The following is a 57,671-nucleotide window of genomic DNA, read 5'->3' on the forward strand; positions in this document are numbered from 1 at the left end:
GGCCCGCCGCCGGAGGGCGGCGACCGGGCGCGCGGACCGGGCCGGGGCGGCCGGCGGGTCGGCGGGACGGGGTTCCGTGGCCGGGGTGGCGTCGGGAGCCGGCGGGGCTGTGCTGGTCACGGCCTCGACCCTAACGGGGGGCCCGCCGGGGTACGCCGGGTGGCGGCCCAACGGCTACCGTGTGACTGCACCGGCACATCACGGACGGGTCCGGTGTCGCCCGCCCGGGTGGTGGAACGGCAGACACGGCCGCCTTAAAAGCGGCTGCCGCAAGGCGTGCGGGTTCGACCCCCGCCCCGGGCACCGAGACTCTCAGCTTTCCCACAGCTTGGCGTTCGGCGCGCGGTATCTGTGCCCTCTACGCTAGAGAGTGCACGTTCCACGTGCGACGACCCCCTGAGGGAGGCCAGAGAAGTGAAGACCACGAACCCGGTGCTCGCCCGGCTCGGCCAGGCGGCCGAGCGGGAGCGGGCGGCCGGGTACGCCCAGCCCGGGCCGTACGGACAGCCCGGTTACCCGCAGCAGCCTGGTTACCCCCAGCAGTCTGCGCCGTACCAGCAGTACCCGATCGGGGCCGGCTATCCGGCGGCCCCGCCCACCGTGACCCCGATGACCCTGGACGACGTGGTCGTCAAGACGGTCACGTTGCTCGCCATCCTCGGCGCCTCCGCGGCCGCCGCCTGGATCCTCGTGCCGGACGCCCTGGTCGGCGTCGCCTGGATCGGCGCGGCCGTCGTCGGCCTGGCGCTGGGCCTGATCATCTCGTTCTCGCGGATGGCGAACCCCGCCCTGGTGGTGGCGTACTCGATCGTCGAGGGCGTCTTCGTCGGCATGGTCAGCAAGGCGTTCAACTCGCTCTACGACGGCATCGTGCTCCAGGCCGTGGTGGCGAGCTTCGGCGTCTTCTTCCTGATGGCGATGATCTACAAGGCGCGGATCATCCGGGCCACCCCGAAGTTCGCCCGGATCATGGTTTCGATCATGGTGGGTCTCTTCGCGGTCATGCTGATCAACCTCGTGTTCGCGCTCTTCGGCGTCAACACCGGTCTGCGTGACGGCAGCCCGCTGGCCATCGGCTTCAGCCTGGTCTGCATCGTGGTGGCGTCGCTGAGCTTCGTGCTCAACTTCGCCGACATCGAGAACGGCGTCCGGATGGGCCTCCCGCAGCGCTACTCGTGGACCGCCGCCTTCGGCATCGTCGTCGGCCTGGTCTGGCTCTACATCGAGATCCTGCGCCTGCTCAGCTACTTCCAGGGCGACGACTGACCCTCGCCGCTCCCGGACAACCGGCGCCCGTCCCCGCACACCGCGGGGGCGGGCGCCGTCGTCGTTGCGGCGGTTCACCCGCCGGCCGGGGCCCGCGCGGGGCAGAGTGACGGCGAGGGGGTACGTCGGAGGAGGTAGCGGTGCCCAGTGCCAATCCCGTGCTCAACCGGCTCGACCAGACCGTCGGGGCGGACCGGCGCGCCTCCCCGGTGACAGGCGTCGCGGAGGCGATGACCGTCGACGACGTGGTGACCCGCACCGTCGGGCTGCTGCTGCTCACCGGGGCCACCGCGGCCGTCGCGTGGGTGGTCGTACCGCAGGCGGTGTGGTTGCCCGCCGCGCTGGCCGGCGGTGCGCTGGCCGGGATCGCCCTGGTCCTGGTGATCTCGCTGCGGGCCAGCACCAACCCGGCCCTGATCGCCGGGTACGCCGTCCTCCAGGGGCTGCTGCTGGGGGTGGCCAGCCGAGCCTTCGAGCTGATCTATCCGGGCATCGTCGCGCAGGCCGTGGTCGGCACGTTCGGGGTGTTCCTCGGCATGGCCCTGCTCTATCGCGCCCGGGTGGTCCGGGCCACCCCGCGGCTGGCCCGGCTGGTCGTCGGCACGCTGATCGGGATCGTCGCGATCAGCGTGGTCAACCTGATGACGTACCTGGTCACCGGGCGGCAGGGCGTCGAGGTCTACAGCCTCAGCGCCCGGGTCGGCTGGCTGCCGTACGTCTTCTCGGTGGTGGCGATCATCGCCGGGGCGTTCAGCTTCGTCCTCGACTTCGACCTGGTGGAACGCTCGGTGCGGGCCGGCCTGCCCCGCCGGTACGCCTGGTTCTGCGCCTTCGGGCTCCTCGCCGGCCTGGTGTTCCTCTACTGGCAGCTGCTCCGCCTGCTCAGCTACGTCCGCCGGTAGGGAGGGCACCCGCGGGTGGGGTCCGTAGACTCGACGGCGATGAGCGCAGCGGAACTGGACCGGGCGGTGGAGCTGCTGGTCCGCCAGGTCGGGCACTGGCAGCACCCCAGGTGGGCGGCGAGCGCCGCCGGTGGCAACGCGTCCCGGGCGGACCTGGTGCACAAGCTGGTCCAGGAGATCGCCAACCTGGCGGCCGACGCCGAGGGGGAGCCCCGGCGGACGGTGCCCCGGCTCGACAACGACCTCGCCCTGCCCGACCAGCTCCGGGTGGTGGCCGCCGACCTGGTCGCGGCGACCCCGGCCGACGACGTCCTGGCCGCCGCCGCGGCGGCGGTGACCGCCACCCGCTCGACCCTCTGACAGTTCCACCCCCGCCCGGTGTGCTGGCGGGGGTGGAACGTGACGCTGGATCAGCTGAGGCGTTCGAGGACCATTGCCATGCCCTGACCGCCGCCGACGCACATGGTCTCCAGACCGATGGTCTTGTCGTGCCAGTTCAGGGCGTTGAGCAGGGTGCCGGTGATCCGGGCGCCCGTCATGCCGAACGGGTGGCCGATCGCGATCGCGCCGCCCATCACGTTCAGCTTCTCCTCCGGGATGCCCAGCTGACGGTAGGAGGGGATGACCTGGGCGGCGAACGCCTCGTTGATCTCCACGAGGTCGACGTCGTCGATGGTCATGCCGGCCCGCCGCAGTGCCTGCTTCGACGCCTCGACCGGGCCGAGGCCCATGATCTCCGGCGACAGCGCGCTGACGCCGGTGGAGACGATCCGGGCCAGCGGCGTGAGCCCCAGCTCCTCCGCCCGCTGGGCGCTCATGATCACCACGGCGGCGGCGCCGTCGTTGAGCGGGCAGCAGTTGCCGGCGGTGATCCGGCCGTCGGGACGGAACACCGGCTTGAGGTCCGACACCGCCTCCAGGGTCACCCCGGCGCGGGGGCCGTCGTCGGTGCTCACCACCGTGCCGTCCGGCGTGGTGACCGGGGTGATCTCCCGAGCCCAGAAGCCGTCGGCGATGGCCTTCTCGGCGCGGTTCTGGCTGCGTACGCCGAACTCGTCCATGTCCGCGCGGGTCACGTCGTACGCCTGGGCGAGGTTCTCGGCGGTCTGCCCCATGGCCAGGTAGATGTCCGGGAGCTGGCCGTCCTCGCGCGGGTCGGTCCACACCTCGGAGCCGCCCTGCGCGCGCCGCTCGGAACGCTGCCGCGCCTCGGCGAAGCGCGGGTTCTCCCAGCCGCCACCGACCAGCGCCTGCGCCTCCGGGGGCAGGGCGTCGGAGTTGCCCCGGGCGTACCGGGAGACCATCTCCACACCGGCGGAGATGAACACGTCGCCCTCACCGGCCCGGATCGCGTGCATCGCCATCCGGGTGGTCTGCAGGGACGAGGCGCAGTAGCGGGTGAGCGTCGCGCCGGGCAGCCCGTCCAGGCCCATCAGGGTGGCCACCACGCGGGCCATGTTGAAGCCCTGCTCGCCGCCGGGCAGGCCGCAGCCCAGGTAGAGATCCTCGATCTCGGTCGGGTCGAGCTGGGGGATCTTGTCCAGGGCGGCCTGGACGATGGTGGCGGCGAGGTCGTCGGGACGGACCTCGCGCAGGGAACCCTTGAACGCCCGGCCGATGGGGGACCGGGCGGTGGCGACGATGACGGCGTCGCGGGACGACTCGATCGGCATGAACCAACGTTAACCCGCCGGTAACTTGGCGCGGAAGCAGGCCGCCCGGCGGGAAATGTCACCCGGCGGCGGCCCGCACCGGGGTCAGTGGCGGGAGGAGGCGTTCGCGGCGGCGGCCACGGCCGGGAGCAGGGCGTGCGCCCACACCCGATAACCGTCGGCGGACGGGTGGTAGCCGTCGTGGCAGAGGGTGCCGGCGTCGGCGCGGAACACCGGCCCGGTCTCGGTGCCCAGGTCGACCACCGTCCCGCCGGCCTCCAACGCCGCGGCGGTCTGCGCCCGGGCGATCCGCCGACCGGACCAGCTGACCACCTGCCGCAGCGGCGCGGCGATGGCGCGTACCGCGCCCAGGTCGGGGCAGGTCCCCACGACCACCTGCGCCCGTGCCTCGCGCAGCCGACGCACCGCCGCCGCGAGGTAGGCGGCCGACTCGGCGGGGCGACGCAGGGTGGTGGCGTCGTTCGCGCCGACCAGGATCACCGCCACGTCGGGCCGCTCGCCGAGCAGCGCGCGGGCCACCTGGGTGGCCAGGTCGGTGGAGCGGGAGCCGGAGACGCCGACGCTGGACAGGTGGACCCGGCGGCCGGTCGGCCCCTCGGCCAGCAGGTGCGCCAGCTGGCCGCCGAGGGTGTCGTCGAAGCGGTCCACGCCGACCCCGAGCGCCGAGGCGTCACCGAGCAGCACCAGGCGCAGCGGCACGGCTGCCGCCCGGCCCACGGTGGCCCGTAGCGCCAGGCCCAGCTCCGGCTCGGCGTACCGGCGGCTGCGGGCGGCGATGGCCTCACCGGCCAGCACGGCCGCACCGCCGATGGTGCCCGCCGCCAGGGACAGCGCGGCCGCCCGGCCCAGCCGGACGGCGATCTCACCACCGATGCCGCGTCCCGTCATGACGCCACCTCCCCACGATCCCCGTCGGCCTGCGCCGGCACCGCGCCCGATCCGACGATCCGCCGACTCATGACGTTCCCTCCAGTGTGGGGGAATCGGTGGGCGGACCGGACTGCGGCTCCGCGCCGACGCCGAAGAAGGCCCGCCGGCGCAGCTGCGCCCACCGGCCGGCCGGACCACGGTCACGGCCGCGGACCTGGGTGCCGCTGACCTCCGTGCCCGCGTGCCGGGCCGCCTCCTGCGCGGCTTTCGGCAGCGACCGTACGCCGCCCACGGCGGCCGGCGCGGGCCGGCGTTCCGCGCCGGCGCCGAGCGCCGAGATCACCGTCGGCAGCAGCGCGGCCACGGCCATCGCGTAGCCCTCCGCCGACGGGTGGAACCGGTCCCAGGCGAACATCCGGGTCGGCTCGGCGGCGAACCGGGGACCGAGCAGGTCGCCCAGGGAGACCGTCCAGCCGCCCGCCTCGACCACGGCCACCGTCTGCGCGGCGGCCAACTGCCGGCTCCACCGCCGGGCCAGCCAGCGCAGCGGCGGCTGGATCGGCTGGATGGCGCCGAGGTCGGGGCAGGTGCCGACCACCACCTCGCAGCCGGCGGCCCGCAGCGCGCGGACCGCGTCCACCAGATAGCGCACGGCCAGCCCGGGCGGCGTGCGGTTGGTCACGTCGTTGCCGCCGATCAGGATCACCGCGACGTCCGGCTCGCACTCCAGGGCCGACTCGACCTGCGGTTTCAGGCCGGCGGAGAGGCTGCCGACGACGGCGAACCGGTGCAGCCGGACCGGGCGGTGCAGCCGGCGGGTCAGGCCGGTGGCGAGCAGCGCACCCGGGGTCTCCCGGCGACGGTGCACGCCGTACCCGGCGGCGGAGGAGTCGCCCAGGACGACCATGGTGACCGGGCGGCCGGGAAACTTCGCACCGTACACCCCGTCGCAGCGTGGCGGCGGCGCCTCGGCCATCGGGATGGTGCGTCGCGCCTGCCGGGCCTGGCCGAGCAGCACCCCGCCGGTCGCGGCGGCGGCCGCGGCCGTGGCGCCCGTGCCGATCGCCGCCATCCGGGCGATCCGCCTCGCGCGCTGCCATCCCGGTACGGGCGGTACGACGGAACCAACGTCCCCCATACCGCGACATTATCGCGCCCGGACGACAACGCCCGCTGTCGTCATGACGGCCGATACGTGCCTGGGAAGCGACGGAACTGGGTACCTGTTCCGACAGTGCCGGCCCCGGCGCGGACGGTGATCCACCCGCCGGCCGGACTTGCGCGCGGGCGGCATCCTGACGGCGTGGAGAGGGGCGGGAACGATGGGTAGGACCTTGCAACGGCGAGCGGCGTTCACGGCACTGGCGAGGGCGCTGGCCGCCGGGGCCCGGGGCGGGCCCTCGCTCGGCACCCGACTGGCGGCGCTGCCCCGGATGATCCGGGCCACCGCCAGCGGTGAGTACGACGGCGGCCTGCGGCTGGCCCTGATGGCGGCGGCGACCGCGTACGTCGTCTCGCCGCTGGACGTGGTCCCCGAGCTGTTCCTGACCGTGCTCGGCCTGGTGGACGACGCGGTCATGGTCACCTGGCTGGCCGGCAGCGTGCTGTCCGAGACCGACCGCTTCCTGGAGTGGGAGGCACGTCGCAGCTCCGTCATCCCAGGGCATGTGACGCCCTGACGGGACGTACCCTGGGCGCGGACACGCGAGTCATCTGCCCGGCGCCGCAGCCGGTGCCGGAGGAGAAGGACACAACGAGGTGCAGTACTACGACAACGTCGTCGAGCTGATCGGGAACACCCCGCTGGTGCGACTGCGCAACGTCACCGAGGGCATCCAGGCCACGGTGCTGGCGAAGGTGGAGTACGTCAACCCGGGTGGTTCGGTCAAGGACCGGATCGCGTTGCGCATGGTCGAGGACGCCGAGGCGGCCGGCCTGCTCTCCCCGGGTGGCACCATCGTCGAGCCGACCAGCGGCAACACCGGCGTCGGGCTGGCCCTGGTGGCCCAGCTCAAGGGCTACAAGTGCGTCTTCGTCTGCCCCGACAAGGTCAGCGAGGACAAGCGCAACGTGCTCAAGGCGTACGGCGCCGAGGTGGTGGTCTGCCCGACCGCGGTGGCCCCGGAGGACCCCCGGTCCTACTACAACGTCTCCGACCGGCTGACTCGCGAGATCCCCGGCGCGTGGAAGCCCGACCAGTACAGCAACCCGGCCAACCCCCGCTCGCACTACGAGACGACCGGCCCGGAGCTGTGGAAGCAGACCGAGGGACGGATCACCCACTTCGTGACCGGCGTGGGCACCGGCGGCACCATCTCCGGCATCGGCCGCTACCTCAAGGAGGCCTCCGAGGGCCGGGTGCAGGTGATCGGCGCCGACCCGGAGGGCTCGGTCTACTCCGGCGGCACCGGGCGTCCTTACCTGGTCGAGGGGGTCGGTGAGGACTTCTGGCCGACCACCTACGACCGCGGGGTGGCCGACGAGATCATCGAGGTCTCCGACAAGGACTCGTTCGAGATGACCCGGCGGCTGGCCCGAGAGGAGGGGCTGCTGGTCGGCGGCTCCTGCGGGATGGCCGTGGTGGGCGCCCTGGAGGTGGCCCGCAAGGCCGGCCCGGACGACGTGATCGTGGTGCTGCTGCCGGACGGCGGCCGGGGCTACCTGTCCAAGATCTTCAACGACAAGTGGATGGCCCGGTACGGCTTCCTCGACGACTCCGGCAGCGAGGCGACCGTCGCCGACGCCCTCGCCGGCAAGCCGGGCGGGATCCCCGAGCTGGTGCACGTGCACCCGACCGAGACGGTCCGCGACGCGATCGACTACATGCGCGAGTACGGCGTCTCCCAGCTGCCGGTGCTCAAGGCGGAGCCGCCGGTGGTGACCGGCGAGGTGGCCGGCTCGATCGCCGAGCGGGACCTGCTCGACGCCCTCTTCACCGGGCAGGCGCACCTGCACGACACGATCGAGCGGCACATGGCCGAGCCGCTGCCGATGATCGGTGGCGGTCAGCCGGTGAGCGAGGCGGTCGGCCTGCTGGAGAAGTCCGACGCGGCGCTGGTGCTGGTCGACGGCAAGCCGAAGGGCGTGCTGACCCGCCAGGACCTGCTGGCCCACCTCGGCGCCCGCTGACGTCACGCTGAACGGGCCCCCTGCCGGACACCCGGCGGGGGGCCTGTCCGTACCCGGGACACCTACCGGAAGGAGGGTGGCACAGATGGGGGACCGACGCTGGGACCTGGGGCTGGAGGGCAACCTGGTCTGGCGCTACTTCCCGGAGGGACGGGAGACGATCGCCGAGATGGTCGCCGCCCGCTTTCAGTACGGCACCGACGACGACCTGCCACCCGAGGTCATCGACCAGTACGAGTACTACGTCCACGTCGTCTGCCCGCTGGTGTCCGCCCGGTTGGGGTTGCGGCCGATCGACCCCGATCTGCTGCGCCGGTTCTGCGCGTTCTGCCGGGAGCTGTTCGCCCACGCCGACGCCAACCCCGGCCCGGTCGCCTGGGACATCGAACACCATCTCGGCATGTACGTCTTCTACGGCCTGGACACGCCGGAGGTGTACGCCCCGCTGCGGGCGGTGGACCCCGCGCTGGTGCGGATCCTGGAGCGACGCTGGCCCGGCCGGACCGGCGGGGCCACGGAATGAGTCAGAGGTCCCGCGCGTAGCGGAGCTGGGGCACCTCGACCGGACCGATCCGGTCCCGGCGTTCCTGGCCGGTGGGCTGCCAGCCGCCGCGTTCGTAGAAGGCCCGGGCGTGCGTGTTCTGCCGGAGCACCCAGAGCACCGCCCGGCTCCAGCCCTGGTCCCGCATGGCGGCCAGCGCGTCGACCATCAGCGCCCGGCCGGTGCCGCGACCACGCTCGTCCGGCTCCAGGTGGATGGCGTTGAGCAGGCCGGTGGCCGGGTCGCCCTCGTCGTCCGGGCCGAGATAGCTGAAGCCGACCAGCCGCCCGTCCCGCTCGGCGACGGTCATCCGGTGGTCGGCGCCCTCCCAGACCAGCCGCTCGACCCAGTAGCGGCCCATTTCCTCGGGCGTGGGCGACGCCAGCGCCTCGGCCGACAGGAAGGCCGAGTAGGCCGCGATCCGGGAGCGTTGGTGCATCGCCCCAACCGCCATCAGGTCGTCGTCGGTGGCGGGCCGCAGCGTGATCGTCACCCGGCCGAGGCTACCCGCCGGGGCGGCACCTGCACGGTGGTCAGGTCCTCGGCGATCACCAGGTCGCCGGTGAAGTGCTCACGGGCCTCGTCGTGGAAGCGGCGCGGGTCGGCGTACCGCTGGGAGAAGTGGGTGAGCACGAGCCGGCGTACCCCGGACTCGGTGGCCACCCGCGCTGCCTGCGCGGCCGTGAGGTGGCCGACCTCGGCAGCGAGCGCGGCTTCCGAGTTGAGGAAGGTCGACTCGATGACCAGCAGGTCGGCGTGCTCGGCGAGGGCGTACACCCCGTCGCAGAGGCCGGTGTCCATGACGAAGGCGAACCGCTGGCCGGGTCGGGTCTCGCTCACCTCGTCGCGGGTGACGCGACGCCCGCCGACGTCCAGGTGGCCGACGCGTTGCAGCTCGCCGACGGCCGGCCCGCCGATCCCGTACGCGGACAGCCGCTCCGGCAGCATCCGGCGGCCGTCCGGCTCGACCAGCCGGTAGCCGTACGTCTCGATGGGGTGGCGCAGCCGGCGGGCCTCCAGCGTGCCGGCGCGCAGGGCGATCCGCTGCCCGTCCGTGCTGATCGGCTCGACGGCCAGCTCGGCGGTCTCGTGGAACGAGCTGGCGTGCCGGAGCCGGGCGAAGTATTCCGCGCCGCCGGCCGGGAAGTGCACGGCGACCGGGTGGGGGACCCGGTCCAGGGAGAGCCGCTGGATGGTGCCGGGCAGGCCGAGGCAGTGGTCGCCGTGGAAGTGGGTGACGCAGATCCGGGTCAGGGCGGTGGCGGTGACGCCGGTGTGCAGCAGTTGCCGCTGGCTGCCCTCGCCCGGGTCGAAGAGGATCACCTCGTCGTCCCAGCGCAGCACGTAGCCGTTGTGGTTGCGCAGTCGGGTGGGGGCCTGGCTGGCCGTGCCCAGCACCACCAGCTCGCGCATCGACACCGGGATCTCCTGGGTATGAAGCGACCCCCGGGGCGCTCCGCGCTCGCGCACGGGCCGACTGGACTGGGTCGGCGCCCCGGGGGTCGGGTGGCTGTCGTGGATTCGCCGCACCGCTGCCACACGGTCTCGACGATGGTGCTGTGCCCGCCTCGCGGCGGACGAGTTCACTGTCGAGGACAGCGGCTAGCGGACAGCCACCTCACGAGTCCGATTGCTATACAAGTCTGGACCACCTCCTTTCGCGTGTACCGCCACGCTATCCACTTCTCCGGGGCGGCGACAACGGTTTTCTGATCACAGGCCGGCGGGGAACAGCGGCGGGGTCAGTCGATGCCGATCGGGCCCTCGCGCGGGCCGTCCTCGTTCGCCGGCTGCACCGACAGCGACGGGAAGTCCGCCAGGTCGCCCTCCGGCTCGGCGTCCCACTCGGGGAAGACCAGGTCGCTCTGGAGGTAGAGGCAGAGCAGCTGGGTGAGCTGCGCGAGCCCGTCCAGGTGGGTGCGCTCGTGCCCGTGGGTGGCGTCCACGCCGAAGCCCAACAGCGCCACCCGGGCGTGGGCGCCGGCCTCGACCGCCGCGGCCACGTCCGAGCGGTAGTAGTCGAAGACGTCGCGGACCAGGTCGACGCCGTGCTCGCCGGCGATCCGGGCCAGGTTGCGGGTCAGGTGGTAGTCGAACGGGCCGACCCCGTCGCCCATCGCCAGGGTCGCCGCGTCCTCCCGGGACTGCTGGCCGGGGGCCACCACCGCCGCGTCCACCGAGACGATCTCGGCGACGTCCGGGTCGAGGCCGTGGCTGGCCCCGTGGCCGATCTCCTCGGTTACGGTGACCAGCAGGTGGGCGGTGACCGCCGGGGTGACGCCCGCCTCGACCATCGCCTTGAACGCGGTCAGCACGGCCGCCACGCCGGCCTTGTCGTCGAGGTGCCGGGACTTGACGTACCCGCTGGCGGTGATCATCGGGTTGGGCAGGAAGGCCACGAAGTCCCCCGCGTCGATGCCGAGGGCCCGCAACCCGGCGATGTCCTGCACGGGCTCGTCGACCCGCAGCTCCACCAGCTCCCAGCCGACGCCCTGGAGGTCGACGCCCTCGTTGTAGCGGTGCCCGCTGGCCTTGAGCGGGAGGATCTGGCCGGTGACCACCCGGTCCAGGTCGTCGGTGAAGATCCGTACGTGCGCGCCCTCGGCGAACCGGGCGCTGTGCGTACCGACCGGTGTCACCTCCAGCCGGCCGTTCTCCTTCAACCGCTTGACCATGCCGCCGATCGTGTCGGTGTGCACCACGATCGCCCGGTCGGCGCCGGTGGACCGGGGGCCGGGCAGGGAGGCGCTGAGCGCCCCCCGCCGGGTCAGCGTCGAGGAGACGCCGAGGGCGGAGAGCCGCTCGCCGACGTACTGCTGGATGTGGTCGGTACGCCCCGACGGGCTGGGGATCTCCAGCAGCTCCAGCAGCACCTGCCGGAGGTAGTCGAGGTCGAGCTTCAGCGGGGTGGGGGTGCGTGCGGTCATGCCGGAGAGCTTGCCGCACCTGCCGGAGTCCAGAGCCGCTGCGGTGCCCGGGTCCCCGGGAAGAGCAGGTCGACGAAGCGTTCGGCGGTCGGCTGCGGCTCGTGGTTGGCCAGGCCGGGCCGCTCGTTCGCCTCGATGAAGACGTGCTCCGGCCGGTCGGGGGAGGGAACCAGCAGGTCCAGCCCGGTGACCGGGATGTCCAGCGCCCGGCTGGCCGCGACGCACGCCTCGGCGATCTCCGGGTGCAGTTCCCCGGTCACGTCGTGGATGGTGCCGCCGGTGTGCAGGTTGGCGGTCCGCCGCACGGCCAGCACGGTGCCCTCGGGCAGTACGTCGTGCAGCTCGTGACCGGCCTCGGCGATCACCTCGCGGGTCATGTCGTCCAGCGGAATCCGGGACTCGCCCCCGGTGGCGGCGGCCCGGCGGCGGCTCTGCCGCTCGATCAGCTCGGCGATGTCGTGCACCCCGTCGCCGGTCACCTGGGCGGGCCGGCGCACGGCCGCGGCGACCACCTCGTGGTCGATGACGATCACCCGCAGGTCCTCGCCCTCGCGCAGCTCCTCGATCAGCACCTCCGGGCAGAACCGGCGGGCCAGCTCGACGGCGGCGGTCAGCGCCTCCGGGGTGCGTACCCCGACGGTGATGCCGTTGCCCTGCTCGCCACGGGCCGGCTTGACCACGACCCGGCCGGCCTCGGCCAGGAAGGCGTCGTCGCCGGCGTCGCCGGTGGCGGTCCGGCCGCGCGGCACCGACAGGCCCGCCTCGGTGAGGATCCGCCGGGTGACCCGCTTGTCGTCGCAGCGGCTCATCGCCACCGCGGAGGTCAGTTCGGAGAGCGACTCGCGGGTGTGGATGGTCCGGCCGCCGCTGGTCAGCCGCAGCTCACCCCAGGTCGGGTCGGTGACCTCGACCCGGATGCCGCGCCGCATCGCCTCGTCGGCGACGATCTTCGCGTACGGGTTGAGCTGGTCGTACCCTTCCGGCATGGCGGGCAGGAAGAGCCGCTCGTTGATCGGGTTCTTCCGCTTCACGCAGAGCGTCGCCGTGCGATAGAAGCCCAGCCGCTCGTAGAGCCGGATGGCGCCGGTGTTCTCGGCCAGCACCGACAGGTCCACGAACGCCCGACCGCGGGCGGTGAGCCGGGCAGCCAGGTCGGTCAGTAGCGCCTGCCCGGTGCCGGGCGGGGCGGTGTTGAAGTCCACGGTGAGGCACCAGAGGCTGGCACCGTTCTCCGGGTCGGCGAAGACGGCCACGTGGTCGACGCCGGTGATGGTGCCGACGACCTCCCCGGTGACGTCCTCCGCCACCAGGTGCAGGAAACGGTCGGTGCGGGCGTTGGCGACCAGCACCTCCACCGGCGCGGTGACCATGCCGTTGCGGGCGTAGATCCGGTTCACCGCGTCCGCGTCGGCCTCGTCGCGCAGTGGCCGGATCCGCAGCCCGGGGATCTCCGCGCCGTCCCGGCCGGAGGTGCCCTCGGTGGTCTCCCGCGTCGCGGCGGTGACCACACCGTCGGTGCGGGCCGGCCGGTCGCCGCCCAGCGGCAGCCGGTAGGTCAGCGACGGGTCGATGAAGAGCTCGTCGGGGAGGCGGGACACCAGCACGTGCGGGTCGCGCAGGTAGATGCAGATGTCCCGGGCGCCGGCCGCCTCGGAGCGCAGCACCTGCGCCACCGCGGCCTGGTCGCCGCCGAAGGTCTGGCCGAAGACCAGGCGGCCCCAGCCGCAGTCCAGCACCACGCCGTCGCCGGTCGTGGACCGTTTCGCCTCGGTCGTGCCGGGCGCCACCGGGTCGCCGCCCGGGCCCACGCGCTCCCGCCGCGGGCCGAGCACGCGCTCCCGGTCGGTACGCGCCGTGCCGGTCGCCATCGTGTCGGTCACGGTCAGTCGATTCCGTGGCTCTGGAGCCACATTTCCAGGAGTCCGAGTTGCCACAGCTTGTTTCCGTTCAACGGGGTCAGTTCGGCGTTCGGGTCGGCGAGCAGCGCGTCGACGTAGTCGGCGCGGTACAGGTCCCGACGGCGCGCCTCGGGCGCGGAGAGGGCGTCGCGTACCCGGTCGAGGAGCTTGCCCTCGAGGTGGGTGAGGCCCGGCACCGGGAAGTAGCCCTTCGGCCGGTCGATGACCTCGTGCGGGAGGACCCGCCGGCCGATCTCCTTGAGCACGCCCTTGCCACCCTGGGCCAGCTTCAGCTCGGGCGGGCAGCTCGCGGCCAGCTCCACGAACTCGTGGTCGAGGAAGGGCACCCGGGCCTCCAGCCCGTGCGCCATGGTCATGTTGTCGACCCGCTTCACCGGGTCGTCGGTCAGCATGACCTGGGTGTCGATCCGCAGGCCGGCGTCGACCGCGGTCTGCGCGCCCGGCCGGTTCAGGTGGGCGGCGACGAACTCACGGGCCGGGTCGCCCTCGGCCAGCCACGCCGGGTTGAGCACCCGGGCCAGGCCGGCCGCGTCGCGGTCGAAGAACGCCTTCGCGTACGTCTCGAGCGCCTGCTCCCGGTCCGCGCCGGCCAGCGGCGGGTACCAGTGGTAGCCGCCCAGGATCTCGTCCGCGCCCTGCCCGGACTGGACCACCTTGACGTGCCGGGCGACCTCCTGGCTGAGCAGGTAGAACGCGACGCAGTCGTGGCTGACCATCGGCTCGCTCATCGCGGCGACGGCCGCCTCCAGCGGCGGGACCAGGTCGCCGGTGGGCACCTTGATCTGGTGGTGGTCGGTGCCGAAGGTCTTGGCGACCAGGTCGGAGTAGACGAACTCGTCGCCCTCCCGACCGCCGACCGCGTCGAAGCCGATCGAGAAGGTGGAGAGCCCGGAGCGGGTCTGCCCCTCACCGGCCAGCAGGGCGACCACCAGGCTGGAGTCCAGGCCGCCGGAGAGCAGCACGCCCACCGGGACGTCGGCGACCATCCGGCGGCGTACGGCGGTGGTCAGCGACTCCAGCAGCGCGTCCTGCCAGTCCCGCTCGGACCAGCCGGCCCGCTCGGCGGAGCGGGTGAACGACGGGTCCCAGTAGACCCGCTCGGAGGTGCGGCCGTCCGGCTCGTAGACCCGGACGGTGGCCGGGGGCAGCTTCGCCACGCCGCGCAGGATGGTCCGCGGCGGCGGCACGATGCTGTGGAAGCTCAGGTAGTGGGTCAGCGCCACCGGGTCGATGCCGGTGTCGATCCCGCCACCGGCGAGCAGCGCCGGCAGGGTGCTCGCGAAGCGGACCACGCCGGGCGTCTCGGCCAGGTAGAGCGGCTTGATGCCGAGCCGGTCCCGGGCCAGCACCAGCCGGCCGGTGTCCCGCTCGGTGATCGCCACGGCGAACATGCCGATCAGGTGGTCGACGAAGTCGGTGCCCCACTCGGCGTACGCCTTGAGCACCACCTCGCTGTCGCCCGAGGAGAAGAAGGTGTGGCCCTTGGCCTGCAGCTCCTGGCGCAGCTCACGGTAGTTGTAGATGCAACCGTTGAAGACGCCGGTGAGGCCCGCGCCGGCGTCGACCAGGGGCTGGCCGCTCGCCGCGGAGAGGTCGATGATCTTCAGGCGCCGGTGACCGAGGGCGACCGGCCCCTGCGACCAGGTGCCGCCGTCGTCGGGCCCCCGGTCGTTCATGGTGGCCGCCATCCGCTCCACCGCCGCCACGTCGGCCCGTGAGCCGTCCCGCCGGAACTCGCCTGCCAGTCCGCACATGGCAGCCAATCCTGCCAGAGGATGTTGCGGTTTGCCTGTTGAGATGATGACGGTTGTGTGACGAGATTGCTATCATGCGCGACCGCGTGGTCGGCCGCTGGCTCTGGCCCGGGGCCGAAGATGCTTTCGCCATGCCGGCACCCGGCTGTCCGGTCTGTGGGCCGTGAATGCTGTGACGAACCCCGCAGTGCCCGGCGGAGGTCGAGCCCGTTGTCAGTGGGGCTCCCGCACTTCAATCATGTTCTTGATGTGATCTGAGTCACTCGCGCTGCTGACCCTGGGTGATCGCCCGCTCGACCCTCGGCTGCGAGCTGCGGCGATGCGGGTGCCCGCCGTCACGGATGCGCGCAGACGTCAGGCGTTCATCCACCGTCCATTTTGGCGGGACAGTGCGACGGGCGTCTTCCCCGTACGTTCCTGGCAGTTCCCTGAGAGGCATCCAGGAGGGTCAGTGGACAGAGGCAGATCGGTGTGGGGTTCGCGGTCGCGGATCCCACACCTGTCCAACAGTCGGGGAGGCCGGGCGCTCGCCGTCGGCCTGTCCGTGGTGCTGGTGGCGACGATGGCCGACCAGGTCGTCGCGCAGCCGGCCGTCGCCGCGCCACCGGTGGAGGCGGCCCCCGCGGGGCCGCAGGTGCTGGAGCGGCCGGACGAGGCGGCGGCGCTGACGACCGCGCGGTTGACCAAGAAGAAGGTACGCATCACCGGGATGACGTCGGAGACGTCGGAGTTCTGGGCGTTGCCGGACGGTCGGGTGGAGGCGGAGGTTCACTCCGGCCCGGTCCGGTTGCGGGACGGGAAGTCCGGTGGCTGGAAGCCGGTGGACTTCTCCCTGGTGCCGCAGGCCGACGGCTCGTGGGCGGGCCGGGCCCATCCGGCCGGGCTGCGGGTCTCCGGTGCCGCCGGTGCCGGCGAGCACGACCTGGTGAGCGTGCAGGCCGACGGCGGCACGGTGTCGCTGGGTTGGTCCGGACGACTGCCGGCCCCGACGGTCGAGGGCACCAGAGCCACCTATGCCGAGGTGCGCCCCGGCGTGGACCTGGTGATCGAGTCGACCCGTACCGGCTTCGAACAGTTCCTGGTGGTGAAGAACCGGGCGGCCGTCGCGCAGGTGCGGAGCCTGTCGCTGCCGCTGCGCGGCAAGGGGCTCACCGTCGCCGACGACAAGCGCGGCGGTTTCGAGATCCGCAACAAGGCCGGTGCGGCGATCGGCGTGTCGCCGCAGCCGCAGATGTGGGACGCGAAGGTCGACCCGCAGTCGGGCGAGCACGTGCGCAGGGCCCACGTCGGCAAGAAGATGGCGGCGGCCAAGGCGGGCCGGGTGGCGATGACGCTGACGCCGGACCAGGCGTGGCTGACCGACCCGAAGACCGTCTTCCCGGTCACCATCGACCCGGCGGTCACCCTCAAGCCGAACTACGACGCGTTCGTCCAGTCGGACTACACCTCCGACCAGTCGGCGGCCACCGAACTGAAGCTCGGCACGTACGACGGCGGGACCACGAAGGCCCGGTCGTTCCTGAGCTTCCGGAACCTGGGCTGGTTGACCGGCAAGCAGGTGCAGGCGGCGACGCTGTACCTGTGGAACCACCACTCGTGGTCGTGCACCGCCCGGCAGTGGGAGGCCTGGCGGGTCGACTACGTCGACACCACCGCTCGCTGGACGGCGCAGCCGACCTGGCGGGAGCGGACCGGCTACACCTCGACGACCAAGGGCTACAGCTCGTCCTGCGCCGACGGCTGGGTGAACGTGTCGGTGACCGGGGTGTTCGGGGTGACCGCCACCAACGGGTGGACCACCGCCAATGTCGGCCTGCGGGCCGCCTCGGAGACCGACAGCCTGGGCTGGAAGCGGTTCAACTCGATGGAGGGCAGCTACGACCCGTACGTCACCCTGACGTACCAGTCGCCGCCCACGGTGAACGCCCGGGCGACCGTGCCGTCCACCGCCTGCGCGACCGGGACCAGCACGCCGTACCTGAACACGAAGACCCCGCAGCTGCGGGCGCAGATCAACGACGCCGAGGGCTCCCAGGTCAAGGCCGAGTTCGAGTGGACCACCGGTGGTGGAACCCGGATCGGGGGTGCCATCGTCGGTCCCGGGGCCTCCGGTTCGTGGCTGGCGACCTCCGTGCCGGCCGGGGCCTTCGCCGAGGGCAGCACCTACTCCTGGCACGTCCGGGGCAACGACGGCCTGGTCAACAGCGCGTGGAGCAGCTACTGCGCCTTCATCATCGACACCACCGCCCCCTCGGCGACGCCGACCGTCTCGTCCACGGCCTACCCCGCCGGTCAGTGGGCGGGCGCGGCGAACACCGCGGGCAGCTTCACCTTCGGCGCCTCCGGGGTCACCGACGTCGCCTCCTACGAGTACGGGTTGAACACCAACCCGCCGAACCAGACCGTCAACGCGGCCACCCTGGGCGGCGCGGCCACCGTGTCGATCACGCCGACGGCGGACGGGCCGCAGACCCTCTATGTCCGGTCCAAGGACCGCGCCGGCAACACCTCGGCCATCAAGACGTACACCTTCAACGTCGGCTCCGGGGCGGTGACCGCGCCCAAGGAGGGTGACATCACCGCGGCGAAGACCGCCATCACCGGCATCGGCCAGGCGGCCGCGACCGGGGTGACCTACCAGTGGCGGCGTGGCGACGCCGACGCCTGGATCAACATCCCGGCCGGGCACGTCACCCTGGCGGCCGGCGGTGGCGCGGTCACCTGGCCGCTGGCCACCAGCGGCGGGGGCAACTTCCCGAAGCTGAACTGGGACGTCGAGGCCACCCTGAAGGCGGCCGACGCGCAGTCGATCCCCCGGGACGGGCCGCTGCAACTGCGGGGCACCTTCACCGGCGGGACCGGCGGCACCTCCAGCGCCGTGAAGATCACGTTCGACCGCACCCAGGCCTCGGCCGAGTCACAGGAGATCGGGCCCGGCTCGGTCAACCTGATCACCGGCAACTACACGCTGTCGGACACCGACGTGTCGGTGGACTCGTTCGGCAGCGACCTCACCGTCACCCGCTCCTACAACACCCGGCGGGCCACCGAGACCGACTCGGCGAACATCTTCGGTCCGGGCTGGGTCTCCGGAGCGGTGGTCGACGAGGCCGGCGCGCCGTACACGTCGCTGACCGTCTACGGCTCGCTGGTGCAGGTCGGGCTGCCGGAGGGCGACACGATCGGCTTCGCCAAGCGCACCGCCACCGTGTTCGACCCGGAACTCGGCATGGAAGATCTCAAGCTCTCGTACGACGGCACCGCCGACCGGTACACGCTGACCGACCTGGACGGCAACACCACGCTGTTCACCCGGGTCACCGGCTCCGCCGCCGGGAAGTACGCCCCGACCTCGGTGACCGTGCCGGGCAGCAACCAGACCACCACGCTGAGCTGGGAGACGGCCACCGTCGACGGCAAGGAGGTCGTCCGGCCGACCCGGATGCTCGCGCCGGTGCCCGACGGGGTCAACTGCGCCACCCTCACCCGGGGCTGCCGCGCGCTGACCATCACCTACGCCACCGCCACCACGGCGACCGGCACCAGCGAATCGGCGCTGGGCGACTACCTCGGCCGGGTGAAGGAGATCTCCTTCACCGCCTGGGACCCGGACCTCGCCACCCCGGCTATGCGCACCGTGCCGATGGCCCGCTACGCGTACGACAACACCGGCCGGCTCCGCGCGACCTGGGACCCGCGGCTGGACTGGACCGACGCGAGCGGCCTGCACCACCTGTCCGACCGGTACACCTACGACACCACCGGCCTGCTCAAGACGGTCACCCCCAACAGCCAGCCGCCGTGGTACCTGACCTACTCCGTCCTCCCCGGTGACCCGGGCGCGGGCCGGGTGGTCTCGGTCTCCCGGGGCCTCAGCGTCACCGGTCCGTCCGGTGCCGGCCCGATGGTCTCGTCGGTCATCCCCTGGACCGGCCGGCTCTGTCTCGACCTCGCCTCGTCGAACACCACCGACGGCAACAAGGTGCAGGTCTACAGGTGCAACGGCAGCAACGCGCAGAACTGGGAGTTGCGCAGCGACGGCACGGTCCGGGCGTTGGGCAAGTGCCTGAACGTCGACGCCTCGGGCACCACTCCGGGCACGCCGGTCAACATCTGGACCTGTGACGGGTCCGCCCGGCAGCAGTGGGCGCTGGGCGCCAACGGCTCGTTGGTCAACCCGAACTCCGGCGCCTGCCTCGACGACCCGGACTTCGCCACCGCCGACGGGACGCAGGTGCAGATCGCGACCTGCAACGGCAGCATCGCGCAGGTCTGGTCGGGCACGGTTTCCACGGTCGTCTACAAGGTGCCGACCGCCGGCACCGGCGCCCCGTACGACCTGTCCGGAGCGCAGACCACCCGCTGGTACCAGAACGAACAGCCCACCGACGCCACCGCCGTCTTCCCGCCCACCCAGATCCCGGGCGGTCGGCCGGACAACGGCACGCTGCCGCCCTCCTGGGAGCGGGCCACCGTCACCTACCTGGACGCCAACGCCCGCGCGGTGAACACCGCCCAGCCGGGCGGGCACATCAGCGCCACCTGGTACGACCAGTTCGGCAACGTCGTCCGGACGCTGACGGCCGGCAACCGGGCCCGGGCGCTGAACGCCAGCGCCACCGACGACGCGGCGACGGAGACCGCGCTCGCCCGCGCCCTGTCCACCCTGAACAGCTACTCCGCCGACGGGCAGCGGCTCCTGCAGACGCAGGAGCCGGAGCACGACGTGATGCTGGCCGACGGCACCACGGTGCGCGGGCGCAAGTTCACCAGCCGGACCTACGACCAGGGTGCGCCGACCACGGGTGCGCCGTACCACCTCGTCACCACGGAGGACGTCGGCGTCAAGTGGTACCCCAACGGGGTGGAGACCAACTCCGACATCCGGACCACCACCACCGCGTACGACTGGACGCTGCGCCAGCCCACCGCGGTGACCGTCGACCCGGCCGGACTGGCCCAGACCACCCGGACCACGTACGACCCGATCACCGGTCTGGTCACCTCCACCACAGCCCCGGCGGGCGGCACGACGACCAACACGCCGGCCACCCGGCAGACCATCTACTACCGGGCCACCTCCGGTTCCGGCTACGCCGAATGTGATCTCAAGCCGGAGTGGGCAAACCTGGTCTGCCGGGTGCAGTCCGGCGGTCAGGCGGCCAGTGGCCCCGAGCTGCCGGCGACGGTGACCACCTATGACATGTTCAACCAGTCGCGGGTGGTGACCGAGAAGACCAGCGCCGGCACGCTCCGGACGACCACCACGACCTACGACGGCGCCGGTCGGGCGTACGAGACCGCGGTGAGCGCACCGGGGCTCGGCACCGCCGTCCCGGTCACCCGCAACGTGTACGACCAGGCCACCGGTCAACTGCTGCGGACCCAGTCCGTGGTCAGCGGCTCGGTGACCGCGCAGGTGGTCCGGGCCTACGACGCGCTGGGCCGGACGACGTCGTACACCGACGCCGACGGCAACGTGTCGACCACGACCTACGACCTGATGGGCCGGACGAAGACCAGTCACGACGGCAAGGCGCAGCGGACGTACACCTATGACGGCGGCACCGAACGGCGTGGCCTGCTCACCTCGGTGGACGACACCGAGGCCGGCTCGTTCTCCGGCAGCTACGACGCCGACGGGGGCCTGGTCTCGGAGTCCTGGCCGAACGGGGTGCAGGTCAGCACCGAGACCGACGAGACCGGCACGCAGGTCGGCCTGACGTATGTCAAGCCGGGCTGCGCGGCCACCGACTGCACCCTCTACACCGAGTCGGTGACGGAGTCGGTGCACGGGCAGTGGCGGGACCACTCGTCCACGCTCTCCGGCCAGCGTTACACCTACGACGCGGTCGGCCGGCTGACCAGCCTGGCCGACGAGATCGGCGGCCAGTGCGCCACCCGGTCGTACGGCTTCAGCGTCTCGTCGAACCGCAACTCGGCCACCGAGTACGGCCCGGCTTCCGACGGCGGCTGCCAGACCACGACGGCGGCGTCGTCGCGGACCTGGACGTACGACACCGCCGACCGGGTCAACACCGCCGGGTACGTCTACGACGCCCTCGGCCGGACCACCACGGTCCCGGCCGTCGACACGGGCAACCCGGCGGGTGGGAACGTCACCGCGACCTACCACGTGACCGACCTGGTCGACACCGTCACCCAGAACGGCCGGACCACCGATTACACCCTCGACGTCACCGGCGAGCGGATCCGCTCCTGGACCGACAACGCCTCGGGCACGGCGGTCCAGGCGGTCAACCACTACGACGGCGACGACGACAGCCCCTGTTGGACCCAGGAGGACACGGACACCTTCACCCGACCCCTGTCCGGCCTCACCGGGATGGCCGGCATCTTCGACGGTGGGAGCGGTGAGGTTGCCTGGCACCTGACCAACCTGCACGGGGACCTCGTCGCCGAGCTGGACAACACCGGTGAAGGGCTGGCCCGCACCACGGAGGCCAGCGAGTACGGCACCCCGCGCAACGAGGGTGACATCGGCACCGAGCGGTACGGCTGGCTCGGCGCCAAGCAGCGGGCCGCCGACGTGCCGTCGGGCATCATCCTGATGGGTGTCCGGCTCTACAACCCGACGACTGGCCGGTTTCTCCAAGAAGACCCGGTGTACGGCGGTAGCGCAAACGCGTACGAGTACTGCGCCGGCGATCCGGTCAACTGTTTCGATCTGGATGGCAAGCGCGCCGAGTGCGGATGCAGCAGCGACAGTGGATGGAGGGGGCCGGTAAAGAGGTTCTTCCGGCGGGTTATCGACCGTGGCAAGGAGCTCAACCGGAGGTTCTTCAACTGGCAGCTCAACACAATTTTCCGCGGAATCTCTTACGGAGTCAGGGCTTATCGGGCAGCCAGAGGTTTCATTCGGAATACACGAATCCGGTGCCTTCGGTTTCCAAACGTCGGCGGCTTCGGCTGTGACCTTCGGTACAAGGGGACCCGCAAGTTCGGGATCCACTACCATAAGGTGCACGGGAGGTGGCGTCCGCATTATCATCGTCGCCCAGGCATCGGCAAGCATCGTCCATGGGAGGGCGGATGGTGACAATACCGCTGACGGCGGCGCCAACGGCATCCTTTCCGCTGTGGTTCACCGACGAGCAGGGCAGTGTAGAAGTTTTAAACAGCGTCGAGGCGGTCGAAACACACGTCGAGTATGTCGACGACTTCGATCCTTCTTACCTATGCCGTGAAGCTTCGGGTAGTCGCGTCCGGCTGATCGTTTGGGCGCTTGAGTTGCTGGTATGCCAGGTTGTGCCAGCCGACCTTGACCCTCGGGACCTGGTTGTTCAGAAATTTGAGCGAAAGTCCCTTGGCGCTTCCATGCTGGTGGAGCACTGGAATGGGCTCGTGCTGAGAACGTTGAGTGAGGATGGCACCGATATTCAGCCCGCCCGGTGGAACTCCAAAGCCGACGTGGGGCACCTTCGCGTCGAAGAGCTCACTGGGGCAGCCCGTGATCGGACTGAGGTGCGAGATTTCCATGATATGTGGATGAAGGCTCGCCTCGGGAAGCGCTACGGCTAGCTCCGGCCGGCTGATGGCTGGTGAGTGAAGCGGCGGAGGGCCTGCGGTCGACGCAGGCCCTCCGCCCGCGTTCAATCGTATCGACTGCTCCCGTCAAGCCGTCATGGGAGGGCGGATGCGTCAATTCTTGCGGTAGTTATTGCAGCGCCAGCGATGGCCCACGTTGGCCGCAACACCGCGGGGAGCCGCTGACCTGTGGCACCCCGCTGTCTCGGGTACGGCGTCAGGCGGTACGCGCCACCCCGACCGGGCAGCTCAGCCCGTTCGGCCCGTGGTTGCAGTAGCCGTTCGGGTTCTTCGTCGGCGCCAAATATTGCTGGTGATAGTCCTCGGCGAAGTAGTAGTCACCGAGCGGCTCGATCTCCGTGGTGATCTCGCCCTTGCCGGCCCGCGCCACGATCGGCGCGAACGCGTCCCGGGACGCCTCGGCGGTCTTCCGCTGCTCGTCGGTGGTGGTGTAGATCGCCGAGCGGTACTGGGTGCCCACGTCGTTGCCCTGGCGCATGCCCTGGGTCGGGTCGTGGTTCTCCCAGAAGACCTTCAGCAGGTCCTCGTAGCTGATCTTGGACGGGTCGTAGACGACCTGGACGACCTCGGCGTGCCCGGTCATCCCCGAGCAGACCTCCTCGTACGTCGGGTTCGCGGTGTAGCCGCCCGCGTAACCGGCCGAGGTGGTGATCACCCCGGGCAGGGTCCAGAACAGTCGCTCGGCGCCCCAGAAACATCCCATCCCGAAGACGGCGACCTGCGAGCCCTCGGGGAACGGGCCCTTCAGCGAGGACGGCAGCACCTCGTGCCGGTCGCCGATCGGCATCGCGATCGGGCGGCCGGGCAGCGCCTTGTCGGGGGTGGTCATCTCGGCCTTCATGCGGCGAAGGAACACGGTGGGACTCCTCTCGTACCTCTCCCCGCGTGCAACACCGCCGGGCCGTACATCCTTACCCGCCCGTCGACGGCTCAGGCACACACCTGCTTCTGTGCAGGCGGCGGGCTTCCCCGCAGAGTGACGCCGCCGTTACCGTGGGCTGTTCCGGCGCGTGTCCGGTCCAATCGGTGGTGGAGGTGAGCGGGTGGCGGGTTCGGCACTGGTGGAGCTGTTCGCCGGGGAACTGCGTCGGGCGCGCAGCGCGGCCGGGCTGTCCCAGGAGTCGTTGGGGCAGCAGATCAGCTATTCGGGGTCGCTCATCGCGGCGGTGGAGCAGGGGCGGCGACTGCCCCGACCGGACTTCACCGCCCGCTGCGACGAGGCGCTGCGCACCGACGGGCTGCTCGGCCGCATCCGGGAGCAGTTGAGCCGCGAGGTGCTGCTGCCCTGGTTCCGCGAGTGGGCGCGGATCGAGCAGGAGGCGACGGTGCTGCGGTCGTACCAGCCACTCGTCGTCCCGGGCTTGCTCCAGACCGAGGAGTACGCGCGGGCGCTGCTCACCGGCGCCGGCCGGTTCACCGACGAGCAGGCCGAGCAGTTGGTGGCCGCCCGGTTGGAACGCCAGGCCGTGCTGGGCCGCCCGACGCCGCCGCAGCTCGTCGTGGTCCTCGACGAGTTCGTGCTGCGCCGCCCGGTCGGCGGGCCGGCGGTGATGGGCGCCCAGCTCGCCCACCTGGCCGAGGTCGGCCGTCGGTTCCACGTACACCTGCATGTCGTGCCGGTCGCCGCCGGCGCCTACCCGGGCCTCAACGGCGCGTTCGTGGTCGCCACCACCGCCGACGGCGAGGACGTGGCCTACCTGGACAACCAGCTCCAGGGGCACGCGGTGTCGCACGGCCCGGACGTACTATCGCTGCTGCGGACCTGGGAGTCGGTGCGCGCCGAGGCGTTGCCCGCCCGGGCGAGCGCCGACCTGATCGAGGAGGCGGCACGGGCATGGAGCTGACCGGAGCGCGGTGGCGCACCAGCACCCGCAGCAGCGGCAACGGCGGTGACTGCGTCGAGGTGGCCGACAACCTGCCGGGCGTGGTCGCGGTACGCGACAGCAAGGACCGGTCAGGGCCGGCGCTGGCCTTCCCGCCGGCCGCCTGGCGGGCCTTCGTCGCCGGCCCGCCCACCCGCTGACCGGGTCCGACGAACGCGCCTTCAGCCAGCGGACAGCGCGGCGGCGACCCGGTCGGCGTACGTCTGCGCCTCGGCGTCGTCGGCATAGCGGTGGCGGGGCCAGAAGAAGCCGCGCAGCCCGTCGCCCTTGGTCCGGGGCACCACGTGGGTGTGCAGGTGGGGGACGGACTGGGACACCTTGTTGTTCTGCGCCACGAACGTCCCGCCGGACCCCAGACCGGACTCCACCGCCCCGGCGATCCGCTGGACCAGACCGAAGTAGCCGGCCAGGTCGTCGGTCGGCAGGTCGGTGAGGGCGACCAGGTGGGTGCGGGGCACCACCAGCACGTGGCCCTTGAAGACCGGTCGGGTGTCCAGGAACGCCACTCCGTCCGGCTCGTCGGCGACCCGGAAGGCCGGCACCTCGCCGGCCACGATCCCGCAGAACACGCACCCACTCATCCGGCCAGGCTAGGCGCTGGGCGGAACGGCCGCCCGATCAGACCTCGTCGAGGTAGGCGTCCCACTCGCTTTCCGCGACGCCGGCCGGGCCGGTGTCCCCGCTCGCGAGCCGCGTGCGAATGTCGGCCTCCCACCGAAGAGCCCAGATCCGCAGGTCGTGGATCTCTTGCTCGTTCAGCCCGTACGCCTCGAAGGTCTCGTCGTCCAGTTCGTCCACGCCACCGAGCCGGTCGGCCAGCTCCTCCAGTGCGAAGCCGGGCGTGTGTCGGGCTCCCAGCGTCTCGAGTTCCCGGCAGCTCAGGCGCTGGTTGGCCGCGCGAATGTCGACGTAATCGCGGTGGGCGGCTCGGTCGTGCAGGGCTCGCACCTTCAGGCCGACAGCATCGTTCAGAGACAGCACAGGCCCTACGCTCAGGGCGGCGGGAGGACCGATCGCCTCCTTGAGTACATCGACCTCACAGGCCACGCTCTCGCTGGACACGATCAGGCGGGCCATCCGATTTGTCGCCTCTACCAGCACGCAGTGAAAGCCAGCCGCCACGTAGGCTGACGTGAGGCGGGTGACCACCGTCGACAGCGGCAGAGCGGTGGAGGTTGCGAAGTCGATGTCCTTCGACGGCCGGCTGAGCAGGTGGTGTGCCGAAAGGGCGTAGCCGCCCGCCAGTACCAACCCGAGGTCGTCTCCTGCTTCGAAGCCTATGCGCAGTAGCCGCTGGTGGAGAGCGTCCATGTCAAGCGGCGAGTTCCGGCAGCCGCCGTTCCCAGATGGCAATGACACGCCGCGCCGTGAGCCGCCGAATCCGAGGCCAATCCGCATGGAGTAGTTGCGCGTTGACGTAGCGCATGATGTCGCCGCGCTGGCCGCAGTCGATCAGGGTCCGGTAGAGCGTCAGCCGTTGACGTGGGTCGGACACGTCGTACTCGCTCAGGCCCGTCCAGGCGAGTCGTAACGGCAGGCTCACCCTTCCTTCGGTCGGGCCGCGTAGCGCCGACAGCGACTCCGGGATGCGGTCAGCCACCCCGATCAGGCGGGACGGCAGCGGAGCGGGCGAGGTCACCCGACAAGTATGCCGACCACCCCCGACAGCGTGGCCGGCGCGACCCACGGGCGGGTTCCCCGGCCGGCCGAGATCGGGCGGACTAACGTCTGCGGGATGAGTCACGGCTTCGAGACGCTCGCGATCCACGCCGGCCAGGACCCGGAGGCCCGCACCGGCGCGGTGATCCCACCGATCTACCAGACCAGCACCTACGCCCAGGACGCCGTCGGCGCCCCGCGGCAGGGCTACGAGTACAGCCGCTCCGGCAACCCCACCCGGGACGCGCTCCAGGAGTGCCTCGCCGCGCTGGAGGGCGGCCCGGTGGGCCTCACCTTCGCCAGCGGCCTGGCCGCCGAGGACACCCTGCTGCGTACCGTGTGCAAGCCGGGCGACCACGTGGTGATCCCGGACGACGCGTACGGCGGCACCTACCGGCTCTTCGCCAAGGTGGCCGAGCGTTGGGGGCTGGAGTACACCCCGGCCAAGGTCTCCGACGTGGACGCGGTGCGGGCCGCCATCCGCCCGAACACGAAGATCGTCTGGGTGGAGACGCCCACCAACCCGCTGCTCGGCATCGCCGACATCGCCGCGCTGGCCGCCGTCGCCCACGAGGCCGGCGCGCTGCTGGCGGTCGACAACACCTTCGCCTCGCCGTACCTCCAGCAGCCCATCGCGCACGGCGCGGACGTGGTGGTCCACTCCACCACCAAGTACGTCGGCGGACACTCCGACGTGGTCGGTGGCGCCCTGATCGCCGCCGACCGCGCGCTCGGCGAGGAACTGCGCTACCACCAGAACGCGATGGGCGCCGTCAACGGGCCCTTCGACGCCTGGCTCACCCTGCGCGGGATCAAGACCCTCGGCGTACGGATGGACCGGCACTGCGACAACGCCGAGCGGATCGCCGCGTACCTGGAGGGGCACGCCAAGGTGGCCCAGGTGATCTACCCGGGCCTGCCGTCGCACCCCGGTCACGAGGTGGCCGCCAAGCAGATGCGCCGCTTCGGCGGCATGATCTCCTTCCGGGCGGCCGGCGGCGAGGAGCAGGCCGTCGAGGTCTGCAACCGGACCAAGCTCTTCGTGCTCGCCGAGTCGCTGGGCGGCGTGGAGTCCCTGATCGAGCACCCGGGCCGGATGACACACGCAAGTGCTGCCGGCTCGCCGCTTGAAGTTCCCGCCGATCTCGTGCGACTGTCTGTCGGCATCGAGACGGTCGACGACCTGCTCGCCGATCTGGAGCAGGCACTGGGCTGACCGCGGGGGAGGGGAAGGGTGGCCGTGCGGGACATCATGCCGACCTGGGTGGGCGCCACCGCCAAGCAGATCGCCCGGGGCGTACGGCGGGGTGACGTCTCGGCCACCCAGGTCGTGGCCGACCACCTGGAACACATCTCCCGGGCCGACGCCGACCTCGCCGCGTTCCGTACGGTCCGCGGCGGGGAGGCGATCACCGAGGCGGAGAAGGTCGACGAGCAGGAGGACCTGGCGAACCTCCCGCTGGCCGGGGTGCCGGTCGCGGTCAAGGAGAACACCGCCGTGGCCGGGCTGCCCACCTGGAACGGGTCGGCGGCCTGTCGTACCCCGGTGGCGGAGGCCGACCACGAGGTGGTCCGGCGGCTGCGCGGCGCCGGCGCGGTGATCCTCGGTTCCACCCGGATGCCGGAACTGGGACTGTGGGCGGCCACCGACGACCCGTCGGCGGTCACCCGCAACCCGTGGGACCTCACCCGTACCCCCGGCGGCTCCTCCGGTGGCGCGGCCGCCGCGGTGGCCGCCGGCCTGGTGCCGATGGCGCACGGCAACGACGGCCTCGGCTCGATCCGCATCCCGGCCGCCTGCTGCGGCCTGGTCGGCCTCAAGCCCGGCCGGGGCGTCATCCCCTGCCAGCTCGGCGCCGAGGACTGGTTCGGCCTCACCGAACACGGCGTGCTGACCGGTACGGTCGCCGACGCGGCGGTCGGCTTCCAGGTGCTCGCCGGCCGGCGGGTCGAGAAGCTGGTCCCGCCGCCGCGGCTGCGGGTCGGGGTGTCGCTCCGCTCGCCGGTCCGCGGAGTGCATCCGGACCAGCCCAACCGGGACGCGGTCACCGCCGCCGGCCGACTGCTCGCCGCCGCCGGCCACGACACCGTGCCCGCCGACCCGGTCTATTCCACCTCGCTCGGCCTCCAGGGCATGGCGACCTGGTTCGCCGCTGCCGCCGCCGACGTCCGGGCCGCCGGCCTGGACACCAGCACCCTCCAACGGCGCAGCCGCCGGCACGTCGCGCTGGGGGAGTGGGCGCAGCGGCGCGGGTACGTCAAGGAGGCCGACCGGGCCGCCTGGCGCGAGCGCGCGATCGGTTTCTTCGCCGACCACTCGGTGGACCTGCTGCTCACCCCGGCGCTGGCCGCCGCCCCGCCCGAGGCGGTCGCCTGGTCCGACCGGTCGTGGCGGGCCAACATGGCGGTCAACGTCCGGTACGCGCCGTACGCGGCACCCTGGAACGTGGCCGGCCTGCCGGCGATCGTGGTGCCGGTCGGCCGCCGTCCCGACGGTCTGCCGGTGGCCGCCCAGCTCGTCGGGCCGCCCGGCTCGGAGCTGCTGCTGCTCGGGGTCGCCGGCCAGTTCGAGATGCAGGCCCCCTGGCAGCGGCACGCCCCCGGCTATCCGCGGGCCGGCACCGGCTCGCCCGCCACCGCCTGATCGTGACGGTCGGGTAGCAGCAGGTCACGACCGGGCCGACGGTGGCGTCGCCGCCGGATCGCCCGGTCCCGGATGGCACGATCGGGGCATGACGGAACTGGTCGGTCTCGCCGACGTACGCGCCGCGCGGGAACTGCTCGCCGGCGTCACCCGGACCACCCCGCTGGAGCCCTCCCGCCCGTTGAGCGCCGCGCTCGGCGGGCCGGTCTGGCTCAAGTGCGAGAACGTGCAGCGCGCCGGGTCGTACAAGGTGCGCGGCGCGTACGTCCGGATCTCCCGGCTCTCCGCCGACGAGCGGGCCCGCGGCGTGGTGGCGGCGAGCGCCGGCAACCACGCCCAGGGGGTCGCGCTGGCCGCCGGGCTGGTCGGCACCCACGCCACGGTCTTCATGCCGGTCAACGCGCCGCTGCCGAAGGTCGCCGCCACCAAGGGGTACGGCGCGCAGGTGGAACTGGTCGGTGCCACCGTCGACGAGGCGCTGGTGGCCGCGCAGACCTTCGCCGAGCGGACCGGGGCGGTGCTGATCCACCCGTTCGACCACCCGGACGTGATCGCCGGGCAGGGCACCGTGGCGCTGGAGATCCTGGAGCAGTGCCCGGAGGTGAAGACCATCGTCACCGGGGTCGGCGGCGGTGGCCTGATCTCCGGGATGGCGGTGGCGGCGAAGACGCTGCGCCCCGACGTACGCGTGATCGGGGTGCAGGCGGCCAGCGCAGCGGCCTTCCCGCCCTCGCTGGTCGCCGGCGAGCCGGTGCGGCTGCCGGCGTTCTCGACGATCGCCGACGGCATCGCGGTCGGCCGTCCGGGCGACATCACCTTCACCCACGTCCGCAAGCTGGTCGACGAGATCGTCACGGTCTCCGAGGAGGACATCTCCCGGGCGCTGCTGATGCTGCTGGAGCGGGGCAAGCAGGTGGTGGAGCCGGCCGGCGCGGTCGGGGTGGCCGCCCTGCTGGCCGGTCTCGTGGCCGTCGAGACGCCGGTGGTGGCGGTCCTCTCCGGCGGCAACATCGATCCGCTGCTCATGCTCCGGGTGATCGAACACGGTCTCGCGGCGGCCGGTCGCTACCTGCGGGTCACCGTGCGCTGCACCGACCGGCCGGGTCAGCTCGCCTCGCTGCTCGCCGAGATCGCCGAGCACCGGGCCAACGTGGTCGACGTCGAGCACCAGCGCGCGAACCCGCACCTGCGGCTGGGCGAGGTGGAAGTGGCGCTGTCGGTGGAGACCCGGGGCGTCGAGCACTCCGACACGCTCATCAGCGCGCTGCGGGCCAGCGGCTACCAGGTCTTCGCCGCCGAGGCCTGACCCGGAACGGCGACCGCCCCGGCCGGTGGACGGTCGGGGCGGTCGGAGATCGTTCGGGTCCGACCGGCCTGTCAGCCCGGTCGGGGTCGAACCCGGCCGATCGGCGCGGGTCCGTGGTGGGTCGTCAGCCGGCGAAGGGCTCGAACTTGACCACGGTCACCTTGATGTCGGCGCCGCTGGGCGCCGTGTAGGTGCAGGTCTGGCCCGGCCGGCCACCCAGGATCGCCTTGCCGAGCGCGGACTCGGGGCTGTAGACGGTCAGCTCGGTGGTGGACGAGATCTCCCGGGAGCCGAGCAGGAACGTCTCGGTGTCCTCGGTGTCGTCGTCGAAGTAGATGGTGACGACCATGCCCGGTGCGACCGCGTCGGCGGTCGGGGCCTCGCCCACCTGCGCGGTGCGGAGCAGTTCCTTGAGGTAGAGGATCCGGCCCTCGGCCTTGCCCTGCTCCTCGCGGGCGGCGTGGTAGCCGCCGTTCTCGCGCAGGTCGCCCTCCTCGCGCCGGGCGTTGATCTCGGCGGCGATGACCGGCCGGTTGGCGATCAGCTCGTCGAGCTCGGCCTGGAGGCGGTCGTACGCGTCCTGGGACAGCCAGGTGGCGGGCGCTCCGTTGTCATTGGTGGGCACCGGCGATCTCCTCGATAGTGCGGACTGGCTGACAGGTGAATCACCAACCCTACCAGTGCGAAACATCCCGAGGTGTCGTCGATCACCGGCCGCGCCCGGTACGTCGGGTCGTTCGGAGCGGGGCCACCGCGGTGGCGGTACGCCGGTCAGGCCGGCCGGCAGCGCAGCACCTCTCCGATGAACGGCCGGGCGGTGGTGGCCACCCGGTGCTGGACGGTGACGTGGGTCTGGCGGCGCGGGGCGGTCACGGTGACCTCGTCGTGGCCCACCTCGGCCCCGTCGTGGTCGCGGGCACGCAGCAGGCAGGTGGCCGAGCCGCCGGGAGGCACCGCCACCCGGAACACCACCTGCACCTGGTTGTCCGTGATGTCGGTGTAGGTGATCAGCTGGGGGTCGTACTTGGGATCGCCGTACTTCTCGTACAGCTGCCACGCGGCGAGCACCAGCACCCCGATGAGGGCTGCGGCCACCAGGCGTCCGGTCAGCGGGCGGCGGCCGGCTTCCCGCCGGCGGCCGTAGCGCCCGGGCGGGAAAACCGGCGCCTCCGGGGGAACTGTGGCGTGCGTCTCGGTCACCGGCGGGTATCTCCTGGCGTTGTTGTCGGCGGCATCGGCAAGAATGGCTAGAGTCCATCTTCCCAGCCCGGTTCCGAGTCAAGGATGGCAGGTCAGCGGCGACGCCGGCCCGCCACATCGGCCGTCCAGGCGTCACGGGGGAAGAAACCGGCAGGTCAGCCGGCCGACCCGGACGGGCCGCCGGCAGGTAGGCACCGAGGAGCGCCGAAGGTGGCAGAGCAACTGCGTCTCATGGCCGTGCACGCCCATCCCGACGACGAGTCGAGCAAGGGGGCGGCGACCATGGCGAAATACGTCGCCGAGGGCGTGGACGTCCTGGTCGTGACATGCACCGGCGGTGAGCGGGGCAGCGTGCTCAACCCCAAGATGGACCGGCCGGACGTCTGGGCCAACATCGCCGAGATCCGCCGGGCCGAGATGGACGCCGCGCGTGCCATCCTCGGTGTCGAGCAGGCGTGGCTGGGCTTCGTGGACTCCGGCCTCCCCGAGGGTGACCCGTTGCCGCCGCTGCCCGAGGGCTGCTTCGCCCTCCAGGACGTCGAGACGGCGGCCGGTCCGCTGGTCCGGCTGATGCGCCAGTTCCGGCCGCACGTGGTCACCACGTACGACGAGGAGGGCGGCTACCCGCACCCGGACCACATCATGACCCACAAGATCAGCGTGGCGGCCTTCGAGGCGGCCGGCGACCCGGAGCGCTTCCCGGAGCTCGGAGAGCCGTGGCAGCCGCTGAAGCTCTACTACGACATCGGCTTCTCCAAGGGCAAGATCATGGCCCTGCACGAGGGGATGCTCGCCGCCGGCCTCGAGTCGCCGTACGACGACTGGATCAAGCGCTGGGAGGACCGCCCCGACAAGGGCCCACGGATCACCACCCGGGTCGAGTGCGCGGACTACTTCCCCGTCCGGGACGACGCGCTGCGTGCCCACGCCACCCAGATCGACCCGGACGGCTTCTGGTTCCACGTGCCGATGGAGATGCAGCGTCGGGCCTGGCCCACCGAGGACTTCCAGCTCGCCCGTTCGGTGGTGGACAGCCCGCTGCCCGAGTCGGACCTCTTCGCCGGGGTGCGGGAGACGGCCCACGCCGGCTGACCGGGCCGGGAGCTACGCTGAAACCCCACCGCACATCGGAGACCCACCATGCTGACCGCCGCCCAGGTGCTCGCGGAGAACAACTTCGGGGACACCCGCACGGGTGGTCTGGCCGGGCCGATGGGGCTGTTCCTCATCCTGCTCCTGGCCACCGCCACCGTCCTGCTGATCCGCAACATGAACGCGCGGCTGCGCCGGCTGCCCGACCGGTTCCCGGTCCAGGGCCGGCCGACCGGGCCGGGTCGGGCCGACCTGGCGGCCACCGATCCGACGGACGGGACCACAGCGCAGGAATCCCCGACGAACGCCCCCAACGGCCACCAGCAGGGTCGGAACGGCTAGTCGGGGCGTGATTCACGTCGAACCCGGTCGTTGCCCCCTGTTGCGGCCACCGCGTTTGGCTTAGCCTTCCGCCGGGGGGACCGAAAGTTCCCGAGCCGTGCGCGGAAGGGGGCGCCGATGACCGGCACAGCTGCGGCCGCCCGGCGTGCCCTCTGGCGGCCGGCTGCCGGAGGGGCCCGGTGACCTCCGGCAGTGCCGGAGATCCGCCCGATCGGCTCCCGCCGGGCGGCACCCCGGCGCGCGTGCACCTGCTCACCGCCGCGGTCGCGCTGACCGCCCTGGCCGCCTCGGCGGTCGGGTGGACCATCCCGGTCGCCCTGCCCACGGACGATCCGCTGCCCGCGTACGCCCGCTTCGGGATCGCGGTCGCGGCCTTCGCCCTCGCCCAGCTGGCCCGGCTGCGGTTCCGCACCGCGGCCGGAATGGTCAGCATCACCTGGGGCGAGGCGGCGCTGATCGTCTGCCTCTACCTCGTCCCCGCCGGCTGGCTGCCGACGGCGGCGCTGCTCGGCACGGGCGCGGCCTGGACGGCGATGTCCCTGCTGGCCGACCGGCGACCGGCGGCGGAGATCCTGCGGATCACCGCCTCCCTGACCGCCGCCACCTCGCTCGCCGTGGCCGTCGCCACCGCGCTGGGCCGACCGCTGCTCGCCGCGCCCACCCCGGAGCTGGCCCTCGCCCTGACCGCCGGCTCGGTCACCTACCTGCTCGTCACCGCCTGGCTGGGCGGTGCCCAGATCGCGCTGCGGCACGGCACGCCGATCGGGCCGCCGCTGCTCGCGGCGGTCCGCGGCAAGCTGCTGATGTTCGTCGGCAACGTGGCGGTGGGGCTGGTCGTGGTGGCCCTGCTGGAACTCGACCCCCGCTGGTTGCTGCTGCTCCCGCCGCCGTTGTGGCTGCTCCAGCAGACCTACCGGCACCGGCTGCGGGCCGAGGAGGAACGCCGCACCTGGCGGACGTTCGCCGAGGCCACCGCCGCCCTCAACCAGCTCGACGAGCGGGGGGGTCGCCGGCGCCGCGGTCACCGGCGCGCTGGGCCTGTTCGGCGCCGAGACGGTGGACGTGGACGTGGTCCGCCCCGACGGCAGCTGGTGGCGCTACCGGATGGACGCCAGTGGACGGCTGCGGGACCGGGAGACCGGCCCGCCGGCCGGCGTCGAGCCGGGGCCGCACGAGCTGGCCCGGTCGCTCACCGTCGGCGACACCACGGTCGGCGAGCTGCGGGTGCGCTTCCCCCGGTCCGCGCCACCCTGCGACCGGGAACGGGACGCGTTGGCCGCCTTCGGTGACGCCCTCGCCGCCGCCCTGCACGACGCCGCCACCCACGCCGAGCTGCGGCTGGTCACCGCGCGATCGTCGTACGACGCGGTGCACGATCCGCTGACCGGGCTGGTCAACCGGGCCGCCATGCTGGGCCGGGGCGACCAGGCGCTGCGCCAGCTCGCCCACGACCAGCCCGTCGCCCTGCTGTTGCTGGACATCAACCAGTTCAAGGAGGTCAACGACACGCTGGGGCACTCGGCCGGTGACCAGCTGCTCCGGCTGACCGCCAACCGGCTGGGCACCCTCGCCCGCCCGTCGGACCTGCTCGGCCGGCTCGGCGGCGACGAGTTCGCCCTGCTCATGACGTCGGTTCCGGTGATCGGCGACCGGGCCGCCCCGATGGCGTACGCGCTGCGCACCGCCCGGGAGATCGCCGAGCGACTGGCCGCCCCGACCGAGGTGGCCGGGGTGCGGATGTCCGTCGAGGTCTCCGTCGGGGTGGTGGTCGCCGACGCGGGCACCGCCGACCTGACCGAGCTGCTGCGCCGGGCCGACATCGCGATGTACCAGGCCAAGGAGGGCGGCGGCAGCGTCGCCGTGTACGACAGCGCCCGGGACGACGCGAGCACCGACCAGCTCGCCCTGCTGGCCGAACTGCGTGAGGCGTTGGCCGCCGACGACCAGCTGGTGCTGGCCCTGCAACCCGCCGTCGACCTGGCCACCGGGGCGCCGACCGGGGTGGAGGCGCTGATCCGGTGGCGGCATCCCCGACGCGGCTGGCTCGGCCCGTCCGAGTTCATCCACCCGGTGGAGAACAGCGAACAGCTCGGCACCTTCACCCGGTACGTGCTGGACAAGGCGCTCGCCGTCGCCGCGGACTGGGCCCGGCAGGGGCTGGACGTGCCGATCTCGGTGAACCTGTCGGCGCGCAGCCTGCTCGACCCGGCGCTGCCCGACGAGATCGGCGACGCGCTGCGCCGGCACCAGGTCCCGCCGCACCGGTTGGTCCTGGAGATCACCGAGACCGTGGTGATGAGCGAGCTGGAGGTCATCGACGAGGTGCTCGCCACGCTCCGGTCGATGGGCGTGCAACTGGCCGTGGACGACTTCGGCACCGGCTTCTCCTCACTGACCTTCCTGACCCGGATCGCCGTCGACGAGCTGAAGGTGGACCGGTCCTTCGTGATCCGGATGGCGGAGTCGCCGGAAGCGGCGGCGATCGTGCGTACCACCGTGGGGCTCGCCCACGAGCTGGGGCTGCGGGTGGTGGCCGAGGGCGTGGAGACCGCCGAGCAGCGGCTCACCCTGGCCGAGCTGGGCTGCACCGCCGCCCAGGGCTACCACTTCTTCAAGCCGATGCCGGCGGACAAGATCGGCGCGGTGCTCGGCACGCTGCGCGATTCGGCCGAGTCGAACGTCTTCCCGCTGCGCGCCGACGGCGCCTCCTGACCGACGCGACGTCCGACCGGCGACGACCGGGACGGCTGGATATGGTCGTCGGGTGAACCGACTCGCCGACGCCACCTCGCCGTACCTCCTCCAGCACGCGGACAACCCGGTCGACTGGTGGCCGTGGTGCGCGGAGGCCTTCGCGGAGGCGAAGCGCCGGGACGTGCCGGTGCTGATCTCGGTCGGCTACGCCGCCTGCCACTGGTGTCATGTGATGGCCCACGAGTCGTTCGAGAACGAGCAGGTCGGCGCGCTCATGAACGAGAACTTCGTGTCGATCAAGGTGGACCGGGAGGAGCGCCCCGACGTCGACGCGGTCTACATGACGGCGACGCAGGCGATGACCGGGCAGGGGGGCTGGCCGATGACCGTCTTCGCCACCCCGGACGGCACGCCGTTCTTCTGCGGCACGTACTTCCCCCGGGCGAACTTCGTCCGGTTGCTGGAGTCGGTCGCCGCCGCCTGGCGCGACCAGCGGGACGCGGTGCTCAAGCAGGGCGCCGCGGTGGTCGAGGCGATCGGCGGCGCCCAGGCCGTCGGCGGCCCCACCGCCCCGCTCACCGTCGAACTGCTCGACGCCGCCGCCGACCAGCTCGCCAAGGAGTACGACGAGCGCAACGGCGGGTTCGGTGGCGCGCCGAAGTTCCCGCCGCACATGAACCTGCTCTTCCTGCTGCGCCACCACCAGCGCACCGGCTCGGCGCGCAGCCTGGAGATCGTCCGGCACACCTGCGAGGCGATGGCCCGCGGTGGCATCTACGACCAGCTGGCCGGTGGCTTCGCCCGGTACTCGGTGGACGGGCACTGGACGGTGCCGCACTTCGAGAAGATGCTCTACGACAACGCCCTGCTGCTGCGGGTCTACACCCAGCTGTGGCGGCTGACCGGCGACCGGCTGGCGCGCCGGGTGGCCCGGGACGTCGCCCGGTTCCTCGCCGACGAGCTGCACCGGCCGCAGGACGGCTTCGCCTCCGCGCTGGACGCCGACACCGACGGCGTCGAGGGGCTGACCTACTCGTGGACCCCGGCGCAGCTGGTCGAGGCGCTGGGCGGGGAGGACGGCCGCTGGGCCGCCGACCTGTTCGAGGTGACCGAGGCGGGAACCTTTGAACACGGCACCAGCGTGCTGCGGCTGGCGCGGGACGTCGACGACGCCGACCCGGCCGTACGGGCGCGGTGGCAGGAGGTCGTCGGGCGGTTGCTGGTGGCCCGGGACACCCGCCCCCAGCCGGCCCGCGACGACAAGGTGGTGGCCGCCTGGAACGGCCTGGCGATCACCGCCCTCGCCGAGTTCCTCCAGGTCGCCGCGCTCTACGGGGACCCGGAGGCGGAGGACGCCAACCTGATGGACGGCGTCACGATCGTCGCCGACGGCACCATGCGGGACGCCGCCGAACACCTGGCCCGGGTGCACCTGGTCGACGGCCGCCTGCGCCGCGCCTCCCGGCACGGGCAGGTGGGCGAGCCGGCCGGCGTGCTGGAGGACTACGGGTGCGTGGCCGAGGCGTTCTGCGCCCTGCACCAGCTCACCGGTGAGGGGCGCTGGCTGGAGCTGGCCGGGCAGCTGCTGGAGACCGCGCTGGCCCGGTTCGCCGCCCCGGACGGCGGCTTCTACGACACCGCCGACGACGCCGAGCGGCTGGTGGCCCGCCCCGCCGACCCGACCGACAACGCCACCCCGTCCGGGCGCTCGGCGATCGTGGCGGCGCTGGTGGCGTACGCGGCGCTGACCGGCCAGACCCGCTACCGGGAGGCGGCCGAGCGGGCGCTGTCGACCGTCGCGCCCCTGGTCGGGCGGCACGCCCGGTTCACCGGGTACGCGGCGACGGTGGGCGAGGCGCTGCTCTCCGGCCCGTACGAGATCGCGGTGGTCACCGACGCCCCGGCCGACGACCCGCTGGTCGCCGCGGCCCGCCGGTACGCCCCGCCCGGCGCGGTGGTGGTGGCGGGCGCCCCGGACCAGCCCGGCGTGCCGCTGCTGGCCGACCGGCCGCTGGTCGACGGGCGGCCCACCGCGTACGTCTGCCGGGGTTTCGTCTGCCAGCGGCCGGTGACCTCGGTCGACGACCTGGTCGCCCAGCTCTCCTGACCGCCGACGCGGCCGTCCCGACCCGCGGACCTCGCGGCCGGGGCGGCCGGCGACCCGGATAGGCTGGCCGCGCTATGGACTCCCGCACCGGTCTTCCCGTCGTCGGCATGGTGGGCGGTGGCCAGTTGGCCCGGATGACCCACCAGGCCGCCATCGCCCTCGGCCAGTCACTGCACGTGCTGGCGGTCGCCCCCGACGACGGCGCCGCGCTGGTCGCCGCCGACGTCCAGTACGGCGACCACACCGACCTCACCGCCCTGCGCACCTTCGCCAAGGGCTGCGACGTGGTCACCTTCGACCACGAGCACGTCCCGACCGGGCACATCCGCGCCCTGGAGGCGGAGGGCGTCAAGCTCTTCCCGCCGGCCGACGCGCTGCTGCACGCCCAGGACAAGCGGGTCATGCGCGAACGCCTCGGCGAGCTGGGCGCCCCGAACCCGGCCTGGCGGCCGGTGGCCGAGCCGGCCGACCTGGTCGCCTTCGGCGACGAGCAGGGCTGGCCGGTGGTGCTGAAGGCGGCCCGCGGCGGCTACGACGGCCGGGGCGTCTGGATGGTGGACGACGCCACCCAGGCCGCCGCGTTGGCGGCGACGCTGCTCGCCGGTGGCACCCCGCTGATCGTCGAGGAGCGGGTGGCGTTGCGCCGCGAGCTGGCCGTGCAGGTCGCCCGTTCGCCGTTCGGCCAGGTCGCCGCGTACCCGGTGGTGGAGACGGTGCAGCGCGACGGCATCTGCGTGGAGGTCCTGGCGCCCGCGCCCGGCCTGCCGGAGGAGCTGGCCGTCGCCGCCCAGCAGCTCGCCATCGACCTGGCCACCGCGCTCGGCGTGGTCGGCCTGCTCGCCGTCGAGCTGTTCGAGACGCCGGCCGGGCTGGTCGTCAACGAGCTGGCCATGCGCCCGCACAACTCCGGGCACTGGACCATCGAGGGGGCGCGCACCTCCCAGTTCGAGCAGCACCTGCGGGCGGTGCTCGACTACCCGATGGGGGACACCTCGCTCACCGCCCCGGTGGTGGTGATGGCGAACGTCCTCGGCGGTGAGCCGGGTGGGATCTCCATCGACGAGCGGCTGCACCACCTGTTCGCCGCGGAGCCGGGCGCCAAGGTCCACCTGTACGGCAAGCAGGTCCGCCCCGGGCGCAAGATCGGGCACGTCACGGTGCTCGGCGACGACCTGGACGACGTACGCGCCCGGGCGGCCCGCGCCGCCCGCTGGCTTCAGGAGGGGCACGAGTGAACGACCTCGCTGGCACGGACGAGGGGCGGACCGGCGCGACCACCGTCGGGCTGATCATGGGTAGCGACTCGGACTGGCCCACCATGCGCGCCGCCGCCGCTGCGCTGGACGAGTTCGGCGTCTCCTATGAGGTCCAGGTGATCTCCGCGCACCGGACCCCGGTCAAGATGATCGAATACGGTCGCGCCGCCGCCGGCCGCGGCCTGAAGGTGATCATTGCGGGGGCCGGCGGGGCCGCCGCGCTCCCCGGCATGGTCGCCTCGGTGACCCCGCTGCCGGTGATCGGCGTTCCGGTGCCGCTGAAGCACCTGGACGGGATGGACTCCCTGCTCTCCATCGTGCAGATGCCGGCCGGCGTGCCGGTCGCCACGGTCTCCATCGGCAACGCCCGCAACGCCGGTCTGCTCGCCGTCCGGATGCTCGGTGTGGCCGACCCGGAGCTGCTGGACCGGATGGCGGCGTACCAGGCCGACCTGGAGGAACTGGTCGCGGAGAAGGACGCCGCGCTGCGTGCCTCGCTGACCTGACCCGTCTGCCGCCGGCAGCCCCTCACGGCCGCTGGTGCCCGACCCCGCGCCGAGCTGCACGTGCTGAGCGCACCGCTCGTCTGTCGCGACCGGACCGGGCCGGACCGCCCGCCCGTGGCCCCGACGGTGGATCTCGCCCTCTGCGCCCCAGCGCCACTCAGCGTGATGGTTTCCGTCGGGGCACCCTCGTCACCGATTGTGTTCGCCAACTCTCCTGCCCTGGATGTTCCACTCTCCCTTTGCTCTGCTGCTGCCGACGCAACATCGAGCTGAGCTGCTGATCGAGTCGGCGTGGACGACGTCGACCGGCCTGCCTGTCGTAGCTATCGGTAACTGTCGCGTGGGGGGCAGCAGAGCAAAGGCGCGGAGGGATTGAGGCGGCTTCCTCCGCCTCGGCACTCAGGGTGAGCAGAGTGGTCGTGCAGGCGGGCGGCAACGGCCGTGCAATGCGGCAAGCCCCGGCAGCTCCCACCCGGACCACTCAGCCCGACCCCCGACCCCCGCGCCCACCCCTCCGATCAATCCCACCCCTCCGCTTCACCGCATGCCGCGCAGTGCCGTCTGGAGTCGTTCCTGGGCGCGGCGGCGCCGTTCGTTGCTCGCGCCGAGCACCAGCAGCAGCAACCCGACCGGGATCATCACCAGCCACGGGCCGAGGCTGAACAGGGCGTGCACCGCGGCGATCGCGGTGACCGTGGCCCCGACGATGACCGGCGCCTGCTGCCGGCTGGTCGACCCGAAGATCAGCACGGCCACCGCGCCGAGCAGCAGCAGCACCTGCCGCAGCATGCTCGAGTCGGTGGCCAGCACGATGGCCAGGGTCGGCACGAAGGCGGCGACCAGAGCCGGCCCGTACGCCACCCAGCTGCTCAGGTCCGGGCGGTGCCGCAGCTCCAGGATTCCGACCAGCAGGGCGAGCGCCGCGAACGGCAGCGTGTACGCCTCCGGCAGCGCCACGTCGGCGACCCGCATCAGGATCCACCAGGCGCTGATCTCGCAGGCCACCACCGACCAGAACAGGATGCGCCGTTCCGTCGGCCGCCGGCCCGGCCGGGTCGCCGCGATGCCGAGCACCGCGCCCCAGGCGGCCAGCAGCGCGGCGATGTGCCGGGGCGAGTCGAAGGCGAGTGCCAGGGCGATGAGCGCCGCGGCGTACCCGCTCCACTCGACCGTGGCCGCCTCCCGCTGCGCCTCGGGGCGACGCAGCCGGGGCAGGGTCGCCGCGAAGACCTGGAGGGCGGCGCCCACCGCCAGCACCCCGAACGCCGACCAGACCGCAGCCAGGCCGGCCACCAGGCCGAGGGTGAGCACGAAGAGCTGGGCCATCAGCGAGGCGAAGAGCCACCCCAGGATCCGGGCCCGCTGGGTGGTGCCGAAGAGCGCGGCGACCGTGCCCACGGCCACCGCGCCGCCGAGGGTGAACAGGGTCAGCTCCCTGGTGGCGAGGTTGCCGGCCAGCCCGGCGCCACCGGCAGCGAGCCCGATCACGAAGACCAGCACCCGGGCGAGCCGCAACGACCGGGCCGGCTCGACCAGCGGGGGCGGCAGGGTCAACGCCAGGCCCAGCATGGAGAGGGTGAACACGGCCAGCCCGGCCAGGGCGCTCTCCGGCCAGCCGTGGCCCAGCGCGATCGGGGTGATCAGCAGGGTCACCGCCGCGCCGGGCAGCACCACGGGGACCGCGCGGGACCGCCGGCCCCCGCTGAACCCGGTGGCCGCCAGCGCGGCGGTGATCGTGAGCAGCAGCGCGGTCAGCACGTGCACGGCGCCGACCGCCCCGGCCGGCGGGGTGAGCAGCTCCGGCGGTGGCCCCTGCCAGATCCGGGTGAGGCACCGGTACGGCTCGACCAGCGCGACCACCAGGGCCGGTGCGATCGAGGCCAGCGCCAGCACGGTCGGTGCCACGGCTGCGGCGAGCGCACCGGCGGCCGGGCTGACCCGCCATCGACGGGCGGTGCCGTCGTCGGGCAGCCGGCGCAGGGCGCCGTCCCACAGCACCGACCAGCGGCGGACCGGGTGGGCCGAGCCGGCGGGCGGCTCGGTGGCGCCGCGGACCAGTTCGGCGAGCACCCCGAGCAGGGCCGCGGCGGCGGCGTACACGCCGGCGGGCAGTCCGGTGAAGATGGCCGCCACGGCGCTGATCGTGGCGCCCCCGACCACCCCGATGCTGGCGTACGGCAGGTATTGCGGGACCCGGCGGCGGGCCGCCGCCACGGCGGCCAGGGCGAGGCTGGACGCGGCGAGCGCCGCGGTCAGCAACACCTCGGCCGGGCGGCCGAACTCGGCCGCCAGGGCCGCCACCGCGCCCGGTAAGGCGAGGACCGCGGCGGCGGTGGCCGCCCCGCCGACCTGCACCAGGTGCGGCGGCATCCCTTCGGACTCCACGTCCTCGACCAGCGGGACGGCCGAGGACCGGGCCAGCGCGGCGACCACCGCGCCGATCAGCGCGATGCTGCCCAGGGCCAGGGCGGTGGTCCACGGCCGGACCAGTCCGGCACCGGCCGCGTGCAGGGCGACCGCGCCCGCCACGACGGCCCGGGACAGCCCGGCCCGCGGGTCGACCGAGGCGGCGGCGGCGACGCCGAACGCGGTGGCCACCGCGGCACCCACCAGCACCGGCGACCACCAGGACAGGTCGAACGCGGCCGGCGCGCCGATGGTGGCGAGCACGGCGGCCACCCCGGCGACGTCGTACCGCCACGGGGACGGCAGCAGGATGCCGGCGGTGACGGCCAGCAGCGCCAACGCCACCGGGGCCTGCCAGGTGGAGCCCCCCGTCGGGGCGGCCGGCCAGCCGGACAGGTCCCCGGCCCAGATCGGGCCGGGGGTGGCCAGCACGCCGAGGCCGCCGCGCAGCGCGGACCAGCCGGCGAGCAGACCGATCAGCACGCCGCCGACCACTATGCCGACGATCGGACCGCGCCGCCACTCCTCGGGCAGCGCCCGGGCGGCGACACCCACCAGCAGGACCAGCGCGGCGGCGACCGCGAGTTGCCCGCCCGGGGTGAGCACGGCCGCGACCCGGACCAGGGTGGCGATCAGGGCGGTGGTGGCCGCGGCCGCCGCCAGGTCGGCGCCGTCGAGCACCAGGTCGGAGCGGCGGCCGGCGTCGATCGACGGGGCGAAGACGAGCAACACCGCCGCGATCAGCACCAGGACGCCCACCCAGGCGTCGGCGACCGTGGCGCCCGGCGCGCCGAACGCCGCCGCGGTGACGGCGAGCGCGCCCAGCGCGGTGCCGACCGTCAACGGGGGACTGACGTGCCGTTGGGACACCTGCACGAGGGCGGCGTACCCGAGGGTGGCGCAGGCGGCCAGGAAACCGGCCGCGAGGATCGGGACGGTCACCTCCCGCAGGCTGGCCGGGGTGGGCGTCGGGTCGACCGGCGCGGTGGCCGCCACGAACGCGGCCACCGCACCCGGCAGGGCGAACGCCGCGCCGCCGGCCGCCCAGCCGGCCAGGGTGTCCGCCCCGGCCGGGGCGATCCGGACCCGGGGGGCGAGCGCCACGAGGATTCCGGCCACGAAGAGCACCAGCAGCACGGCGCAGGTCAGCGCCGGCCGGGCCAGGCCGGCCCCGGCGCCGATCAGCCCCACTCCGGCCGCGGCCAGGGCGTGCGCCCGCGCGGCGCGGGTGGTCGGCGCGGAGAGCCCGGCCAGGCCGATGCCGACCGCGGTCAGCACCATCGGCCACGGGGCCGCCGCCCAGCCGAGCCCGAACGAGGCCGGCACGGCGAGCGCGGTCAGCGCGGCGCCGACCACCGCGAACTCACGCCGGACCTCCGGTGGCAGGGCGAGCACCGCGGCGACGGTGAGCAGGAAGGCGCTGGCGGCGAGCTGCCAGGCGGCCGGCCCGACCCCCGCGGCCAGCTCCGTCGGGTAGCGGTCCAGGTCGGCCGCCCAGGGCGGCAGCGCGGCGCGTACCGGGGCGAGCCCGGCGCGCAGCGCGCCCCCGGCGACCACCAGGCCGGCGACCGTCAACGCGGCGGCCGAGGCGAGCTGGGGCCCCCGCCGGGCCGTCGCGGGCAGCGCCCGGACAGCCAGGCCGACCAGGGTGATGACGGCGGCGATCAGCACCAGGGCGCGCCCCGGCAGGGCCACCGAGGCGACCCGGCCCAGGGCGCCGATCACGGCGAGCGTGACGATGCCGGCCCCGACGTCGGGCAGCGGCGGCCGGCCCACGGCGACCGTCCCGGCCAGCGCTACCGCCGCGGCCAGCAGCAGGACCACCGCGGCGCCGACGGCCAGCGGCACGGTGGTCGCCCGCAGCAGCGCGGTGACCGCGTACGCGAGGGCCATCGCCACCGCGACGCCGTGCAGCAGCATGGTCAGCTCCCGCAGCCAGGGCACCGGTCGGGCCGGCTGTGCCGACGAGGGCGTGGCGGACTGCGGGGAGAGGACCTCGCCGGCCTCCTCCGGGGCGCCCTCCGGGCGGCCACCCCCGTCGCGCTGCCGGGGGGTCGGCGGCGGGGCGGGCTCGGTGGGCAGGTCCCGCCGGACCGGTCGCTCCGTCATCAGGCCGCTGCGCGCCAGCGCCAGGTCCAACACCGCCACCACGGTCAGCACCAGCGCCCAGCCGGCCGGCCCGGTGATCCGCTCGTACGCGAGCAGCGGCAGCACCGGCTGGGCGGCGAGGACGGCGGCGAACCGGGGTGCCCGTAGGCCGGTGGACAGGGCGTACCCCGTCGCCACCACGGCGGTGACCGCGAAGATCGACCCGGCGAAGACGGCGCCCGAGGCGCCCCCGCCGCCGATCCGGTCCACGGCCCACAGCGCGTACCCGGCCAGCGGCACCAGCAGCAGGCCGACCGCGGAGATGGTCTCGGCGGTGGAGGTCAGACCCCGGCGGGCCAGCGCCGGTGGGGCGAGCAGCAGCAGCACCGTGGCGACGAGCAGCACCCCGAGCCGGGCCAGCGCGTCCATCGAGCTGGTGGCGACGGCGGCGAAGACCACGGCGGCCACGCCGAGCAGCAGCGCGCCCAGCCCGAGGGGGATGTTCTGCACCTCGCGGGAGGAGGCCTCCGGCGGGTGCTCGGGATTGTCGGCGTCGAGCCAGCGCGCCGCGCCGGGCGGCGGCGGGGGCGGCGACTCCGGCGGCCCGGGGGGCGCGGTGCCCTGCCGGGGCACCCGGGGTGGCGCCCCGGTGGCGGCGGTCGGCGGCCTGCGGCCGGGACGGCGGCGCAGCACCCGGCGCGGCCGGGTGGCCTGCTTGAGCCGTTCCTCACCGGCGTGCGCGAGGATGTCCCGCTGGAAGAGGGCGGCCTGCATCTTGGCGGCGATCTGCCGCTGCTCCTTGGCGATCTCGGCGTCGCGCGCCTTCATCTCCGCGATCGAGCGCTCGATCTCCGCCAGGTGCTCACCCCACTGTGGCTGGTGCGCGCCGCAGTGTGGGCAGGTGGCGGCAGGTTTGATCTGCCGGCCGCACGAGGAGCACTGAAAGGTCTGCACGACACCCCTCCACCCGGCTGGACCGCACTGTGGACTTCCACTGTCGCAGCATGCCCAAAGCCGGCGCGGATTTCGACCGTTGGCACCGCCTCGGTGGCAACAAAAACATCGACGGCCGACCGCGGAGAGTTCCGCGGCCGGCCGTCAGGTCGGTGAAGGGGCCTGGGGTGTCAGGGGCGACCCATGCCCCGGTAGTCCCAGCCGGCCTGGGTCCAGAGGGTGGCGTCCAGGCAGTTGCGACCGTCGACCACCCGGCGGCCGGCGACCAGCTCGCCGAGGGCGACCGGGTCGGCATTGCGGAAGTCGGCCCACTCGGTGAGCACGCAGACCAGGTCGGCGCCGGTGACCGCGTCGGCCATGCTGGCCTCGTAGCTCAGCTCCGGCATCGCCCGGCGGGCGTTCTCGGCGCCCTGCGGGTCGTAGACGTGCACGTCGGCGCCGGCCTTGTGCAGCAGGCCGGCCACGGCGAGCGCCGGGGCGTCGCGTACGTCGTCGGTGTTGGGCTTGAAGGTCGCGCCGAGCACGGCGATGCGGGTGCCGGAGAAGTCGGGCCCGGCCGGGCCCGAGCGGCGGCCGAGCAGGTCGGCGGAGAGCTGGAGCACCCGGGTACGCCGACGCAGGTTGATCAGGTCGACCTCGTGCAGGAACCGCAGCGCCTCACCGGCGCCCAGCTCCTGTGCCCGGGCCTGGAAGGCGCGGATGTCCTTGGGCAGGCAGGCGCCGCCGAAGCCGAGGCCGGCCTGGAGGAACCGGTTGCCGATCCGGGGGTCGTACCCGATGGCCCGGGCCAGCTGGGTGACGTCGCCGCCGGCCACCTCGCAGACCTCGGCCATCGCGTTGATGAAGGAGATCTTGGTGGCGAGGAAGGCGTTCGCGGCGACCTTGACCAGCTCGGCGGTGGCGAAGTCGGTGACCACCAGGGGGACCTCGCGGTCCTCGGTGGCGGCCAGGTCGAAGACGCCCTTGTGGGCGGCGTAGAGCATGCCGTTGGCCCACTCGCTCTTGACGCCCACCACGATCCGGTTGGGCCGCAGCACGTCGTCGACGGCGAAGCCCTCCTGGAGGAACTCCGGGCTCCACGCCACCTCGACGCCCAGGTCGGCCGGGGTGTGCTTGCCGACCAGCTGCTCCACCCACTCGGCGGTGCCGACCGGGACGGTGGACTTGCCGACGATCAGCGACTTGCGGGTCAGGTGCTGGGCCAGCCCGGTCACCGACGCCTCGACGTACGACAGGTCCGCGCCCATGCCGTCGGCGCGCTGCGGGGTGCCGACGCAGATGAAGTGGACGTCCCCGAAGTCGGCGGTCTCGGCGATGTCGGTGCTGAACCGCAGCCGACCGGCGGCGAGGTTACGGCGCAGCAGCTCGTCCAGGCCGGGCTCGTGGATCGGCACCTCGCCCGCGTTCAGCTTGGCGATCTTGTCGGCGTCGACGTCGAAGCCGAGCACCTCGTAGCCGAGTTCCGCGTAGCAGATGGCGTACGTTGCGCCGAGGTAACCGGTGCCGAGGAAGGTCACCCGGGGCCGTGCCGCGCCCGACGGTGGGCTCACCGCGGCGATGGCCGGCACCGGCTGGCTGTTCGGGTACGGGATCGTCACGCCTGTCTTCTCCGCTCGCGCTGGCGGCGCCTCGTTGCGTCGCAATCGGCCCCGGTGTCTGGCTGGACGCCGAGGGGGATATCTGTCCTGATGATGATCGCCGCTCGGCTTCGACGCCTATCATGCACGAGCCTACGCGGCGGTAAGGGTCGCCTGAACGGTGGTCGCTATCCTTCAATCTGCGCGGTCAGCGGTCAGGTGACGCTTCAGACTGCGCATGATAGCGGTGAAGGGGAGGGGCCACATGCCCGCAGAGGAGTCGTTCGACGTCTACCGGTTGCCCGAGGAGCACGAGGCGATCCGGGAGGCGGTCCGTGAGGTCTGCGAGGCGAAGGTGGCGCCGAACGCCGCCGAGGCCGACGAGACCGCCGAGTTCCCGAAGGCGTCGTACGACGCCCTGCGGGCCGCGGACTTCCACGCGCCGCACATTCCGGTCGAGTACGGCGGCGCCGGCGCGGACGCGCTGGCCACGGCCATCGTGATCGAGGAGGTGGCGCGGGCCTGCGCCTCGTCGTCGCTGATCCCGGCGGTGAACAAGCTGGGCACCATGCCGCTGATCCTGGCCGGCTCGGAGGAGCTGAAGCGGAAGTACCTCACCCCGGTCGCCTCCGGCGACGCGATGTTCTCCTACTGCCTCTCCGAGCCGGAGGCGGGCAGCGACGCGGCCTCGATGACCACCAAGGCGGTCCGCGACGGCGACCACTGGGTGCTCAACGGCGTGAAGCGGTGGATCACCAACGCGGGCGTGTCGGAGTACTACACCGTCTTCGCTGTGACCGATCCCACAGCCCGCTCAAGGGGCATCTCGGCCTTCGTGGTGGAGAAGTCGGACGCCGGGGTCAGCTTCGGCGCGCCGGAGAAGAAGCTCGGCATCAAGGGTTCGCCGACCCGCGAGGTCTACTTCGACAACGTGCGGATCCCGGCCGACCGGATGATCGGCGCCGAGGGCACCGGATTCGCCACCGCGATGAAGACCCTGGACCACACCCGGGTCACCATCGCCGCGCAGGCGCTGGGCATCGCGCAGGGCGCGCTGGACTACGCCAAGGGGTACGTCCAGGAGCGCAAGCAGTTCGGCAAGCCGGTCGCCGAATTCCAGGGCATCCAGTTCATGCTCGCCGACATGGGCATGAAGCTGGAGGCGGCCCGGCAGCTGACGTACGCGGCGGCCGGCAAGTCGGAGCGTGGCGACGCCGACCTGACCTACTTCGGCGCGGCGGCGAAGTGTTTCGCCTCGGACGCCGCCATGGAGATCACCACCGACGCGGTGCAGCTGCTCGGCGGTTACGGCTACACCCGCGACTACCCGGTCGAGCGGATGATGCGGGACGCCAAGATCACCCAGATCTACGAGGGCACCAACCAGGTGCAGCGCATCGTCATGGCCCGCCACCTGCTCAAGGGCTGACCGGGCTCGCTCTTCGGGCGGGGGTCAGGGTCGAGCTTCTGGTCGGCGTCCGTCGGCCATGACCCCCTACCCCAAGGGGCGCGGTGGAGGGCCGGTCACGTGCCGCGGTAGGTGCCCACGCTCCAGAGGTTGCCACCCGCGTCACGGAGATCGAACTGGTGCGACCCGTAGCCCGCGTCGTGCAGTTCGGTCACCACCTCCACCTCTCGGTTGGTCCTGACCCGGCTCCAGATCTCGTTCACGGTGGCGGCCCGGGCGGTGACCACGTACACCCCCTGTGGGCCGGGTGCGCCCCAGGCGCCCGGCTTGCCGCGCGACCCGAACATCACACCCCCGCCGTCGGGCCAGCGGATCGACGTCGGTGAAGCCGACGCTGGGCCCGACGGTGGGTGGGGGAGAGCCGGCCGAGCGGCTGGTCGAGGTGTCAGTCATGGGTTGATCCTGCGGCGTCGTCCACCGCGACGTATTGGACGTCGGGGAACTCCTCCGCCAACCAGGTGCCGACACTGCAGCCGGCGAGGGCCTGCCACTCCCGGCACAGGTGTGACTGGTAGGCGTACCCGCAACGGGCCGCGACCTCGGCGCGCGGCGGCCGGCGCGGGACGGCGAGCCGCCGCCGGGCGGCCTGGAACCGGGCGATCCGCACGGCGGCCTTCGGCGTCAGCCCGGTCGCGGCGCGGAACCGTTCGGACAGATGTCGGCGGCTGTACGCGATGTGTTCGGCGACGGCCGAGACGCGTACCCGGCCGTCCCGGGCGAAGATCAGCCGCCGGGCCTCCCGCACCTCGTCGGGGAGGGGCGGTGTCCGACGGTCGAACCGGCGGAGCAGGGTCGCGTCGAGCAGCTCGAAGCGTTCCCGCCATCCGCCCGGCGATCCAGTCCGTGCACGAGCCGGTCCGCCGCCGGCCCGACACGTCGGCCAGCTCGACCGCGCGTCCGCCCAGTTCGGCTGCGGGAAGGCCGAGCAACGCCGAGGCCCCGAGCGGGGTGAGGTTGTCGTGCAGACCGTCCAGCCCGGTCGAGGCGTCGATCAGGACAGCCGAGGTGTGCAGCCCGCGACGACGCCGTGCGCGGCTACCGCTCCGGCGGCCCCGGTCACGCGCAGCGGTGCAGCCAGCTCCACGACCAGCGTGAGGTTCTGCGACGGCAGGCCCCGATGCAGACCCGCGGGGTACGCCGGTAGCCGTGCGCCGTCGCCACGTACGGCCGCAGCGCTGGCGGTGGCGTATTGCTGACGAACTACACCCTCCGATCATGCCCGGTGTCGGCCTACCGGGGAACGCGACGACCGTGACCCGGTAGGGGGCCGGCCGCTAAGGGTCTGATTGCGACTCTCTTTGCAGTACTGGGGTGGCTGGGTCAATTTGACTCGGCCACACCGATTCCGTCGGGCCGCGCGTCTCGGGCCAGGAAAATGCGATGACGTCGGTTGTCGGAAATTATTGGATGACTACATGAGCTTATTGTCTTCGATAAGCTTATTGCCCCCGGAAAGGCGGTGGAGCGGGGCCCTGTGCGATGATCCACATCGCGGTCGGGCAGCACCATCGGGAAGGTCTTTGCCCGGTGGGGGTTGCTGTGGCCTTTGCATGTGGATTCTCCTGGGGCGGTGATGACGCTCCCGGCTTCCGGTATGGGTGGCGATTGAGCGCAACCCGATGGCGTTAGCGCCGCTCGGTGAGCGCTGGCATCGCGATCTTTCACCCGTCCTCCGGTCGGTGGCGACTCCGTCCCGGAGGATCCGCAACCGTGCGACCGCGGCGGTTGCGTCTCCGCCGTGCAGAGACGCAACCGTGTCCCGTAGGCAGGCGACAAGGTGCGGAGCGCGGTCATCCGTGACGATTCCTGGCACCACCCCATCGGGATGCCCGACGCCCGGGAACTCGTCCGCCGGATCGCAATGGCGGGCCCGTGCCGCCGCCGTGTTCACTCCAGCCCGAACGATTGCCCGTTCTGACCGGTCAGCAGTGCCATGCCCAACCGGGTGGGGACGTGCAGCACCGTGTTGCGCTGGCGCTGGGTCGTTATGAGACCTGCCTTGCGCAGCACCGTCGCGTGCTGACTCGCGCCGGCGGGGGAGATGCCCAGCCGCTCGGCCAGTTCTCCGGTGCTGGCGCTGTTCGCCAGTTCTCGCAGCACGGCCGCCCTGGTGTGACCCATCAGTGCGGCCAGGCCGGCGGTGCTGTTGACCGGCTCCTTCCACAGCGCCGACGCCATCGCCTGGTCCGGCAGCGCCGGAAACAGCACCGCCGGGCGCCCCAGCACTCGATGGGACTCGATGAACACCGCCCGGTCGGAGAGGAAGACGGCCGGGGCCAGCAGCAGTCCTCGTCCGTCGAGGTGGACATCCCGGCTGTCCGCGCGGGAGATCTCCAGTACCGGGGCCTGCCATGTGGTGCGTGCGCCTAGATTGGCGAGGATCGACTCGGTACCCCCCGTCAGCACCATGCGCCCCCGGGCTTCGCGCTCGATCTCCCGGTAGGCGGACATGCGCTCCCAGTAGGGTTTGATCGCCACGCGGGAGAAGTCCTGCACCGCGGCGGAGATGCGTTGCGGATTGCAGCCCATCTCCGCCAGCTCGTCCAGGCCCCGCTGAGGGCCCCGATCGATGAGCCAGAGGAGGCTCGAAAGGGGCCGCAGCGGCGGCGGCAGGATGCGAGTGGGGCTGCCCTGGCGTTCGAGCTCATGGCGAACTCGCTGGCGCCACCTGCGAAAGACGCCACTCCCGGAATCGTCGAGGGAGTCCAGTGCGAATATGGTCTCCGCCAGGACTCCCAGTGAGTTCATCACTCTTATCCGGGTCAGGTCAGTAACCGTAAAGTGAATTCTTAACACAACGTTCCCCCCGTGGTGTCAGACATTTTAGTATGGTTACTATTCAGTTTGGTGTCTGCGTCGAAAGGTCCTTCAGGTAGGTGTGGTGGCGCCCCCTGCGGCTGCTGGTGTGACTTCGTGGCGTCACATCAGGAGGCTCATTCGTATCGGCGTGGGCAATTTCCCCCGTTCCGCGGTTGTCTCCGGCCCGGCGCCGGACTTAGCATTTTTTGCGGGTCAGCGGTGGTGGCGAGACAGTTGTGGGCCTGGCTCCGGGTGACGTCGGCCGAGGCATCGAGAATCTTTGCCTACGGATATCCGGGGTGTCAACACCGTCTTACGTGGACAAGATTGACTTCGGCGGACCGGGTAGCCAGTGAGTGTCGTCTTTAAGTCATGTCGGCTGGCGCGGCGGGCACTCGCGGGCGAAAGTGGTCGATGATCTTATAGCGGGCCGCTGAGTCGCCCGTTCACGTGCCGGAGAGTGCCCGCTTCCGGATCAGCGACCCCAGCTCACCTGGCGCGTTCGTCCTCGGCTGAAAGACATGGATCGCCCCCGCCCGGAACGGCCACGATCGGGCCGCCACGTCGGTGGGAGGGGTTCTCGAAACATGACACGACTGGACGAGGAGCCGGAGGCGGGCCGGCACCGGTTCGCCGGACGAGCGCGCCGCCTCTCCGTAGGCGGGCTCACCAAGCTGCTGGGCGCCGGGGTGCCCGCGGACACCCTGGATTTCGCCGTGGGGACACCGGCCTGGCCGGATCCGCCGGCCGAGGTGGTCGAGGCGGCGTGCGCGGCCCTGCGCGGCGGCGCCAACCAGTACGCCCCGCCGGACGGCGACCTGGGCCTGCGTACCGCACTGGCCGGCTGGCTCGGGCGGGGCGTCGACCCGCTGACCGAGCTCACCATCACCTCCGGGGCCACCGAGGCGCTGTGCGTCGCACTGCTGGCAACCGTGGACCCCGGTGACGAGGTTGTCGTGCTGGAACCCTGCTACGAGAACTTCCTGACCGCCATCACCGTCGCCGGCGCGCAGGCCAGGTTCGTTCCGCTGCGTGGGGACGGCTGGCGCTACGACTCCGAGGAACTGGCCGCCGCGTTCGGCCCCCGGACCCGCGCCGTCGTCGTCAACACGCCGAACAATCCGACGGGCCGCCTGCTCACCGCGGACGACATCCGGGAGATCGGCGCGCTCTGCGAACGCTGGGACACGACGATCATCTCGGACGAGGTCTACTCCTCGTACGTCTTCGACGGCCGGGCCCACCTCTCCCCGCGTGACGTACCCGGCGCCGGGCACCGCACCATCGTTCTCGGCAGCCTCTCGAAGAGCCACGCCATCAGCGGCTGGCGGATGGGGTTCCTGCTCGCCGACGCGGAGCGCACCGAAGTGCTGCGCCGGGTGCACATCGTCACCAGTGGCGGCGCGGCGCACCCGTTGCAGGCCGGGCTGGCCGAGGCGCACCTTCTCGGCGGCACTGCGTGGGATCCCCGGCCCGGTCTGCAGGACCGCCGGGACCGGGTGGTCGAGGCGTTGCGCGGCTACGGCCTGCGCTGCGTCGCACCGCAGGGCGGCTGCTACGCCCTGGCCGACATACGGGACGTCAGCGACACCGACTCCGAGGCGTTCGTGCTGGACCTGCTGGCCGGGTCGCGCGTCCTGTTCGTACCAGGGACGTTCTTCTTCCCCAACGGGGGCGGCAAACACCTCGTCCGCGTCGCGTTCAACCGCCCGGACAGCGTCATCGACGAGCTGGTCGCCCGCCTCGGCGGCGCGGCGGTACCGGCTACCACCAGGGGAGCATGATGAACACCATCGCGGTGATTCCGGGCGACGGCGTCGGGCCGGAGGTCGCCCGGGAGGCGACCGAGACCGTCACGGCCCTCGGCCTGGACCTCACTTTCGACGTCCTCGACCACATCAACGCCGACACCTATCTCGAGACGGGTGTCGCCATGTCCGAGGACGACCTGCAGCGGGTGCGCCGGGCCGGCGGGGTGCTGTTCGGGGCGGTGGGGGACCCGCGCGTCTCGTCCACCGGCTACGCCCGCGACATCCTGCTGCGGCTGCGCTTCGAATTCGACCTGTACGTCAACCACCGGCCCGCCGCACTGCTGCACGACCGGGTGAGCCCGCTGCGCGACCCGGCCCGCCGGGCCATCGACCTGGTCGTCGTGCGGGAGAACACCGAAGGGCTCTACCTAGGTGTGGGAGGCGTGCTGCGCGGCGGTACGAAGGACGAGGTCGCGATCGACGAGGAGGTGAACACCTATCTCGGGGTCAGCCGCATCCTCGACTACGCCTTCTCCGTCGCTCGCCGGTCGGTGTGCATGGTGGACAAGTCGAACGCGGTCCGGCACGGCGGCCAGCTGTGGCAGCGCTGCTGGTGCGAGGCCGTCGCCCGCCGCCCCGACGTCGAGACCTCGCATTTGTACGTGGACGCCGCGGCGATGAACCTGGTCGCCGACCCGACCCGTTTCGACGTCGTCGTCACGAACAACTCGTACGGGGACATCCTCAGCGACCTCACCGCTCAGCTGGCCGGTGGCATCGGGAGCGCGGCGTCGGTGAACCTGAACCCGGAGACGGGGTTCGCCCTGTTCGAACCGGTACACGGCTCGGCGCCGGACATCGCAGGCAAGGGCATCGCCAACCCGATCGGAGCGCTGGAGAGCGCCGCGTTACTGCTGGACAGGCATGGTCACAGCGGTGAGGCGCGGGCCCTGCGCGACGCGGTCAGGCGCACGGTGGCGGCCGGAAGGTGCACCCCGGACCTCGGTGGCACGTTGACCACCGCGCAGGCGGGCGCGGCGATCCGTGCCGAATTGCTGGCGACGGGATGGTGATCGTCACGCGGACGCCGGGAGGACGCGGCAATGGATCTGGGTGACGCCGACCTGTACCTGAGCGCCGAGCGTTACCAGCGGTGGCGCGAACACACCGAGGCGGATGCCGTCCTGTGGAGCGGACCGGGGACGTCACCCGGCGGTTTCTGGTCGGTCTTCTCCCACGAGCACTGCCGCTCCCTCTTCGCCCACTCCGCGCCGTTCACCTCCGAGTACGGCATGATGATCGGCTTCGACGCGGACCACCCTGACCGATCAGGCGGGCGGATGCTGGTGGTCAGCGACGGGGCCAGGCACGCCCGGCTGCGCAAGCTCATCGGGCCCTTCCTGTCCCGCATGCGCGCCGTGTCGATGGAGGACGCGGTCCGCCGCGAGATCCGTACCCATGTCGAAGCCCTCTGCGACGGCGAGGTGCACGACGTCGCCACCGGCCTGGCGCCCCGCATCCCGGCGGCGGTGGTGTGCGAGGTGCTGGACATCCCGGTGGGCGAACGCGACCGGCTGATCGAGCTGACCAACCACGCCTTCGGGGGCGCCGACGAGACGTTCGACAAGATGACGCCCTCCCAGGCCCACACCGAGATCCTGTACTACTTCAACGACCTGATCGCGCGGCGGCGCCGCCGACCGGGACAGGACCTGATCAGCGGGATGCTGCGCGATCAGGGACTGAGCGCCTCCGACGTCGTCATCAACTGCGACAACGTGCTCATCGGCGGCAACGAGACGACCCGGCACGCGATCGCCGGCTGTTTCGAGATCCTCGGCGAGCGCCCGGAGCTGCTCACCCTGCTCCGGGAGCGCCCCGAGGCCGTGCACCCGCTCATCGAGGAGGTGCTGCGCTGGACATCCCCCGCCATGCACGTCCTGCGGGTCGCCACCGAGCAGGTGACCATCGGCGGGCAGGAGATCGCGAAAGGCTCGGCCGTGGTCGCCTGGCTGGCCGCCGCCAACCGGGACGAGCGCGTCTTTCCTGAGGCGGACGTGTTCCGCCCGGATCGGCAGCCGAACAAGCACCTCGGCTTCGGCTACGGGCCACACGTGTGCCTCGGCGCCGCACTCGCCCGGCTGGAGATCCGCCTGCTCCTCGAGGCGTTGGCGGAGCTCACCGACGCGGTGGTGGTCCCGACGCCGCCCGTCGCGCTGCGGTCGAACCTGGTGCAGGGCCGTCGCAGCCTGCGCGTGACCGTCACACCGCGGGGCCGGGTCGGCTGAACGCCGTACCCGCCCACCAACCCTGCGGAACGCATTTCCCCCGAGGTTGAAAGGCCGTGGCACCGGCCCACCCGTCGCGCGACGCTGTCGTCTGCCCGACGCGTCGGTCCGGAACACGCTCACCGACGACATCGATACCTGGAGGGTCACGTGGAAGCCGAGTACCCGGTGAACAAGGCAGCTTCCGTCCCGGGTCCGGGCGCTAGCCTCGCTGACCTGTTCGAGCAGCAGGTCAGCGCCCAGCCGGACGCCGGGGCCCTCCGGTTCGAGGACGTCCGGCTCACGTACGCGGAGCTCGACCGGCGCGCGAACCAGCTCGCGCACCTGCTGGTGGAGGAAGGCGTTCGGCCGCGTGACATCGTCGCACTGGCGTTGCCGCGCTCGGTCGAGGCGATCGTCGCGCAGTTGGCAGTGGCGAAGGCCGGTGCGACGTTCCTGCCGGTCGACCCGCTCTACCCCGCCGAGCGGATCACCTTCATGCTGCGCGACGCCAGACCTGTGCGGGTGCTCACCACGGCCGCCGTCGGGGTGTCCCTGCCGGGCGTCACCCCGGTGACCGTGCTCGACGCCCCCCGTACCGTCGACGACCTCGGCCGGCGGCCGAAGACCGCGCTGGCCGTGCGGCGTGGCGCGCAGGCACCGGCCTACGTCATCTACACCTCCGGCTCCACCGGGGTCCCCAAGGGGGTGGTCGTCCCGCACACCGGCATCCCCAGCCTGGTGGAGACGCATCGGCGACGACTGGCCGCCGGCCCGGGGAGCCGGGTTCTCCAGTTCGCCTCGCCCAGCTTCGACGCCTCCGTCTGGGAGGTGTGCATGGCGCTGCTGACCGGCGGGACGTTGGTGTGTGCCCCGGCCGACCGGCTGCTGCCCGGTCCGGCGCTGGCCGATCTGATCGCCGAGCACGACGTCACCCATGTGACGCTGCCGCCGTCCGCCCTGGCAGTGCTGCCACCGGACGCGCTGCCCTCGGTGTCGGTGCTGGTCGTGGCAGGGGAGGCCTGCGCGCCGGACCTGGTCAGGCGTTGGGCCGGCGGCCGCACGATGGTGAACGCGTACGGGCCGACCGAGTCCACCGTCTGCGCCACGATGAGCCGACCGCTGAGTCCGGACGGCGACGCGGCACCGATCGGCCTCCCGATCGTCGGGACCCGGGTGTACGTCCTGGATCCGGAGCTGACGCCGGTCGAGGACGGCGCCATCGGAGAGCTGTACATCGCGGGGCTCGGCCTCGCCGACGGATACCTCAACCGGCGTGAGATCACCGACGCGGTGTTCCTGCCGGACCCCTTCGGTTCGCCGGGCGACCGGATGTACCGCTCCGGCGACCTGGTGCGGCGAGGGCCCGACGGTCAGCTCGACTTCGTCGGTCGCGCCGATGACCAGGTGAAGATCAACGGATTCCGCGTCGAGCCCGGTGAGGTCGAGGCCGCGCTGACCGCGCATCCCGGCTTGGCGCACGCCGCCGTCGTGGTGAGGGAGACGGCACCCGGCAAGCCCCGCCTCGTCGCCTACGTGGTGCCGGCCGGCGAGCCGGTCACCGCCGTGCGGCTGCGCGACGACCTTCGGCGGCGGCTGCCGGACTACCTGGTCCCCGCCGCCTTCGTCGTGGTCGACCGGTTGCCGCTGACGCCGAACGGCAAGCTGGACCGTCGGGCGCTGCCCGACGTGCCGGTGCGGTCCGAGGGTGACGACCGGTTCCTCGCCGCCGCGACGCCGATCGAGAAGCTGCTCGTCGGCATCTACGGCGAGGTGCTCGGGTTGCCCGAGGTCGGCGCGGAGGACGACTTCTTCCAGCTGGGCGGCGACTCGCTGCTCACCATCCAGGTGCTGGCGCGGATCCGTGAGGACCTGGGAGTGGACCTCTCACCGCGGGCGATGTTCGACCGGCCGACGGCTGCCGCGATGGCCGAACTGGTCGCCGCGCAGGAACCGTCCGGCCAGGCCGCGTCGCCCGGCGAGGACACCGATGCCGTCCGTCCGGCCGAGCGGACCGGAGCCCTGCCCCTCTCGTACGCCCAGCAGGCGCTGTGGTTCATGGCCGAGTTCGCGCCGGAGAGCTACGAGTACAACCTCGGCACCGGCCTGCGTCTCACCGGTGAGCTGGACGAGGCAGCCCTACTGCGGGCGCTGGCCGGCCTGGTGGAGCGGCACGAGGCGTTGCGCACCACGTTCGAGATGGCCGGTGACCAGCCGGTGCAGGTCGTCCACCCGCCGCGGACACCGATGGTCACCCTGGCCGATCTGCGCTCCGAGCCCGACCCCGCCGCCGAGCTGGATGCCCGGGCCACGGCGGACCTGACCCGTCCGTTCGATCTGGCCGTCGGGCCACTGGTCCGGCCGAGCCTGTTCCGGACGGCCGACGACGAGCACGTCCTGCTGCTGACCGTGCACCACATCGTGCTCGACCGGTGGTCGGTCGGCGTGTTGATCCGCGAGCTGATTGAGTTCTACGAGGCCGAGCTGCACGGTTCCGAGCCCGCCCTGCCGCCGGTGACGCTTCAGTACGCCGACTTCGCGGTCTGGCAGCGGGAGCACCTCACCGACGACGCGCTCGCCGACTCCCTCAGCCACTGGCGCCGGACTTTGGACGGCGTGAACCCACTCGAACTGCCGATCGACCGGCCGCGGCCCCGGGTGCGTACGTGGGCCGGCGGCGCCGAGCGGTTCCACCTTCCGGCCCAGAAGGTGGCCCGCCTGCGAGAGCTCTCCCACCGGCACGGCAGCACGCTGTTCATGTCGCTGACGGCCGTGGTGGACGTGCTCCTGGCACGCCTGTCCGGGTCGTCGGACGTCGCGTTCGCCACGGTCGTCGCCGGGCGCGACCGGGCCGAGACAGAGCACATCGTCGGCTCCTTCGTGAACACCGTCGTGCTGCGCTCCCGGGTGGACGGGTCCGTTCCGTTCGAGCAGCTCCTGGCAGGCGTCAAGGAGACGGTGCTCGAGGCATTCGTCCATCAGCAGGTGCCCTTCGAGCGTGTCGTCGACGAGGTCGCCCCGGTGCGCGACCCCAGTCGGTACCCGCTGGCCCAGGTGCTCGTGGTGCTTCACCGGGCGCTGGTGGAGGAGGCGCATGTCGGGGGCGAGCTCTCGGTGACCGG

Annotated in this window: 43 protein-coding genes, 1 tRNA gene and 1 pseudogene (2 of these 45 cut by a window edge); 25 read left to right on the forward strand and 20 right to left on the reverse strand. The window is 72.5% G+C overall.

Annotation, left to right across the window (positions count from 1 at the left end):
• On the reverse strand, window positions 1-120 hold the beginning of the coding sequence (locus GA0074704_RS07690; protein ID WP_088969851.1) for a hypothetical protein. Its footprint begins 1,752 nt before the window's first position; 120 of the gene's 1,872 nt are visible here — the first part of the coding sequence; the start codon lies at window positions 118-120; its stop codon lies off the left edge, out of view.
• A 102-nt stretch (window positions 121-222) separates the two neighbouring features.
• Between GA0074704_RS07690 and GA0074704_RS07695 the strand changes: the two genes are divergently transcribed.
• The 4 genes from GA0074704_RS07695 to GA0074704_RS07710 all read left to right on the forward strand — a co-directional run bounded on the left by GA0074704_RS07695 (window position 223) and on the right by GA0074704_RS07710 (window position 2,528).
• A tRNA-Leu gene (locus GA0074704_RS07695) sits at window positions 223-303 on the forward strand.
• Window positions 304-414: 111 nt separating this feature from the next.
• Window positions 415-1,266 (forward strand): Bax inhibitor-1/YccA family protein, encoded by an 852-nt coding sequence (locus GA0074704_RS07700; protein ID WP_088969852.1) that lies wholly within the window; start codon window positions 415-417, stop codon window positions 1,264-1,266.
• A 140-nt stretch (window positions 1,267-1,406) separates the two neighbouring features.
• A complete protein-coding gene (locus GA0074704_RS07705) occupies window positions 1,407-2,168 on the forward strand; it encodes a Bax inhibitor-1/YccA family protein (protein ID WP_088969853.1) in 762 nt (253 codons plus the stop codon).
• Window positions 2,169-2,207: 39 nt separating this feature from the next.
• A complete protein-coding gene (locus GA0074704_RS07710) occupies window positions 2,208-2,528 on the forward strand; it encodes a hypothetical protein (protein ID WP_088969854.1) in 321 nt (106 codons plus the stop codon).
• Window positions 2,529-2,578: 50 nt separating this feature from the next.
• Here the strand turns inward: GA0074704_RS07710 and GA0074704_RS07715 are convergent, their stop codons facing one another.
• The 3 genes from GA0074704_RS07715 to GA0074704_RS07725 form a co-directional block, all read right to left on the reverse strand.
• Window positions 2,579-3,841 carry an acetyl-CoA C-acetyltransferase gene (locus tag GA0074704_RS07715; RefSeq protein ID WP_088969855.1) on the reverse strand — a complete coding sequence of 421 codons (1,263 nt, stop codon included), beginning with the start codon at window positions 3,839-3,841 and terminating at the stop codon, window positions 2,579-2,581.
• A gap of 84 nt (window positions 3,842-3,925) precedes the next feature.
• Window positions 3,926-4,729 carry an SGNH/GDSL hydrolase family protein gene (locus GA0074704_RS07720; RefSeq protein ID WP_088969856.1) on the reverse strand — a complete coding sequence of 268 codons (804 nt, stop codon included), beginning with the start codon at window positions 4,727-4,729 and terminating at the stop codon, window positions 3,926-3,928.
• Window positions 4,730-4,796: 67 nt separating this feature from the next.
• Window positions 4,797-5,849: an SGNH/GDSL hydrolase family protein gene (locus GA0074704_RS07725; protein WP_088969857.1), complete on the reverse strand. Its 1,053-nt coding sequence runs from the start codon at window positions 5,847-5,849 to the stop codon at window positions 4,797-4,799.
• Window positions 5,850-6,033: 184 nt separating this feature from the next.
• Here GA0074704_RS07725 and GA0074704_RS07730 point away from each other — a divergent pair, with 184 nt between their 5' ends.
• The 3 genes from GA0074704_RS07730 (at window position 6,034) to GA0074704_RS07740 (ending at window position 8,363) form a co-directional block, all read left to right on the forward strand.
• Window positions 6,034-6,390 carry a YkvA family protein gene (locus GA0074704_RS07730; RefSeq protein WP_088969858.1) on the forward strand — a complete coding sequence of 119 codons (357 nt, stop codon included), beginning with the start codon at window positions 6,034-6,036 and terminating at the stop codon, window positions 6,388-6,390.
• A gap of 79 nt (window positions 6,391-6,469) precedes the next feature.
• Window positions 6,470-7,840, forward strand: a complete 1,371-nt coding sequence (locus GA0074704_RS07735) for a cystathionine beta-synthase (RefSeq protein WP_088969859.1) — start codon at window positions 6,470-6,472, stop codon at window positions 7,838-7,840.
• An 85-nt stretch (window positions 7,841-7,925) separates the two neighbouring features.
• The gene (locus GA0074704_RS07740) at window positions 7,926-8,363 is read left to right on the forward strand and encodes a hypothetical protein (RefSeq protein WP_088969860.1); all 438 of its coding nucleotides are present in this window, start codon (window positions 7,926-7,928) and stop codon (window positions 8,361-8,363) included.
• Between the two features lies 1 nt (window position 8,364).
• On the opposite strand, the gene GA0074704_RS07745 is transcribed toward GA0074704_RS07740, so the two are convergent.
• The 5 genes from GA0074704_RS07745 to GA0074704_RS07765 form a co-directional block, all read right to left on the reverse strand.
• Complete coding sequence (locus GA0074704_RS07745; RefSeq protein ID WP_088969861.1) at window positions 8,365-8,874, reverse strand: GNAT family N-acetyltransferase; 510 nt, start codon at window positions 8,872-8,874, stop codon at window positions 8,365-8,367.
• Complete coding sequence (locus GA0074704_RS07750; protein ID WP_088969862.1) at window positions 8,871-9,800, reverse strand: ribonuclease Z; 930 nt, start codon at window positions 9,798-9,800, stop codon at window positions 8,871-8,873. Before GA0074704_RS07750 ends, GA0074704_RS07745 begins: the two co-directional genes overlap by 4 nt.
• A 323-nt stretch (window positions 9,801-10,123) precedes the next feature.
• Entirely contained in the window at window positions 10,124-11,308 is a 1,185-nt protein-coding gene (locus GA0074704_RS07755; protein ID WP_088969863.1) for an osmoprotectant NAGGN system M42 family peptidase, read from the reverse strand.
• The gene (ngg, locus tag GA0074704_RS07760) at window positions 11,305-13,176 is read right to left on the reverse strand and encodes an N-acetylglutaminylglutamine synthetase (RefSeq protein WP_377471286.1); all 1,872 of its coding nucleotides are present in this window, start codon (window positions 13,174-13,176) and stop codon (window positions 11,305-11,307) included. The genes GA0074704_RS07755 and ngg overlap by 4 nt, the downstream gene beginning before the upstream one ends.
• A 14-nt stretch (window positions 13,177-13,190) precedes the next feature.
• Window positions 13,191-14,981, reverse strand: coding sequence for an N-acetylglutaminylglutamine amidotransferase (locus GA0074704_RS07765; RefSeq protein ID WP_088969865.1), 1,791 nt, complete (start codon window positions 14,979-14,981; stop codon window positions 13,191-13,193).
• 451 nt (window positions 14,982-15,432) lie between these two features.
• Here GA0074704_RS07765 and GA0074704_RS07770 point away from each other — a divergent pair, with 451 nt between their 5' ends.
• Both GA0074704_RS07770 and GA0074704_RS07775 read left to right on the forward strand, forming a co-directional pair.
• Complete coding sequence (locus GA0074704_RS07770) at window positions 15,433-22,041, forward strand: ricin-type beta-trefoil lectin domain protein (protein WP_157743618.1); 6,609 nt, start codon at window positions 15,433-15,435, stop codon at window positions 22,039-22,041.
• Window positions 22,035-22,523: a hypothetical protein gene (locus tag GA0074704_RS07775; protein ID WP_157743619.1), complete on the forward strand. Its 489-nt coding sequence runs from the start codon at window positions 22,035-22,037 to the stop codon at window positions 22,521-22,523. Before GA0074704_RS07770 ends, GA0074704_RS07775 begins: the two co-directional genes overlap by 7 nt.
• 223 nt (window positions 22,524-22,746) lie before the next feature.
• Here the strand turns inward: GA0074704_RS07775 and msrA are convergent, their stop codons facing one another.
• Window positions 22,747-23,406: a peptide-methionine (S)-S-oxide reductase MsrA gene (gene msrA / locus GA0074704_RS07780; protein WP_088969868.1), complete on the reverse strand. Its 660-nt coding sequence runs from the start codon at window positions 23,404-23,406 to the stop codon at window positions 22,747-22,749.
• A gap of 187 nt (window positions 23,407-23,593) precedes the next feature.
• Here msrA and GA0074704_RS07785 point away from each other — a divergent pair, with 187 nt between their 5' ends.
• A complete protein-coding gene (locus GA0074704_RS07785; protein ID WP_088969869.1) occupies window positions 23,594-24,394 on the forward strand; it encodes a helix-turn-helix domain-containing protein in 801 nt (266 codons plus the stop codon).
• Window positions 24,385-24,573, forward strand: coding sequence for a DUF397 domain-containing protein (locus GA0074704_RS07790; RefSeq protein ID WP_088969870.1), 189 nt, complete (start codon window positions 24,385-24,387; stop codon window positions 24,571-24,573). The genes GA0074704_RS07785 and GA0074704_RS07790 overlap by 10 nt, the downstream gene beginning before the upstream one ends.
• Before the next feature lie 21 nt (window positions 24,574-24,594).
• Here GA0074704_RS07790 and GA0074704_RS07795 read toward each other — a convergent pair whose 3' ends face one another.
• The 3 genes from GA0074704_RS07795 to GA0074704_RS07805 are packed head-to-tail and all read right to left on the reverse strand — an operon-like array spanning window position 24,595 to window position 26,072.
• Entirely contained in the window at window positions 24,595-25,014 is a 420-nt protein-coding gene (locus GA0074704_RS07795; protein ID WP_088969871.1) for an HIT family protein, read from the reverse strand.
• 37 nt (window positions 25,015-25,051) lie between these two features.
• On the reverse strand, window positions 25,052-25,744 hold the full coding sequence (locus GA0074704_RS07800; RefSeq protein WP_157743620.1) for a nucleotidyl transferase AbiEii/AbiGii toxin family protein: 693 nt from the start codon (window positions 25,742-25,744) through the stop codon (window positions 25,052-25,054).
• A gap of 1 nt (window position 25,745) precedes the next feature.
• Entirely contained in the window at window positions 25,746-26,072 is a 327-nt protein-coding gene (locus tag GA0074704_RS07805; protein ID WP_088969873.1) for a hypothetical protein, read from the reverse strand.
• Window positions 26,073-26,168: 96 nt separating this feature from the next.
• On the opposite strand from GA0074704_RS07805, the gene GA0074704_RS07810 reads away from it, so the two are divergent.
• From GA0074704_RS07810 to ilvA, 3 genes are all read left to right on the forward strand, one after another.
• Window positions 26,169-27,308: a cystathionine gamma-synthase gene (locus GA0074704_RS07810; RefSeq protein ID WP_088973529.1), complete on the forward strand. Its 1,140-nt coding sequence runs from the start codon at window positions 26,169-26,171 to the stop codon at window positions 27,306-27,308.
• A gap of 18 nt (window positions 27,309-27,326) precedes the next feature.
• The gene (locus tag GA0074704_RS07815; protein WP_088969874.1) at window positions 27,327-28,736 is read left to right on the forward strand and encodes an amidase; all 1,410 of its coding nucleotides are present in this window, start codon (window positions 27,327-27,329) and stop codon (window positions 28,734-28,736) included.
• Window positions 28,737-28,824: 88 nt separating this feature from the next.
• On the forward strand, window positions 28,825-30,042 hold the full coding sequence (ilvA, locus tag GA0074704_RS07820) for a threonine ammonia-lyase (RefSeq protein WP_088969875.1): 1,218 nt from the start codon (window positions 28,825-28,827) through the stop codon (window positions 30,040-30,042).
• Window positions 30,043-30,166: 124 nt separating this feature from the next.
• Here ilvA and greA read toward each other — a convergent pair whose 3' ends face one another.
• Together greA and GA0074704_RS07830 are read right to left on the reverse strand one after the other, a co-directional pair.
• Complete coding sequence (gene greA, locus GA0074704_RS07825; RefSeq protein WP_088969876.1) at window positions 30,167-30,667, reverse strand: transcription elongation factor GreA; 501 nt, start codon at window positions 30,665-30,667, stop codon at window positions 30,167-30,169.
• Between the two features lie 146 nt (window positions 30,668-30,813).
• Window positions 30,814-31,242, reverse strand: coding sequence for a DUF4307 domain-containing protein (locus tag GA0074704_RS07830; RefSeq protein ID WP_088969877.1), 429 nt, complete (start codon window positions 31,240-31,242; stop codon window positions 30,814-30,816).
• A 210-nt stretch (window positions 31,243-31,452) separates the two neighbouring features.
• Here GA0074704_RS07830 and mca point away from each other — a divergent pair, with 210 nt between their 5' ends.
• The 6 genes and pseudogenes from mca (at window position 31,453) to purE (ending at window position 39,239) form a co-directional block, all read left to right on the forward strand.
• Complete coding sequence (gene mca / locus GA0074704_RS07835) at window positions 31,453-32,334, forward strand: mycothiol conjugate amidase Mca (RefSeq protein ID WP_088969878.1); 882 nt, start codon at window positions 31,453-31,455, stop codon at window positions 32,332-32,334.
• A 48-nt stretch (window positions 32,335-32,382) separates the two neighbouring features.
• Window positions 32,383-32,676 (forward strand): hypothetical protein, encoded by a 294-nt coding sequence (locus GA0074704_RS07840; protein WP_088969879.1) that lies wholly within the window; start codon window positions 32,383-32,385, stop codon window positions 32,674-32,676.
• A 179-nt stretch (window positions 32,677-32,855) separates the two neighbouring features.
• Window positions 32,856-35,388, forward strand: a pseudogene (locus GA0074704_RS07845) (EAL domain-containing protein).
• A gap of 52 nt (window positions 35,389-35,440) precedes the next feature.
• A complete protein-coding gene (locus GA0074704_RS07850) occupies window positions 35,441-37,477 on the forward strand; it encodes a thioredoxin domain-containing protein (protein ID WP_088969880.1) in 2,037 nt (678 codons plus the stop codon).
• Window positions 37,478-37,551: 74 nt separating this feature from the next.
• Window positions 37,552-38,712, forward strand: coding sequence for a 5-(carboxyamino)imidazole ribonucleotide synthase (locus tag GA0074704_RS07855; RefSeq protein WP_088969881.1), 1,161 nt, complete (start codon window positions 37,552-37,554; stop codon window positions 38,710-38,712).
• 56 nt (window positions 38,713-38,768) lie between these two features.
• A complete protein-coding gene (gene purE, locus GA0074704_RS07860) occupies window positions 38,769-39,239 on the forward strand; it encodes a 5-(carboxyamino)imidazole ribonucleotide mutase (RefSeq protein WP_088973530.1) in 471 nt (156 codons plus the stop codon).
• A 537-nt stretch (window positions 39,240-39,776) separates the two neighbouring features.
• Here purE and GA0074704_RS07865 read toward each other — a convergent pair.
• Entirely contained in the window at window positions 39,777-44,687 is a 4,911-nt protein-coding gene (locus GA0074704_RS07865) for an SCO7613 C-terminal domain-containing membrane protein (RefSeq protein ID WP_088969882.1), read from the reverse strand.
• A 170-nt stretch (window positions 44,688-44,857) separates the two neighbouring features.
• The gene (locus tag GA0074704_RS07870; protein WP_088969883.1) at window positions 44,858-46,285 is read right to left on the reverse strand and encodes a UDP-glucose dehydrogenase family protein; all 1,428 of its coding nucleotides are present in this window, start codon (window positions 46,283-46,285) and stop codon (window positions 44,858-44,860) included.
• A gap of 244 nt (window positions 46,286-46,529) precedes the next feature.
• On the opposite strand from GA0074704_RS07870, the gene GA0074704_RS07875 reads away from it, so the two are divergent.
• Window positions 46,530-47,693, forward strand: a complete 1,164-nt coding sequence (locus GA0074704_RS07875) for an acyl-CoA dehydrogenase family protein (protein ID WP_088969884.1) — start codon at window positions 46,530-46,532, stop codon at window positions 47,691-47,693.
• A gap of 95 nt (window positions 47,694-47,788) precedes the next feature.
• Here GA0074704_RS07875 and GA0074704_RS07880 read toward each other — a convergent pair whose 3' ends face one another.
• From GA0074704_RS07880 to GA0074704_RS07890, 3 genes are all read right to left on the reverse strand, one after another.
• Window positions 47,789-48,019: a VOC family protein gene (locus GA0074704_RS07880; RefSeq protein ID WP_088969885.1), complete on the reverse strand. Its 231-nt coding sequence runs from the start codon at window positions 48,017-48,019 to the stop codon at window positions 47,789-47,791.
• Window positions 48,020-48,117: 98 nt separating this feature from the next.
• Window positions 48,118-48,477: a helix-turn-helix domain-containing protein gene (locus GA0074704_RS07885; protein ID WP_157743621.1), complete on the reverse strand. Its 360-nt coding sequence runs from the start codon at window positions 48,475-48,477 to the stop codon at window positions 48,118-48,120.
• A 1,142-nt stretch (window positions 48,478-49,619) separates the two neighbouring features.
• A complete protein-coding gene (locus GA0074704_RS07890; protein ID WP_157743622.1) occupies window positions 49,620-50,480 on the reverse strand; it encodes an ArsR/SmtB family transcription factor in 861 nt (286 codons plus the stop codon).
• Window positions 50,481-51,118: 638 nt separating this feature from the next.
• Between GA0074704_RS07890 and GA0074704_RS07895 the strand changes: the two genes are divergently transcribed.
• The 4 genes from GA0074704_RS07895 to GA0074704_RS07910 form a co-directional block, all read left to right on the forward strand.
• The gene (locus GA0074704_RS07895; RefSeq protein ID WP_088969888.1) at window positions 51,119-52,315 is read left to right on the forward strand and encodes a pyridoxal phosphate-dependent aminotransferase; all 1,197 of its coding nucleotides are present in this window, start codon (window positions 51,119-51,121) and stop codon (window positions 52,313-52,315) included.
• Window positions 52,312-53,355, forward strand: coding sequence for an isocitrate/isopropylmalate dehydrogenase family protein (locus tag GA0074704_RS07900; RefSeq protein WP_231926785.1), 1,044 nt, complete (start codon window positions 52,312-52,314; stop codon window positions 53,353-53,355). Before GA0074704_RS07895 ends, GA0074704_RS07900 begins: the two co-directional genes overlap by 4 nt.
• Before the next feature lie 30 nt (window positions 53,356-53,385).
• Window positions 53,386-54,570: a cytochrome P450 gene (locus GA0074704_RS07905; protein WP_088969890.1), complete on the forward strand. Its 1,185-nt coding sequence runs from the start codon at window positions 53,386-53,388 to the stop codon at window positions 54,568-54,570.
• Between the two features lie 150 nt (window positions 54,571-54,720).
• Window positions 54,721-57,671: the 5' portion of a non-ribosomal peptide synthetase gene (locus GA0074704_RS07910; RefSeq protein WP_088969891.1), read on the forward strand. It continues 6,619 nt past the right edge of the window; the window shows 2,951 of its 9,570 coding nt (coding positions 1-2,951); its start codon is at window positions 54,721-54,723; the stop codon falls past the right edge of the window.

Source organism: Micromonospora siamensis (assembly GCF_900090305.1).
In the GTDB taxonomy this organism is placed as follows: Bacteria; Actinomycetota; Actinomycetes; order Mycobacteriales; family Micromonosporaceae; genus Micromonospora; species Micromonospora siamensis.

Bases quoted from the DNA above. Each gene is read 5' to 3' on its own strand.
- GA0074704_RS07710 (WP_088969854.1), top strand. From the start codon at position 2,208: ATGAGCGCAGCGGAACTGGACCGGGCGGTGGAGCTGCTGGTCCGCCAG.
- GA0074704_RS07715 (WP_088969855.1), bottom strand. From the start codon at position 3,841: ATGCCGATCGAGTCGTCCCGCGACGCCGTCATCGTCGCCACCGCCCGG.
- GA0074704_RS07720 (WP_088969856.1), bottom strand. From the start codon at position 4,729: ATGACGGGACGCGGCATCGGTGGTGAGATCGCCGTCCGGCTGGGCCGG.
- GA0074704_RS07725 (WP_088969857.1), bottom strand. From the start codon at position 5,849: ATGGGGGACGTTGGTTCCGTCGTACCGCCCGTACCGGGATGGCAGCGC.
- GA0074704_RS07730 (WP_088969858.1), top strand. From the start codon at position 6,034: ATGGGTAGGACCTTGCAACGGCGAGCGGCGTTCACGGCACTGGCGAGG.
- GA0074704_RS07740 (WP_088969860.1), top strand. From the start codon at position 7,926: ATGGGGGACCGACGCTGGGACCTGGGGCTGGAGGGCAACCTGGTCTGG.
- GA0074704_RS07755 (WP_088969863.1), bottom strand. From the start codon at position 11,308: ATGACCGCACGCACCCCCACCCCGCTGAAGCTCGACCTCGACTACCTC.
- ngg (WP_377471286.1), bottom strand. From the start codon at position 13,176: ATGGCGACCGGCACGGCGCGTACCGACCGGGAGCGCGTGCTCGGCCCG.
- GA0074704_RS07765 (WP_088969865.1), bottom strand. From the start codon at position 14,981: ATGTGCGGACTGGCAGGCGAGTTCCGGCGGGACGGCTCACGGGCCGAC.
- GA0074704_RS07775 (WP_157743619.1), top strand. From the start codon at position 22,035: ATGGTGACAATACCGCTGACGGCGGCGCCAACGGCATCCTTTCCGCTG.
- GA0074704_RS07790 (WP_088969870.1), top strand. From the start codon at position 24,385: ATGGAGCTGACCGGAGCGCGGTGGCGCACCAGCACCCGCAGCAGCGGC.
- GA0074704_RS07795 (WP_088969871.1), bottom strand. From the start codon at position 25,014: ATGAGTGGGTGCGTGTTCTGCGGGATCGTGGCCGGCGAGGTGCCGGCC.
- GA0074704_RS07800 (WP_157743620.1), bottom strand. From the start codon at position 25,744: ATGGACGCTCTCCACCAGCGGCTACTGCGCATAGGCTTCGAAGCAGGA.
- GA0074704_RS07810 (WP_088973529.1), top strand. From the start codon at position 26,169: ATGAGTCACGGCTTCGAGACGCTCGCGATCCACGCCGGCCAGGACCCG.
- ilvA (WP_088969875.1), top strand. From the start codon at position 28,825: ATGACGGAACTGGTCGGTCTCGCCGACGTACGCGCCGCGCGGGAACTG.
- GA0074704_RS07840 (WP_088969879.1), top strand. From the start codon at position 32,383: ATGCTGACCGCCGCCCAGGTGCTCGCGGAGAACAACTTCGGGGACACC.
- GA0074704_RS07855 (WP_088969881.1), top strand. From the start codon at position 37,552: ATGGACTCCCGCACCGGTCTTCCCGTCGTCGGCATGGTGGGCGGTGGC.
- purE (WP_088973530.1), top strand. From the start codon at position 38,769: ATGGGTAGCGACTCGGACTGGCCCACCATGCGCGCCGCCGCCGCTGCG.
- GA0074704_RS07875 (WP_088969884.1), top strand. From the start codon at position 46,530: ATGCCCGCAGAGGAGTCGTTCGACGTCTACCGGTTGCCCGAGGAGCAC.
- GA0074704_RS07880 (WP_088969885.1), bottom strand. From the start codon at position 48,019: ATGTTCGGGTCGCGCGGCAAGCCGGGCGCCTGGGGCGCACCCGGCCCA.
- GA0074704_RS07890 (WP_157743622.1), bottom strand. From the start codon at position 50,480: ATGAACTCACTGGGAGTCCTGGCGGAGACCATATTCGCACTGGACTCC.
- GA0074704_RS07895 (WP_088969888.1), top strand. From the start codon at position 51,119: ATGACACGACTGGACGAGGAGCCGGAGGCGGGCCGGCACCGGTTCGCC.
- GA0074704_RS07900 (WP_231926785.1), top strand. From the start codon at position 52,312: ATGATGAACACCATCGCGGTGATTCCGGGCGACGGCGTCGGGCCGGAG.
- GA0074704_RS07905 (WP_088969890.1), top strand. From the start codon at position 53,386: ATGGATCTGGGTGACGCCGACCTGTACCTGAGCGCCGAGCGTTACCAG.